The sequence below is a fragment of the Phaeodactylibacter sp. genome (assembly GCF_040219495.1).
Lineage (GTDB): Bacteria > Bacteroidota > Bacteroidia > Chitinophagales > Saprospiraceae > Phaeodactylibacter.
Genome location: NZ_JAVJSK010000035.1, coordinates 1 through 43442, shown reverse-complemented (window position 1 = coordinate 43442; position 43442 = coordinate 1). Strand labels below are relative to the sequence as shown.

At 51.0% G+C, this 43442-nt stretch carries 30 protein-coding genes; 17 read left to right on the top strand and 13 right to left on the bottom strand.

Going from position 1 to position 43442, the window contains the following annotated elements:
- Positions 1-217: 217 nt before the first annotated feature.
- Complete coding sequence (locus RIC19_RS05045; RefSeq protein WP_350177205.1) at positions 218-1081, bottom strand: UbiA-like polyprenyltransferase; 864 nt, start codon at positions 1079-1081, stop codon at positions 218-220.
- A gap of 107 nt (positions 1082-1188) precedes the next feature.
- Complete coding sequence (locus RIC19_RS05040) at positions 1189-1722, bottom strand: DUF1573 domain-containing protein (RefSeq protein WP_350177204.1); 534 nt, start codon at positions 1720-1722, stop codon at positions 1189-1191.
- Between the two features lie 276 nt (positions 1723-1998).
- Here RIC19_RS05040 and RIC19_RS05035 point away from each other — a divergent pair, with 276 nt between their 5' ends.
- A complete protein-coding gene (locus RIC19_RS05035) occupies positions 1999-6036 on the top strand; it encodes a hybrid sensor histidine kinase/response regulator transcription factor (protein ID WP_350177203.1) in 4038 nt (1345 codons plus the stop codon).
- Positions 6037-6240: 204 nt separating this feature from the next.
- Here RIC19_RS05035 and RIC19_RS05030 read toward each other — a convergent pair whose 3' ends face one another.
- From RIC19_RS05030 to RIC19_RS05020, 3 genes are read right to left on the bottom strand one after another with little or no spacing between them, the layout of a single operon-like run.
- Positions 6241-7554, bottom strand: coding sequence for an aspartate aminotransferase family protein (locus RIC19_RS05030; RefSeq protein WP_350177202.1), 1314 nt, complete (start codon positions 7552-7554; stop codon positions 6241-6243).
- Positions 7555-7608: 54 nt separating this feature from the next.
- Positions 7609-8400 carry a helix-turn-helix domain-containing protein gene (locus RIC19_RS05025; protein WP_350177201.1) on the bottom strand — a complete coding sequence of 264 codons (792 nt, stop codon included), beginning with the start codon at positions 8398-8400 and terminating at the stop codon, positions 7609-7611.
- A gap of 30 nt (positions 8401-8430) precedes the next feature.
- Positions 8431-9444 (bottom strand): hypothetical protein, encoded by a 1014-nt coding sequence (locus tag RIC19_RS05020; RefSeq protein WP_350177200.1) that lies wholly within the window; start codon positions 9442-9444, stop codon positions 8431-8433.
- 217 nt (positions 9445-9661) lie between these two features.
- Here RIC19_RS05020 and miaA point away from each other — a divergent pair, with 217 nt between their 5' ends.
- The 4 genes from miaA to RIC19_RS05000 all read left to right on the top strand — a co-directional run bounded on the left by miaA (position 9662) and on the right by RIC19_RS05000 (position 16607).
- Entirely contained in the window at positions 9662-10894 is a 1233-nt protein-coding gene (gene miaA, locus RIC19_RS05015; protein WP_350177199.1) for a tRNA (adenosine(37)-N6)-dimethylallyltransferase MiaA, read from the top strand.
- A 127-nt stretch (positions 10895-11021) separates the two neighbouring features.
- Positions 11022-12362, top strand: a complete 1341-nt coding sequence (locus RIC19_RS05010) for an MFS transporter (RefSeq protein ID WP_350177198.1) — start codon at positions 11022-11024, stop codon at positions 12360-12362.
- A 404-nt stretch (positions 12363-12766) separates the two neighbouring features.
- The gene (locus RIC19_RS05005; protein ID WP_350177197.1) at positions 12767-15169 is read left to right on the top strand and encodes a heavy metal translocating P-type ATPase; all 2403 of its coding nucleotides are present in this window, start codon (positions 12767-12769) and stop codon (positions 15167-15169) included.
- 220 nt (positions 15170-15389) lie between these two features.
- The gene (locus RIC19_RS05000) at positions 15390-16607 is read left to right on the top strand and encodes an S-adenosylmethionine:tRNA ribosyltransferase-isomerase (protein ID WP_350177196.1); all 1218 of its coding nucleotides are present in this window, start codon (positions 15390-15392) and stop codon (positions 16605-16607) included.
- Between the two features lie 7 nt (positions 16608-16614).
- On the opposite strand, the gene RIC19_RS04995 is transcribed toward RIC19_RS05000, so the two are convergent.
- Complete coding sequence (locus RIC19_RS04995; RefSeq protein ID WP_350177195.1) at positions 16615-17835, bottom strand: pyridoxal phosphate-dependent decarboxylase family protein; 1221 nt, start codon at positions 17833-17835, stop codon at positions 16615-16617.
- A gap of 400 nt (positions 17836-18235) precedes the next feature.
- Here RIC19_RS04995 and RIC19_RS04990 point away from each other — a divergent pair, with 400 nt between their 5' ends.
- The 9 genes from RIC19_RS04990 to RIC19_RS04950 all read left to right on the top strand — a co-directional run bounded on the left by RIC19_RS04990 (position 18236) and on the right by RIC19_RS04950 (position 29666).
- Entirely contained in the window at positions 18236-18781 is a 546-nt protein-coding gene (locus RIC19_RS04990; protein ID WP_350177194.1) for an ArsR family transcriptional regulator, read from the top strand.
- Positions 18782-19981, top strand: coding sequence for an L-2-hydroxyglutarate dehydrogenase (gene lhgD / locus RIC19_RS04985; RefSeq protein ID WP_350177193.1), 1200 nt, complete (start codon positions 18782-18784; stop codon positions 19979-19981).
- 27 nt (positions 19982-20008) lie between these two features.
- Positions 20009-21154 carry a DegT/DnrJ/EryC1/StrS family aminotransferase gene (locus RIC19_RS04980; RefSeq protein WP_350177192.1) on the top strand — a complete coding sequence of 382 codons (1146 nt, stop codon included), beginning with the start codon at positions 20009-20011 and terminating at the stop codon, positions 21152-21154.
- A 50-nt stretch (positions 21155-21204) separates the two neighbouring features.
- Positions 21205-22500 carry a nucleotide sugar dehydrogenase gene (locus RIC19_RS04975; RefSeq protein WP_350177206.1) on the top strand — a complete coding sequence of 432 codons (1296 nt, stop codon included), beginning with the start codon at positions 21205-21207 and terminating at the stop codon, positions 22498-22500.
- Positions 22501-22575: 75 nt separating this feature from the next.
- On the top strand, positions 22576-23160 hold the full coding sequence (locus tag RIC19_RS04970) for a UpxY family transcription antiterminator (protein WP_350177191.1): 585 nt from the start codon (positions 22576-22578) through the stop codon (positions 23158-23160).
- Positions 23161-23501: 341 nt separating this feature from the next.
- Positions 23502-24830, top strand: a complete 1329-nt coding sequence (locus RIC19_RS04965; RefSeq protein ID WP_350177190.1) for a UDP-glucose dehydrogenase family protein — start codon at positions 23502-23504, stop codon at positions 24828-24830.
- 71 nt (positions 24831-24901) lie between these two features.
- Positions 24902-25843: a UDP-glucuronic acid decarboxylase family protein gene (locus RIC19_RS04960; protein ID WP_350177189.1), complete on the top strand. Its 942-nt coding sequence runs from the start codon at positions 24902-24904 to the stop codon at positions 25841-25843.
- A 126-nt stretch (positions 25844-25969) separates the two neighbouring features.
- Positions 25970-26704: a tyrosine-protein phosphatase gene (locus tag RIC19_RS04955; protein ID WP_350177188.1), complete on the top strand. Its 735-nt coding sequence runs from the start codon at positions 25970-25972 to the stop codon at positions 26702-26704.
- A gap of 169 nt (positions 26705-26873) precedes the next feature.
- A complete protein-coding gene (locus RIC19_RS04950) occupies positions 26874-29666 on the top strand; it encodes an alpha/beta hydrolase family protein (RefSeq protein ID WP_350177187.1) in 2793 nt (930 codons plus the stop codon).
- Here RIC19_RS04950 and RIC19_RS04945 read toward each other — a convergent pair.
- The 3 genes from RIC19_RS04945 to RIC19_RS04935 all read right to left on the bottom strand — a co-directional run bounded on the left by RIC19_RS04945 (position 29630) and on the right by RIC19_RS04935 (position 32272).
- Positions 29630-30469 carry a hypothetical protein gene (locus RIC19_RS04945; protein ID WP_350177186.1) on the bottom strand — a complete coding sequence of 280 codons (840 nt, stop codon included), beginning with the start codon at positions 30467-30469 and terminating at the stop codon, positions 29630-29632. The genes RIC19_RS04950 and RIC19_RS04945 overlap by 37 nt on opposite strands.
- 48 nt (positions 30470-30517) lie before the next feature.
- Positions 30518-31246, bottom strand: a complete 729-nt coding sequence (locus tag RIC19_RS04940; RefSeq protein WP_350177185.1) for an inorganic pyrophosphatase — start codon at positions 31244-31246, stop codon at positions 30518-30520.
- Positions 31247-31618: 372 nt separating this feature from the next.
- On the bottom strand, positions 31619-32272 hold the full coding sequence (locus RIC19_RS04935; protein WP_350177184.1) for an NUMOD4 domain-containing protein: 654 nt from the start codon (positions 32270-32272) through the stop codon (positions 31619-31621).
- A 917-nt stretch (positions 32273-33189) separates the two neighbouring features.
- Here RIC19_RS04935 and RIC19_RS04930 point away from each other — a divergent pair.
- Positions 33190-33798: a PPC domain-containing protein gene (locus tag RIC19_RS04930; protein ID WP_350177183.1), complete on the top strand. Its 609-nt coding sequence runs from the start codon at positions 33190-33192 to the stop codon at positions 33796-33798.
- Positions 33799-33958: 160 nt separating this feature from the next.
- On the opposite strand, the gene RIC19_RS04925 is transcribed toward RIC19_RS04930, so the two are convergent.
- From RIC19_RS04925 to RIC19_RS04915, 3 genes are read right to left on the bottom strand one after another with little or no spacing between them, the layout of a single operon-like run.
- Entirely contained in the window at positions 33959-34471 is a 513-nt protein-coding gene (locus RIC19_RS04925) for a metallophosphoesterase family protein (protein ID WP_350177182.1), read from the bottom strand.
- Positions 34468-35433 (bottom strand): quinone oxidoreductase family protein, encoded by a 966-nt coding sequence (locus RIC19_RS04920; protein ID WP_350177181.1) that lies wholly within the window; start codon positions 35431-35433, stop codon positions 34468-34470. Before RIC19_RS04920 ends, RIC19_RS04925 begins: the two co-directional genes overlap by 4 nt.
- Positions 35434-35439: 6 nt before the next feature.
- On the bottom strand, positions 35440-36258 hold the full coding sequence (locus RIC19_RS04915) for a C1 family peptidase (protein WP_350177180.1): 819 nt from the start codon (positions 36256-36258) through the stop codon (positions 35440-35442).
- Positions 36259-36383: 125 nt separating this feature from the next.
- On the opposite strand from RIC19_RS04915, the gene RIC19_RS04910 reads away from it, so the two are divergent.
- Entirely contained in the window at positions 36384-39515 is a 3132-nt protein-coding gene (locus RIC19_RS04910; protein ID WP_350177179.1) for an AsmA-like C-terminal region-containing protein, read from the top strand.
- Positions 39516-39567: 52 nt separating this feature from the next.
- On the opposite strand, the gene RIC19_RS04905 is transcribed toward RIC19_RS04910, so the two are convergent.
- Complete coding sequence (locus tag RIC19_RS04905; RefSeq protein WP_350177178.1) at positions 39568-41958, bottom strand: endonuclease MutS2; 2391 nt, start codon at positions 41956-41958, stop codon at positions 39568-39570.
- Between the two features lie 240 nt (positions 41959-42198).
- Here RIC19_RS04905 and aroC point away from each other — a divergent pair, with 240 nt between their 5' ends.
- Complete coding sequence (aroC, locus tag RIC19_RS04900) at positions 42199-43278, top strand: chorismate synthase (protein WP_350177177.1); 1080 nt, start codon at positions 42199-42201, stop codon at positions 43276-43278.
- Positions 43279-43442 lie beyond the last annotated feature (164 nt).

Below are 43442 nucleotides of genomic sequence, written 5' to 3'. Positions count from 1 at the left end.
CCGGCGATAAATAGCTTCCTACATCGATCACTACCCCGTGCTGCTGCCCGGGCTCATATTTTTTAAATGTTGCCATAGTACACATTATAGCAATTTTTATCTGTTTCTCATAACCAGTTTTCGGTCAGCCTGTAAGGCTATATTCCCTCATCACGCCTTGATCAGAACAAAATTTGGCTGCGTTCGCTCCAAAAGCAAAGTCCCAACACGCTCTAAACTACACGTAGATATCGAGGATAACCAGCGCTCCGAAGAGCAGGCTGGCCATACCGTTGGTGGTAAAGAAGGCGATGTTGACCTTACTGAGGTCATCCGGACGGACCAGAGTATGCTGATAGAACAGCAAGCCCAGGAATATAGCAGCTGCCAGCCAGTGCAGCCACTGAAAATCTGGATAAGCCGATTGCAAGTGCCAGGCACCGGCGAGGATAAAGGCCGCACTGCCTATGTGAAGCAGCGTAGACAGCCTTAACGCAGAAGGGCGCCCCATTTTCACCGGTACAGAATTGAGGGATAGGGAGCGATCAAAGTCATCGTCTTGCAGCGCATAAATGATGTCAAAGCCAGAAACCCAAAGCAGTACCGCTCCCGAGTACAATAAAGGAATCAGATCAAACTGCCCTATAACAGAAAGGTAAGCACCAATAGGCGCCAGGGAGAGCCCCAGGCCCAGAACAAAGTGGCACAAAAAAGTAAATCGCTTGGTGTAACTGTAGCCCAAGACTACCAGCAAGGCTACCGGCGAAAGCAGAAAGCAGAGGCTATTGATCCACCAGGTGGTGGCCACAAAGAGCAGGCTGTTGGCTACGACAAAGCCCAATGCGGCGCGTGGTGAGATCACCCCTGCCGGTATCTCCCGGGAAGCGGTGCGCGGGTTTTGCTCATCAATATCCCGGTCGAGGTAGCGGTTAAAGGCCATTGCCGCACTGCGGGCAAAAACCATGCACAGCACTACGAGCAGAAAAAGCCTTAAGCTGAGCCCTTCCCCAGACTCAAGCGTAGCCAAAAAGAACCCCAGCAAAGCAAAGGGCAACGCAAAAACCGTATGGCTGAATTTAACCAGCGAGAGGTAGTTCTTCATAATGCAAAAATACGAAAGCCCGCAAAACCAGAAAGGTTTGCGGGCTTCTTTATTAGACTTGATGCGTCGGGACCAAGTCTATTGTTTATCTGGTAGCTCTTAAAGGCTTACTGAGTCACAGCAGGAGTAGCGCCACCGGCAGCTGGCGTCACATCACCTTTCAGGTAGATGAAGCTCTGTGGTGGGTTGGTGTTAGCTGTAATCGTTACCTTTTGGTTGCGCTGCCCTTTCTTATTCTTGGAGTTGAACTCAACGGTGATTTCTCCGGTTGCACCTGGCGCAATCGGCTCACGAGGCCAGCTCGGTACCGTACAACCACAGCTACCCTTTGCGTTGCTCAGGATTAGCGGCTCCTCACCTGTATTGGTGAAAACATAAGTATGAGAAACTTTTTCGCCTTCGTTAACGGTACCGAAGTCAAACTCTGTTTCGTTAAAAGACATTGTCGTTGTTGGGCCAGCAGGAGCAGCAGGCTGAGCAGCAGCAGGCTGAGCCTGAGCAGCTTGGTTAGCAGGCTGTACTGTGTTGCTGGTCAGGTCTTCACGTGCTTCTTCCTGAGCAGAGCTTTCGCTGTTGTTACAGCTAGCTACGAAACCTACCGCTAAAAGGGCGAACATCAGAACTTTGATTTGCTTCAACATTTTACTTTAGTTTTGGATTTAAGTTAAAAGTGGGAACAATGGGCATCAGAAATAGTTCTCCCGGGGAATTCCCTTTTTTTACGCTTACAAAGGTAGGTAATGCTGCATAAGCGCTCGTTAATTAGGGTTGAAGTTTTGTTAACGAGCTGTTAATCCGGATTCTCACCCTGATACGTATCTATTTTTCCTTCCATCCGTATACCCTGTTGCTAAGCTACCAGGTACGGATGCGCTAAAACCCCGGAAACTTCCGTTTAAACCGTTACTTTTAACCTGATGAAAAGCCTGATTGTCACCCCCTTATTATTATTGGGAAGCCTGATGCCCCTGTATGCACAAACCGTCAAACTCGATGAATTGACCATCGAAGATGGCCTTACGCAGGGCATGATTCATGATATTATACAGGACAGCCTTGGCTTTATTTGGATAGCGACTAAAGACGGGCTCAATCGTTTCGACGGATATGACTTCAAACTCTACAGCCATCTTCCTGCCGACTCCTTTTCCCTCTCGGGGCATGTGGTGAATGCATTGGCGGAAGACTCTTTCGGGCGCATTTGGGTAGGCACCCACAACAACGGGCTCAACGTTTTTGACCGGCAGACGGAACGCTTTTACAAGCTGGACTACAAGAAAGAGCCCGGTCAGGGCCTCAATTCCAACCGCGTCTTTAGTATCGAACAGGAAAACGACAGTATCTTCTGGATCGGCACCGGCAGTGGGCTTTGCCGCCTGAACGTGCCACCAGGCAAAAAATTATGGGAAGGCGCCCGTCAGGTCAAGCTCAACCACAGGGTAAAAAGCTATCCCATTGAGCCCATCTCTAATCCTAATTCGAGCAATGTCAATAGTTGCCTCTCCAAAATCTCAGACACCCTTTACTTTGCCATAAACAACCGGCTATTCCGCTTGCACCGGAAAAACTACCAGCAATGGGAAGAAATGTCAGATTTGGTCAATGCGCATGAGATAGAGCTCCCCTTCAGTTTCCGCAGTATTAAGATGACGGATGACGGCTACCTGATCTTGCCCACCAATGAGGAAATCAAGGTCTATTACAAGGGGGAAACCTGGAATATCCAATTACCGGAAAAGCTACTGGGTTTTTTACCTGATATAATTATCGATCAGTCCGGAACCATATGGGGAGCGTCTGCGGGCTTGTTCAAAGTGCACCCTAAGCGGCCCAAAGGACAGCAGCTTGAACTGATCTTCACCACCAAACCTGACTACTTCACCCCGACCATTTGTTCAGACCGCACCGGTGTTTTATGGATTGGCACCAACGGGTACGGCATCCGAAAATACAACCCCTCTAATGCCCGTTTCCGTCATTTCCTTCCGGGTACGAGCAGCCGGCAGTTGTATACCGACCTCAAAGACCGCTGCTGGGTTTGGGTAGCCGTTTCCATGCGTATTCTCGACCCCGAAACCGGCCGTTACGAAATGCCCGCTTCCTTTCCCTCCTGGCTGGAGAAAGCAACTTGGGTCATCAATCCCGAACCTGATATTTTCTGGTTCCATTACCCGATTGTAGAAGATAAAACCGCCCTCGTCAGGGTAAATGAACGCACCGGATCGGTTCAGTCTTTTGTCTATCAATGCAAAGCCAACCCCAACTCGCCACTCCTGATGGACCGGCAAGGTGACATTTGGTTTTCCAGTTCAGATGGTCAACTTGCGGTTTTTCGTACCCAAACTAAGTCCTTCGAATACCATGCGATGGCGGACTGGTTTACCGAGCGGCAGACCAATGCCACGGTTACGGTTTTTCATTATGATACTGCATCGGATGTGATTTGGACCGGCACCCAATATGGCTTGTTGCGGTTGCAGCAAACAGCAGGCGGGCGCATTGACCATCAGTTGTACGATTTCGACATCAACAACCCAAACAGCCTTAGTGAAAACTATGTGCTGAGCATCTGTGAGCGCCCCGGCGAAACCAATAAACTGTGGTTGGGTACCAAAGGGGGCGGAATTAACCACTTTGACATCAAAAAGGGCGAATTCCAGGCCATCACCACTACCGATGGCCTGCCCAATGATGTGGCGTACGGGGTACTGCCCGATGACAAAGGCTATCTCTGGATCACGACCAACCGCGGACTGTCCAAATTCCATCCCGAACGGATGTCCTTTAAAAATTACACCTCCGCCGATGGCTTACAGAGCAATGAATTCAACACCTTCTCTTACCATCGGGCACAGGACGGGCGTTTTTTGATTGGTGGCGTCAACGGCGTACATGTGTTCCACCCCAAAGACATCAAGCCCTCTACCCACCCGCCAAAGGTGTACCTGACCGGGCTGAATGTCAACAATACCCCTCTGGAGGAAGTGCTGGGCGATACCCCTCGCAAACCGCTGGAATGGATAGAACGCATTGAGCTTGAACACGACCAAAACCAATTGTTTTTCCAGTTCTCTGCACTCGACTATGCCGCCCCGGAAAACAACCGCTACCGCTATCAGATGGTGGGGCTGGATGATACCCCTTTTGATGCAGGCACAAGGCGAGAAGTAGCCTATGCCAACCTCATCCCGGGCCATTACACCTTTAAAGTATGGGGGGCTAATAACGAGGATGTTTGGAGTACGGCACCTGCAATGCTTCAGATTTACATCGCTCCGCCCTGGTGGGCGACTTACTGGGCTTACGCGTTATACCTGTTGATCATTTCATACCTGCTCTACTCTGCCTATCGCTTTCAGGTAAACCGGGAACTCCTCAAGACCCAGCTGGCTTACGAACAACGGGAAGCCGAGCGGCTGGCCGCACTCGACCGGATGAAGTCCAACTTCTTTTCCAACATCACTCATGAATTTCGCACCCCACTAACGCTCATACTAGAGCCCGCCCGGCGGCTCAGCCAACAGCTCAGCCATAAAAACGGGCAGAAATGGGCAGCACTCATCATCAGCAACAGTGAGCGTATGCTCAACCTGGTCAATCAGCTACTGGACATCAACCGGCTGGAAGAAGGGCTGATGTCGGTCAAACTGCAACAGGCCGATTTGAATTTGCTCCTGCAGTCTATTCTGAAAGACTACGAAGTCGCAGCCTTAGACAAACAAATTGAACTAGAGCTTTATATCAGAGACCGATCTATCCTGAAGTGGGTTGAAATTGACACCGAAAAAGTCAGCAAAATCATCCACAACCTACTCTCTAACGCCCTGAAGTTCACCCCCAACGGCGGGCATATCAGCCTGTCGGCTGTTGCTGTTCCCGAGCGCCAAGAGATCAGCATACAGGTGAAAGACAATGGTCCGGGCATCGCCCCTGAGCATCAGAGCAGGATATTCGACCGGTTTTATCAGGTAGACGACTCTTCTACCCGTGCCACCGGAGGTACAGGTATTGGGCTGGCCCTTTGCCAGGAGTTGGCGCAGAAGCTAGGCGGGACAATTCGTTTGGATAGTGAGCCGGGGGCAGGCACTTTGTTCACCCTGCAATTGCCCCTTTCCGCAGCAGCCACACAAGGCGATCCTGTTCCGACTGGCACCACACCGGCCGTAGCTGTTGAGGAGGCCCTTGAGCCACATCAGGAGCAAAACACCTCAATCCTGATCGTTGAAGACAATGAGGAGCTCCGTGAGTTCTTAAAAGACATTCTTGACCCAGACTTCAACATTGAAATGGCCCGGGATGGTATTGAGGGCCTGCAAAAGGCCACTGAGACGCTACCCGATCTTATCATAACAGATGTCATGATGCCCCGTATGGATGGCTTTGAGATGACGGTTAAGCTCAAGTCCGATGTGCGTACCAGCCACATTCCCATCATTATGCTCACCGCCAAATCCGCGCTTCAAAGCAGGCTCACCGGGCTTGAGACAGGTGCGGACGCTTATCTGTCCAAACCTTTCTATTCCGAAGAGCTTGTTGCCCGGATTCAGAACCTGTTTGCCCAAAGAGCAAGACTGCAGGCGTACTTCCAGGGTATGCGCAATGACAGTCCGTCCCCTCAGGTTCCCGATATGGAGCAAGATTTTTTACAACGGGCTTATACAGTTATTGAAGAAAACCTGAGTGACCAAGATTTTTCAGTTGAACAACTCAGCAACGCCTTACTCCTCAGCCGCTCCCAACTGCACCGAAAGCTCAAAGCGCTGACCGGGCAGACCGCTTCCGAATTCATACGGGCTTACCGGCTGAAGCGGGCAGCAGCGATACTCCGCCAACAACCGGGCATTACCGTGAGCGAAGTAAGCTTCAAGGTGGGGTTTAACAGCCCTCAGTATTTCTCTACCAAGTTTAAGGAAAAGTATGGGTATAGCCCCAGTGAAGCCCATGAAAAGGGCTGATTTTCAGTATTTAAACCCATTATGCAACATATGCAAACAAGAATGCAACATATGTGAACGGCTTGAAACACAATTCCCCCTATATTTGAACCGTAACGCAATTGGAATACATCCATTGCAAAACACAAGAACATAGATCAAGGGGGAATCGACAAAATATCGATTCTATATTCAGGGAAGCCTTCCGGCTTCCCTTTTTTTATTTCATCCCTCCAGGCTCTCCCGGATTGACCGTTCCAAAATCTCCACGCCTTCATCCAATTCCGCTTTTGTGATGGTCAGTGGAGGGGCGATCCGGAAGACCCCTCCGTACCCTTTGATCCGGACGATATTCATGCTCAGCCCGTTTCTCAGGCAACGGCCGGCAATTTTACTACCCAGCTCCGGGTCCGGTGCTCTTGAGATGCGGTCTTTTACGATTTCCATCCCCAGCAGCAATCCTCTGCCCCGTACATCCCCAATACACTCATATTGCTTTTGCAGCTCCAACAGCTTTGCTTTCAGATAAGCGCCCATTTTGCGGGCCCTTTCCTGCATTTTTTCTTCCACCAGGATCGACAGTACCGTCAGCCCTGCTTCTGCTGGCAGTGGGTCGGAAACGTGGGAAGTAACACTGATAAACCCTTTCTCATAGCAGGCTTCTTCCAAAGCAGCACTCGTAACCGTGGCGGACAAAGGCAGCCCACCGCCCAGCGTTTTGGAGAGGGTCAGGAAGTCGGGGACCACCCCACTTTGCTCAAAGCCGAAGTTATCGCCCAGCCGCCCAATGCCCGTTTGGGCTTCATCGAAAATCAGGAGCAGCCCGCGGGATTCGCAGTGGGCCTTGAGCCGCTTCAGATAATCCGGAGGTAGTTCAATGATGCCTGCCGCACTCAGCACCGGCTCCACAATCAGGGCCGCGTATGCGCCAACCGATTGCTGATCAACCAGCTCCATCCCTACATCCAGGCAGGTATTGTCGCACTGCCCTTCGCAATGCCTGATCGGGCAGCGGTAACTATTGGGTGCCGGTATAGCATAGCTGCCCGGCATGACAGGCCCGTACGAACGCCGCGTCAGGGAGTAAGTATGCGACTGCGCACCGGCAGTCATACCATGCCAGGAACCGGTAAACCCGATAACTTCAAAGCCACCTGTGGCTAACTTTGCCATACGAATAGCCATTTCGTTGGATTCGCCTCCCGTAGACAGAAACATGGACCGGGACAGCGACTCGGGCAGTAATTCGGATAGGCGGCGGGACAACTCAATCACAGCGGGCGAAAGCATCGCACTCAGCAAATGAATGGTGGAACGGGTGCCCCGGTGTAAGGCCTCTACGATGCGAGGATGGCTGTGCCCGAAAATGGCACACATCTGCCCGGAGGTAAAATCCAGTATCCGGTCGCCTTCTTTGGTGTAGAGACAAGCTCCGGAAGCCTGGGTAATCAGGACATCACTGAAGTTTTCGCAATAACGGATAAGGGTTTTTTCGGCTTCCTGCAGCCATGCGGGGTGTTGTGAATCGGTACGCATCATTTTTTTATTCCAAAAATCTGGAATTCCTTTTTCCCGAAATAGGAAAAAACGCACCTACAGCACGATGGTGTTTTTGTACTTCTCCGCGTAACGGGAGTATTGCCCACGGAAACGACGTGGGGGTATTCCAGCGTACCTTTTGAAAATCCGGTTGAAATGCGACTGATCGTAAAACCCATTTCTCAATGCAATATCAGTAAGGCTATACCCGCCTGAGTTGACCATATCAGAGAGGACGCCCTGTAGTTGCAAAAGCTGTAGGTACTGCTTGGGGGTAATGCCCAACACCGCCCGAAAGGTTGTTCTCAGGTGCTTTCCCGTAAAGGATATCGCCCCGGCAGCCTCTCTAAGCCGGTAGCGGGGCAAGGCATGGGCCTGATCTAAAAATTGAGTGATGACCCGGTAACAAGACCGCTTCTTTTGATAACGCTTCCACGCATCTTGGATGCGGTGGGTGAAGCTTTCAGGATCTTCAGCTCCTCCGGATTCCAGTACACTAATCAGCGGGTTCAGTATACGCCCCATCTGAACCGGGTCATGCAGGTCGGCAGCCCCCAGGCCGGTAGCCTCAAAGAACTCCACAGGGTGCAGAAAAACCCCAAAAGCCCTATAATCCGTTTGCAGCTGTGTCCGGATAGGCTGGGTCTGAATGCCGCCAACAGCTGTGGAAAACACCCGGTGATACCCCGTTGATTCGAATACGGTAGGCCCGATTGTAAAGATGATCTCAATGAAAGGAAAAGGTACCGTTAAAAGTTCGGCACTCCCTTTTGCCTTTGTGCCATAACCGGAGGGAGCACAATGGTCATCAACGCCCAGTCTGAATGTCCGGTGGTAGGCCTCCATAGGTCAATAGTGAATTTGAGGGTTAACAGCCTACTCCCCATCCAGTTTGATCATTGTCCCAAAGTCGTCGAGTACAATCTGAGAGATCAGTTCTCCGGTACTCAGGTCAACCTGAAAAATAACCTTCAGGGGGTTCCCTGCAGAGGAATTATCGCCGTAGCACAAATAGCTATTACTGGAAGTGTGCAAAGTCTGTAGCTGTTCCGATAACTGTCCAATGGCCAGGTTTGAAGCAGATAGCTCCGTGTAACTCAGCCCCTCCTCTCCCTCAAACCGGACTTCGTACAATCGGTACCCAAACCCGTTCTCCGGAAAGGTCAGCGCAAACATACGCCCGAGGTCGGGGTCAGGCACAAATCCAAAGAGCCGCTGCGGAAAAGTATCCCGTGCCACCAGCATTTTAGTCGCATTATCGAAAATAGTAGCCGTATACAGCCGCTCCGTAAACCCCTGATTAACCTGCCCGAGAAACACGAAGTAGTCCTCCGATGGGCTGTAGATGAAATCATTCAGCAAATCAAAGCCAAGTTGAAAAGTGTCCAGGGCGATGCTCAGCGCTTGTGCCCCCAGATCGATGCGGTATACCCGGTCTTCCAGGTCGCTGAAAAGGAAATATTCATCACTGCTGCGGGCTTTTTGCAGAAAAAGCGACCCATTAATCTTAAGGCCGGTCTCAGGATCATTCAAGGGAACGGCAACCGTATCAAAAGTAACCAGGTCCTGTACAACCAGATTAAATCCGTTAAAATCGGTATACAGGTGCCGGTTGCCCGCAAAATCATTCAAACGGTTGACGCCCACCGGTACCTGGAAGCCTGCCCCTGCCCTGCGCGTACCAGGGATACTGTCCCAGGCACCGCTTTCCAAATCAATAGCCACTTCCCAGCGCTGTGAGTCCCCATCGCGCTGCATGGTGCCGTACACGCAGCAATTAGGGTTGTATTCGACTGCTGTGCGCCCATCGGCATCATCATCGTTACAAGCCGTGTAACTCAGGGCACAAATGGCCAGCATTAGCATCAGTAAGTAAGATCGGTTCATCATAAAAAGGGATTCTTTAACTCGAAGATAGTGCTTTTTCCAAAGGCAGCTAACGGAGTGCTTTGTAAAGAGTGTGTAACTTCTCCGAAGTCTTCCAGCATATGCGGTCTGGTCTACCCATGGCTTCATACTTGACTGAAGAACAAACGAGAATATTTGCCCCATTGCCATGAATCCTGGAATTTCCCTACTTTGGCCGTACAGAGCAACCTTAGAATCTATGTACCTCATTGTCCTTTCCGGACCCACAGCAAGTGGGAAGACCCGGCTCGCCATCGAACTGGCGCAGCACTACAAGACGGTGGTCGTCTCTGCCGACAGCCGGCAATTCTTCCGGGAGATGAACATTGGTACGGCTAAGCCTGATGCGGAGGAGCTCGCAGCAGCTCCACACTACTTCATTGATAGCCATAGCATAGAAACGGCTTACAGCGTGGGGCAATACGAAACCGAGGCGTTGGAGTTACTGCAGCAGCTCTTCACCAAACATGAGGTGGTCATCCTTACCGGGGGTAGCGGCTTGTACCTGAAAGCCGTTTGCGAAGGCCTTGACCCCTTTCCGGAAATACCGGAAGCGGTGAAGGCCGGCGTGGAAGCCGATTTCCAAAAACACGGCCTACCCTACCTGCAAGAAGCACTCCGGGCATCAGACCCCACGTACTACCAAACCGTTGACCTCGAAAACCCCCACCGGCTCATACGTGCCCTTGCCGTGTACCGCAGCAGTGGAAAGCCCTTTTCCAGCTTTCGCCAAAATGCGGCAGCCGGGCGCCCTTTCAACCCCATCTACCTGCAGCTGCAGTGGCCCCGGGCAACACTCTACGAGCGTATCAACCACCGGGTAGACCTCATGATGGAAGCCGGGCTACAGCAGGAAGCACAGGCGCTCTTCGCCCAACGCCATCTGCCCGCCCTGCAGACCGTAGGGTATCAGGAATTATTTGACCACTTCGAAGGTAAAATCGCTTTGGAGGAAGCCGTCGAACTCATCAAGCGCAACAGCCGCCGGTATGCTAAACGGCAACTGACGTGGTTCCGAAGAGACGGGTTCTGGAAGCTTTTTCAGCCCCATGAGTTTGAACAGGCCCGTGCCTACATTGACCTCTGCATGGAAGAAAATCTGGCATGGGCACAGCAACGCCATAGCGACCGGACTCAGGGGCAATTGCTGCAGAGCGATACGCCCATCGCGCAATTCGAGCGTACTACCCGCAACGGGCAAAGCCTTTCAGTAGTGGAGCTGCCCCCGCCCCAACCACTGGCGTGGCTACTTTGGCACCAACTCCGCCTCATGGCAATGGAAGACGAAGCGGCCTATCTCACGACTCCCGGCGGACTATCCCCTCCCGACTGGCCTAAGGTACCACCATCAGCGTTTCCGGGGTGGGCGCACAGGCAGGTCACCGAAAAGGTTGTATCGCCTGTGGCAAGATACCGCATACCGAAAGTATAGCCGGCCAAACTATCCATGCCCTCATACGTTCTTCCCAGTGGATTGACCCGAACAGGGTCTCCTTAATTTATCTGAAAACCGATGATTGCCAGGTCGTGGCACATCGGTTTCTAATTTTTAAACGATTATGAGCCCACTGCAAAGCGTATTTAATGGCTACAAAAAAGTGCCCGCCCACATCCTCAACCTGATTTTGGCCCAGTTTTTTGTACAAGGCATCAATACCGCTTTTTTTCTGTTGCTCAACTACTATATGGCCAGTGAGGGCTTTGCCGATTATGAAGTAGCGGAGGTGTTGTCCTACCGTTTTCTGGCAGTCTTTTGCCTGGCGTTCCCCATTGGCTTGTTCATCAAAGGGCGGCGGCTGAAGCCTTTTTTCTATGCCGCTACAATTGCGACACCGGTCATGTCTCATGTCCTGCTCTACGCTATTGGTGCAGGATGGGAACAGGTGGTGAACGCCTCGGCCATGCTCTGGGGGCTGGCCTATACGTGTATGCAAATCACCGTGTTGCCTTTTATCCTGCTCAATGCACGGAAAGAAGCCCACTCGGAGGCCATCTCGCTTTCTTTCCTTTCGTTCTCCGGGACCATCTGCCTGATTGGCCTTGGCAATTTCCTGCTTACGCAAATTGACCCCGCTTTTTTCACCGAACGGCGGGTGCTGCAAGGCGTATCCACCCTGGGCCTGGCAGGTGCCTACTTCGTTGCGCGTATCCGGGTGCCGGAGCGGGTGTCCGAAAAAGTGCCTTTCCGGCAGGTGTTGCACGATTACGACTGGGGCACTATTTTCAAAGCCCTCACCCCTACCCTGATTATTGCCATCGGTGCAGGCTTTACCATACCGGTCATCAATCTGTTTTTCCTGAATGTGCATGGCATGACTTCCAGTCAGTTTTCGCTGGTGGGGTCTCTGACCTTTTTGCTGGTAGCCCTGATCGTAGCGATCATGCCTTATATCCGGCGCAGCTTTGGGTACAAGGTCGCTATCACCCTTTTTCAATCGGCATCCATCTTTATGCTTTTTGCGCTGGCGACTACCGAGTACTACGCTAATCTGCCCTTCGCCCTGGGGATCGCGATCGGTGCTTACGTGCTCCGTCAACCTTTAATGAGTGCCGCAGCCCCCATGACTTCTGAGCTAACGATGTATTATGTGGGGCCCCGCAATCAGGAAATCATGAGCGCGCTCAATGCTTCCGTATGGTCCGGCAGCTGGTTCATTTCCATGAAACTGTTCGGCTGGTTGCGGCAGATGGAATTCCGTTATGTGAGCATTTTCCTTATTACGGTGGCGATGTACATTGTGGGCGTGGCCTGGTATGCCTACCTGATCAAGCAATACGAAAGGAGTTCGGAAAATGCAGAAGGAAATCCGCCGGGACAGGTATCTGCTACTCCCCGCAAAGGCGGAAGGCGGGAGTCTGTGCCCGCGCAGGGAGCAGGAATTGGAAGAGGTAAACCTTAGGGGTTGCGCAACAATAATTTACCCATTTAGAGCGTGTTGGGATTAAGAGGTGCTATGTTTAGCATCCAAGTAAGTTTTTTTGAAAATTTCATAGATTAGCACTACCAAAAAATGGTTAGTTTTCGACTAGAAGACAAAAGCCCCAGCACGCTCTAAAAAATTACGCCCGGAAAAGCCTGCCCCGAAGACGTCAGGGCATTCATTCCAACCAATAAGAATCACCCCGGAGCAGTGACAAAAGTCACCAGGCTGGCAAACGGTGCATTGTACATTTACAGCACAAAACAAACGAAGGACAATCGTTTTCCTGGTTCGCAAAATAGAAGGTGACCGGCCCGGGCCGTAACCAAAGAAAAAAGCCAAACATGCCGATCGTTAGCACTAAGCCATCAAAGCAGGGGCCCATGCCAGATGAAGCACCTGCTTGTTACCACTGCGGGGAGCACTGTGCCCCTACACACCTACAGCTGGACGACAAAGATTTTTGCTGCGAAGGCTGCAAGACCGTCTACGAAATCCTGGAAGATAATGGCATGTGCCGTTACTACGACATCGACGAGCAGGCAGGGATGAGCCTTAAAGGCAAGAAACTGGCAGCCTTTGCCTATCTTGATGATCCGGATGTACGCGAGAAACTTATCGATTTTGCCAACGAAACACAGGTACGGGTGACCTTCTTCATCCCCGCAATCCACTGCGCCTCCTGCCTTTGGCTCCTTGAAAATCTATACAAATTCAACTCCGGCATACTGGCCACTACGGTCAACTTTGTCAAAAAGGAGGTCTATGTCACCTACGACGAGTCCGTCATTAGTTTGCGGCAATTGGTAGAGCTGCTGGACAGCATTGCCTATTCTCCCGCCATCAATCTGAGTAACCTGGATGGAGCAGGGAAGCCCGTGGCTGACCGGTCGTTTTTCTACAAATTCGGAGTAGCCGGGTTTGCATTTGGCAATATTATGCTGCTCAGTTTCCCGGAATACCTGGGGCTGGACAAAACCCTGGAAGGCGACTTTTTCCAGCTCTTTGGCTACCTCAATATACTTTTAGCCCTGCCCTTGGTTTTTTACGCCGGCAACGACTACCTGAAGTCGGCCTGGCTGGGCCTGAAAAACCGCAACCTGAACATTGATGTACCCATTGCCCTGGGTGTACTGACGCTCTTTGGCCGCTCAGTTTTCGAAATCCTGACCCATACGGGCGCCGGCTACCTCGACAGCCTCGCCGGGCTGGTATTTTTCCTCCTCGCCGGCAAGTGGTTTCAGCAGCGGACGTACCACAGCATCTCTTTTGAACGGGATTATAAATCTTACTTCCCTATTGCAGCCCACCGCGTGAATGACGACCGAAGCACGACTTCAACGACCTTAGATAAGCTGGAGCCCGGTGATATCATCGAAGTAAAAAACGGAGAGCTCATCCCTGCCGACGGGGTCTTGCTTGCCGGGGACGCCGCCATTGACTACAGCTTTGTCACCGGAGAATCAGAACCCGTTGCCCGCATGAGCGGGGAGAAGGTTTACGCCGGAGGGCGCCAAACCGGAAGCAGTATAGAAGTAAGCCTGACCCGGCGGGTATCCCAAAGCTACCTCACCCAACTGTGGAACGATGAGGCCTTCACCAAAAATACAGACTCCCGGGCCAGCGCATTGGCCAACCGGGTGGGCAAATATTTTACGGTAGCCATTCTACTGATTGCCTTCACCACCCTTGGTTACTGGCTGCAGTATGACGTCCGCACCGCCATTAATGCTTTCACCGCCGTGCTCATCATCGCCTGCCCCTGTGCGGTGGCCCTGGCGGTACCCTTCATTTTCGGCAACGCCCTGCGCGTACTGGCCCGCAACCGCTTCTTCCTGAAAAATACAGCCGTCATTGAGGCGGTAAGCAACGTACAATCTGTCATTTTCGACAAAACCGGGACCCTGACCAACCGCCACCAAAGTTCGATCCACTTTGAGGGGCAGCCCCTCGATGCGCACGAGCAGCAAATCATCCGGGCCTTGCTGCGCCCATCGAGCCACACCCTGAGCCAGCAGCTGGTATCGCACCTCAGTGCAAATGAGCCCGCTCCTGACCTGTTACTATACCCGGTTTCCGACTGGAAAGAAGTGATTGGGCAAGGCGTTACCGCCACTATTGCCGACTATCAGGTGAAGGCTGGCTCAGCGGCCTTTATGGACCAGGAAGTAGCCGCTGCACAAAGCGGGGTATACATTCAAATCAACGGGCAGATCCGGGGCGCTTTCCGTTTGGAAAACCACTTCCGGACGGGCCTTTGGGAGGTGGTCAGTTACTTCGCCCGCCATGCCCGCCTGTTCCTGCTTTCCGGCGACAATGACCGGGAGCGCAGTTTACTGGCGCCAGCTTTTGAAGGCAAGGGCGAGATGCACTTCCGCCAAAGCCCACAGGACAAATTACAGTTCGTACGCAAGCTGCAAGCTCAAAAGGAGAACGTCATGATGCTGGGCGATGGACTGAACGATGCCGGTGCCCTGAAACAAAGCGATGCAGGTATTGTGGTAGCTGAAGACACCAACAACTTCACCCCCGCCTGCGATGCCATCCTCGATGCAGCCCGCTTCGACCAATTGCCTAACTTCCTGGAGTTTGCCCGCCGAAGCATCCACCTTGTCTACTATGCCTACGGCTTTGCCCTCGTTTACAACCTTATCGGGCTAAGTTTTGCGGTGCAGGGAGCGCTGTCGCCGATCGTAGCCGCCATCCTGATGCCGCTAAGCTCCATCAGCATCGTGCTCTTTGGCACCCTGTCGAGCAACCTGATGGCCAGAAAACTGAAGCTTTGAAAGGGAAGATGAGCGCCCGGTGAATGCCATGGAAGCACTTGAGCCCAAAAAACCAACAAGCTCCTAAGGTTTCAAAGCGTGAAAAACGCGGTATAATTTCGAAACAGGCTCGAGCCAGGCCGGAGGGCAGGAAAGTAATGCCCCGTCCGAACCCTATTTAGATGGGATTGTTTTGTGATTTTTTACTTTTGCGCGATTGCTAACCAATTCCCGAAGCCTAGTGGATCCCAAGTCTATTAACATTAAAGATTTTTCTTACGAGCTGCCTGAATCACGGATTGCCAAATTCCCACTTGCAGAGCGGGATGCGTCCAGGTTGTTGTTTTACAATCAGGGAGCCATTGATGCACATCCGTTTAGGGCATTACCGGCATTATTACCTGCTGATACGCTCCTCGTCTTCAATAATACCAAAGTTATTCATGCCCGGCTGCACTTTACCCTGCCCAATGGCAAGCAGCTGGAAATACTATGCCTAGAGCCCCTGATGCCGGCGGAATACCAGCAAAACTTCTCCAGCAGGGCGAAAGTCCGCTGGAAATGCCTGGTGGGCGGCAACCGGAAATGGAAAACCGGCGCGATTGAAAAAACCATCCCCAGTCCAAGCGGCGAGGTTCAGCTCCGTGCCAGTCGGATCAGCCGTATCGAAAATGCTTTTGAGATCGAATTTGAGTGGGACAACCCCAGCCTCGCGTTTGGCGAATTGCTCGCAGCAGCAGGCATCATCCCACTTCCGCCCTACCTTAACCGCGAAAATGTGCCTGAGGATGAAGACCGTTACCAAACCGTCTACGCAAAAACCCAGGGCTCAGTTGCAGCCCCTACGGCGGGCCTGCACTTTACCGACCGTGTCTTTGAGGACTTAAAGCAGCAGGGAGCGTCCGCTTTGTACGTCACCCTGCACGTCGGTGCCGGCACCTTCAAGCCCGTATCAGCCGAAGCTCTTGCAGACCACCACATGCACGAGGAAAGCATCTACATTGACCAACAAACCCTCGCTGTTTTAATCGGCCACCTGCAACAGGGCAAACCGGTTATTCCGGTTGGTACAACGAGTATGCGGCTATTGGAAAGCTTATACTGGCATGGCCAAGCCATCTGTGCCGGACAGCCCTCCTCCTTTATTGATGTGCAGCAATGGGCCCCTTATGAGGAAGGGATCCGGCCAAGCGCAACGGAAAGCTTTCTGGCCATTCAGCAGGCAATGGCAGCTCAGCAACAGGACACCTTGCAGGGCTACACTCAACTCATCATTGCCCCCGGGTATTCATTCAGGGTATGCAATGGTATCATTACCAATTTCCACCAGCCTCAGAGCACCCTGTTGTTGCTGATCGCTGCGCTAATCGGGAAGGACTGGAAAGCCGTTTATGACTTTGCCCTCAGCCGGGATTTCCGCTTCCTCAGCTACGGGGACAGCAGCCTTTTGCTGCCCTGATAGCGGGCTAAAGCGCTTCGACCAACTGACTGAGTGCGTCCACGGTTACATGGTCCATCACCACGACTTTATACCAGGTGGGATCGATGTGGCTGTCTGGCACCAGCCCAAACTGCGCAGCAGTATCGGAACTAATCCCGCTTTTGTGGATAGTCACGATATTGGAGCCCGGGTGGCGATAGTACTTCACCCCCCGCCCGGTGAGCTGTTGGCAAAGCCACTCCGTCCGGTATTTCAGAATATGGATTTTCTCAAACCATCCATGTGGCCCGTAGGTCATTAGGATCATCCATACCGAAATCGCATTGGCCCCCGAGCGGCTTCCGCTAAGGGTAGCGTCCAGCCCTTGCACATACTTTGCCTCTTCAGTATAAGTGTACTTCATCCACCCTTTGCGGATCAGGAACAAACCTGTACCGTAAGGCGCTTGTACCATTTTATGAGCATCCAGGGTAATGGAAGTCACTTTGGGGTTGGAGAAATCCAGGGTATGCTCAATTTTGGAAAAGGGGAAGAAAAACCCGCCGTAAGCACCATCCACGTGTAGCTTAAAGGGCAGCCCGGCAGCTTCCAACACCTTAATATAAGGCTCAGGGTGGTCAACAGAACCGAACATGGTCGTCATCATATTACAAACCACAATGAAATACTTTGCGCCCGCAGCCTGCGCCTGCTCCACTGCCTTTCGAATGCCCCCCGATCGGATAGAGCGGTCCTCCGGGCTGATCTCCACTGCATAGCCTTTTACACCGAGCAGGTTCGCGGCTTTATGCATGGAATAGTGGGCATCTTCGGAGCACAGGATGGCAATTTCAGCCTGTTGAGCCCCTCGTTCGCGCATAAAGTAGTTGCGGTAAATCCACATGGCCTGAATATTGGCTTCGGTACCGCCGCTGGCCACATAACCATCGAAGTCCCCGGCCTGCGCTCCATTGAGGATGTCTACAGCGCAGAGGGCAATCAGCTCCCGCTCGATTTCCTGCGTACCGGCGAAAAAGCTTTCTGAATCCCCCAGGGTATGACAGCCAATATGATTGGGGTTTTGGACGAGCGTGGATAGAAAAGGGGCTTCCCGCAGCATCGCGCCCTGAGGGGTAAATACCTTTTCGTCGAGGTGAGACGCGGGTAGCCCTAAAGGTAGCCGCTCTTTGTAATCGACATTCTTCCCAAGTGCCTCAAACACCTGTTGATGAATCTGTTCCGGTGTCAGCTTTTTCCAGAATTGCATTTTTGCGGTATAGATAAGTAAAAAGAGGCATACCGCCCACCAAAATCCTACAATGCAGCCGAAGTATACGAGCTTGTTGGGATTTTGCTTTTGGAGCGAACGCAGCCCGAAGTGTACCCCCCCCAACAAAAGCGCTAAAAACCCTTGCCAATAGCGGGCCCGCGGGAGGAGGAGTAAAAAGGTTCATGATTTGTGGCACTTTTTTACAAAATCATGCTGGCATTCAGCAGATTATTTACTAAAATTGTGTCTGCAAAACACTAAAAGACTGAACAACATTATTGCTCGTTCTTTTCCTGATACTATCCTATCGGAAAGGTCGACAATTAATAATCACAGCTTTTTTTCACCGCTTTAGCTTGCTTATTTCACCAAGCTTGAGTAATTTTATTACTCAATAATGATCGAAACTTTAATCTCTTCCAAGACACGTATTAAGCTGCTGATGAAGTTTTTCATCAACAGCAATACCACCAGTTATCTGCGGGGCTTGCAACAGGAGTTTGGAGAGTCTTCCAATGCCATACGGGTAGAGCTCAACCGGCTTGAGAAAGCGGGCATGCTTTGCTCAGAGACCGTTGGGAATAAAAAGATGTTCCGGGCTAATGACCAACACCCGCTCTTCGGGGAGATTCATAATATTTTGCTGAAGCAAATCGGTATAGACCGGGTCGTGGAGCAGGTGATCCGGCGCCTGGGTAATGTGGAACGCGTATACCTGATTGGCGATTTCTCCAAAGGGATCGACAGCACCATCATAGATCTGCTCATCATTGGCACCATAGACCGCAGCTACCTGCTCAGCCTCGTAGAGAAAGCTGAGAAAATGATCAACCGGAAAATCCGTTACCTCCTGTACGAAGCTGAAGAGTTTTCAGAAATCATGCTGGACCGGTTCAAGCCCGAACCTATGCTCCTTTACTTCGATAAAGTAAAAACGAGTTGAATGCAGTATGATGTCGCTATAATCGGTGCCGGCATTGTAGGCTTAGCTACTGCTTATCAGCTTTCTGAGAAGCAGCCTGGGCTCCGTATTGCCGTTATCGACAAGGAGGCGGGTGTGGCGCGGCATCAAACCGGTAACAACAGTGGGGTGATCCACTCGGGTATTTACTATACGCCGGGAGGGTCTAAAGCACTCAACTGCCGCCGGGGCTATGACTATCTGCTCCGTTTTGCGCAAGCGCACGGAATTCCTCATGAGGTATGCGGAAAAGTCATCGTGGCGACCCGGAAAGCGGAAGTCCCCGCCCTGGAAGGCATTCTGAAAACCGGTCAGGCAAATGGGCTTGAGGGCATCCGGATGATCGGCCGGGAAGCCTGCCGGGAAATCGAACCTCATGTAGACGCCATACAGGGCATTTGGGTACCGCAGTCGGGCATCATCAGCTACCGCGCGGTTGCAGAAAAATACCTGGAGCTGGTTCAGCGCAGAGCAGGCGAAGCTTTACCGGGCTATACCGTACAGGATATCGACCTTCGACCCGGGCAAGTGACCGTGGTGACGGACCACGGAGAGGTCAACTGCCGGCTGGTCATCAACTGTGCCGGGCTCTATTCCGACAAGATCGCACGGATGACGATGCCGGCAATCAACCTTAAAATCATCCCCTTCCGCGGCGAGTATTACGAACTACGCCCGGAAAAACAATACCTAGTCAATAATCTGATTTACCCGGTACCCAACCCCAACTTCCCATTCCTCGGTGTGCATTTCACCCGGATGATTAGCGGGGGCATTGAAGCCGGGCCCAATGCGGTGCTGGCTTTCCGGCGCGAAGGGTACAGCCGCTATGATGTTGACCTCCGGGAGCTTTTTGAAACGCTCTCCTATTCCGGCTTTCAACAAATAGCCCGGAAATACTGGCGGGACGGCCTGGGCGAACTCTACCGGTCGTTTTCTAAATCCGCATTTGTCCGTGCCCTGCAGCACCTGATCCCTGAAATCACCGGAGCGGACCTGGTCAGAGGCGGTGCCGGAGTCAGGGCTATGGCTTGCGGCCCAAACGGAGAACTGATTGACGACTTCCTCTTTCTGGAAAAGCCAGGCGTGATCAATGTGTGCAATGCGCCAAGCCCCGCCGCAACGGCTTCACTGGCCATTGGGGAAACGGTAGCTGAAAAAGCACTGAAACATTTAAATTAACAGCAACTACAAAAACAGTAACGAAATATGTCTGATGTGAAGATGAACATACAAATGGTAGACCTCAAAACGCAATACGAGCGGCTGAAGCCGGAGATCGACGCTGCGGTTCAGGAGGTCCTCCGGTCCTGCGCCTACATCAATGGCCCGGCTGTAAAGTCTTTCAAGGCACACATGGAATCCTACCTTGATGCCCGCCACGTCATCCCTTGCGCTAATGGTACGGATGCCCTGCAAATTGCACTCATGGCAGCAGGCCTTCAGCCGGGAGACGAGGTGATTGTACCGGCCTTCACCTATGTGTCTACGGCTGAGGTTATAGCACTCTTGAACCTCAAGCCAGTGATGGTGGATGTAGACCCGGATACTTTTAATGTGACTGCCGAGCTTGTTGAGGCGGCGATCACGCCCAAAACCAAAGCTGTGGTGCCCGTAAACCTGTTTGGGCAGAGCTGCGACCTTGAGCCCATCATGGAGGTGGCCAAAGCACATGGCTTGTGGGTTATTGAAGACAATGCACAAGCGATTGGTGCCGATTATTCCTTTAAAGACGGGCACACCCAAAAAACCGGTACTATCGGGCATATCGGGTGTACCTCCTTCTACCCTTCCAAAAACCTGGGAGCTTACGGAGACGGGGGCGCACTTTATACCAATGACGAAGCGCTCGGCAAAAAACTGCAGATGATCGCCAACCACGGGCAGGTGAAACGCTACTACCACGACATGGTAGGCGTCAACTCCCGCCTCGACAGTATACAGGCCGCAATCCTGGATATCAAACTCGGCCATCTTGATGCCTATGCTGCCGCACGCCGGTCGGCTGCCGATTACTACGACCGGGCATTTGAAGGTATAGCGGAGTTGCAGACACCGGTCCGCGACCCGAAGTCGACCCATGTTTTTCATCAGTATACCCTTAAGGTAGCTAATGGCAAGCGGGAGGCGCTGCAGCAACACCTGCAGGAAGTCGGCATTCCGAGTATGATTTACTATCCGGTGCCCCTCTACAAGCAAAAGGCTTATATGAAAGCAATGGATCAACAGATTGACGCCCTTCCTGTAACCGAGACGCTTTGTCAATCCGTAATCTCTTTGCCTATGCACACTGAGCTGGACCCGGCTGCCCTCGAATATATCACCAATCAGGTGAAAGCTTTTTTTAACTCCTGAAACGGGGAAACTGACCCCAATCCATTCACCGTTTAATGACTCCTATTTTTATGTTTGATGCACTTAAAAAACGAGAGAAAAAAATCTCAGTCATAGGCCTCGGCTATGTCGGGCTTCCCCTTGCCCTGCAGTTTGCACGCGACTTTGAAGTGATCGGCTTTGATATTAACGAAGAGCGTGTCCAAATGATGAAAAACCATGAGGACCCCTCCGAAGAACTGGAAAGCAGTGCCTTTGAGAATAAGCGGATCACCTTCACCTCGGACCCCGCAGTACTCCGCGAAGCCCACTTCCATATTGTAGCGGTACCGACTCCCGTAAGCGAGAGTAAAGTGCCCAACCTGACCCCGGTACTTTCCGCCTCAAAGACAGTGGGCAAAGTGCTGAAAAAAGGCGACTACGTCATTTTTGAATCCACGGTATACCCGGGCTGTACGGAGGAAGACTGCCTGCCTATCCTGGAGGAAGAGTCCGGGCTTAAACTGGGCAAAGATTTCAAGATCGGTTATTCGCCAGAGCGGATCAACCCGGGCGACAAGGAACGGACCATTGAGAAAATCCTGAAGATTGTCTCGGGCTGTGATGCAGCGTCGCTGAAGGAGATTTCCAAAACCTACGGTGCCATCATCAAAGCGGGCATTTACGAAGCGCCCTCTATCAAAGTGGCAGAGGCGGCTAAAGTGATTGAGAATACGCAACGTGACCTCAACATTTCTTTTGTCAACGAGCTGTCCATTATTTTCGACATGATGGGCATTGACACGAATGAGGTATTGGAGGCTGCGGGGACCAAGTGGAACTTCCTTAAGTTTTCTCCCGGCCTGGTAGGCGGGCACTGCATTGGTGTAGACCCCTACTACCTGACGCATAAAGCCAAGCAGCTGGGCTACGACCCACAGGTGATCCTTAGTGGCCGCCGTATCAATGACGGTATGCCAGGGTTCATCGCCAAGCGGCTGACGAAGATGCTCATACAAAAAGGTAAAAACCCCAGCCAGACTAAAGTGCTCATCATGGGTATCACCTTTAAGGAAAACGTGGCGGATATCCGCAACTCCAAGGTAGCCGATTTGGCCCGGGAAATCATGCAGTACTCCATTAATGTCCATATTACGGACACCTACGCCTCCCCGAATGAGGTCGCCAAAGAGTACAAACTGACCCTCGTGGATAACATATCAGATGACTATGATGCCGTCATTGTTGCGGTCAACCACCTGGAATACCAAAAGCTGGACTTTTCCTATTTCAAATCCATCTGTAAAGACGACCCCATACTCATGGATATCAAGGCTATTTACAAAAAACCGGCAGCGGAGGCCGGGCTTACTTACTGGAGACTTTAAATGCTTGTTATCAGGCGACTCCCTTCACATCATAATCCTGAAATCTGGTATTTCTAAATAACAAAAGAATCTCCAATGAAAACAGCAATCCAAGAACAGCCAGAAAACCACCTCAGCCAGCTGGAAGCCAGATGGTTTGCCGTATACACAAACTACAAGCGGGAAAAAATGGTGGCTCGCCACTTTGAGCGAAAAGGCATTGAGTACTTTCTGCCGCTTCAAAAAGTAACCCGCCGCTATACCCGAAAAGTCAAACACCTGGAGCTCCCTCTTATCAGCTGCTATATTTTCGTGAAAATCGAAAAGAAGCAGTATATCCCGGTGCTGGAAACACAAGACGTGATCAAATTCGTACGCTTTGCCCGCAACCTCATTTCTATCCCACAGACCGAAATCGACATCATGCGCCTGGTCGTGGGTGAAGGTATTGAAGTAGAAGCTCTGGAAAGCAAGTCCCTGAACCTATGCAGCGGGGACGAAGTCGAAATCCTGGGCGGCAATCTGACAGGCATGAAAGGTATCCTGATAGACCGGAAAAACGATAAGAATTTTGTGATCGAACTGGACAATATGGGTTTCTCCTTAATCATGGATATTGACCCTGCCCTGCTGCGGAGAATACGCCCAGGCAGTGCCCGTACAGACAATGAGCCCAAATAAGCCCGGTGTAACCCTTATTTGTAACAAACTCCTAAAATATAACGTATTGATTGCAGGGGTGCTTTACATACAAATTATCAATGCTGAGTTTGCATGTAAAGGTTTAATCCCCTAAATTGCATGTCACTACTTCAAACCTTCGAGACTGCTGCGATAACATCTCTTTTCGAACAACACTGGTGGCTCGGATGAAGTACGGCTTGCCATAAAGTACTTCTTATTGTACATCCAACCGGGCATATTGACACCCGTTCATTTATTCAGGTTCAACTTCACTAAGTTGAGCATTGATGCGATTAGACAAATATGCATTCATTATCTATACAACATAATTTAACACCATGAATATTGCTGTAATTGGAACGGGCTACGTAGGGCTCGTAACGGGTACCTGCTTTGCAGAAACCGGCAACCACGTCACTTGTGTTGACATTGACGCAAAAAAAGTAGAGCGCCTGAAGCAGGGAGAAATCCCGATATACGAGCCTGGGCTTGATACCCTCTTTGACCGCAACACGCGTCAGGGGCGGCTAAAATTCACTACTTCCCTGAATGATGGCATCAAAGATGCAGAAGTGATCTTCTTAGCACTGCCAACGCCACCGGGCGAGGATGGGTCAGCTGATCTGTCCTATGTCATGGGCGTTGCCGCTGACCTTTCTGAAATTATCGAATCCTACGCCGTTGTGATCGATAAAAGTACAGTACCGGTAGGTACAGCAGAAAAGGTACATGCGATACTGTCTGATAAGCTTTCCGAAGACCTCTTTGATGTGGTCTCCAACCCTGAATTCCTGCGGGAAGGCGTGGCTGTTGATGATTTCATGCGCCCGGACCGGGTAGTCGTCGGTACGTCTTCTGAGCGTGCCAAAGAAGTGATGTCTCGCCTTTACGAACCATTCGTTCGACAAGGCAACCCTGTCTATTTCATGGATGAGCGGTCTGCTGAAATGACAAAGTACGCTGCCAACTCTTACCTCGCTACCCGGATTTCTTTCATGAATGAGATCGCCAACCTCTGCGAAAAAGTCGGGGCTAATGTCGACATGGTCCGCCTGGGCATGGGCAGCGATAACCGCATCGGCAAGCGCTTCCTGTTCCCTGGAGTAGGCTACGGGGGCTCTTGTTTCCCTAAAGATGTTCAGGCACTGGCAAAAACCGCAAGTCAGAACGGTTATGATTTCCGTATCCTTAATTCTGTAATGAGTGTCAATGAACAACAGAAACATATTCTGAGCCAGAAAATCATTGATTACTACGGTGGCGATTTGAAAGGCAAGACTATTGCCATCTGGGGGCTGGCCTTCAAACCTAATACTGATGATATCCGCGAGGCACCTGCACTGACCATTATCGAGGAATTGCTGAACGCCGGTGCTTCCATCAAAGCCTTTGACCCCGAAGCCACGAATAATGTCCGGAAAGTATTTGGAGACCGGATCACATTTGCCACTGAGCAGTACGAGACGTTGATTGGTGCGGACTCCCTCGCCGTAATCACTGAGTGGCCTGTATTCCGGACACCGAGCTACAAAGTGCTTAAAGAGCTGCTGAGCGAGCCGGTCATCTTCGACGGCAGAAACATCTACGATCCCAGGACCATGGAAGCCGAAGGATTCTACTACGATAGTATCGGCCGAAACAAAGTCCTACACAAAGCAGAAGCTTAAACCCATATTCCCTCCCCGGCAGTTGCCGCGGAGGGTTGCTTTTATCAAGACCAAAGATTTAAATCTCAGCCATGAAAAGAATATTAATAACCGGTGCTGCCGGTTTCCTGGGTTCTCATTTGTGCGACCGCTTCATCAAAGAAGGTTTCCACGTTATTGCTATGGACAACCTGCTGACAGGTAGCCTCGATAACATACAGCACCTCTTTCCACTCAAGCAGTTTGATTACTACCACCATGATGTCACCAAGTTTGTGCACGTACCCGGTGACCTCGACTACATCCTCCACTTTGCCTCGCCCGCCAGCCCTATTGATTACCTCAAAATGCCCATTCAGACGCTGAAAGTGGGCGCGCTGGGCACCCACAACCTCCTGGGCCTGGCTAAAGCCAAGAATGCCCGTATTTTGGTAGCCTCGACTTCCGAGGTATATGGCGACCCACTGATCCACCCTCAAAAAGAGGACTACTGGGGCAATGTGAACCCGGTAGGACCACGTGGCGTCTACGACGAGGCCAAGCGCTTTCTGGAAGCCATCACCATGGCTTACCACAACTTTCATGGTGTGGAAACCCGGATCATCCGTATTTTCAACACTTATGGCCCGCGCATGCGGGTCAACGATGGACGGGCGCTGCCTGCCTTTTTCTCACAGGCTATCCGGGGCGAAGGCATTACCGTTTTTGGCGACGGCTCCCAGACCCGGTCCTTCTGCTATGTAGCTGATTTGGTGGAAGGCATTTACCGCTTATTGATGAGCGACCACCACTTGCCGGTGAATATTGGTAACCCCGATGAAATCACCATCAAGGAAGTAGCGGAAGAAGTCGTTGCCCTCGTCGGCAACCCGGATGCAAAAGTCACCTACAAGCCGCTTCCGAAAGACGACCCGAAAGTCCGTCAGCCGGATATCACCAAGGCTAGCGAAATCCTCGGCTGGAAACCTACCGTAAGCCGGGAGGAAGGCCTGAAAATCACCATGGAGTACTTCAAGGGCGTTGTCAAAACCTAAACCCTGAGCGCATTTTGGAGCAGCTTTACGTTCCAAATCACCTCCAAACATACTTTGAGCCGGGGCATTGGGTCCCCGGCAATTTTCCTACCTTTGCGGGATAGTTGCAATACTACAAAATCCCTCATGTTCAATCTCTTCAAAAAAACGCCGCCGCTTGGCAACTTCGCATTCCTGGGTACCGACATGCACGCTCATCTCCTGCCCGGGATTGATGACGGGGCGAAGGATATCGAAGACAGCCTGAGCCTTATCACTCAACTACAGCAGATGGGGTACCGGCACCTCATTACTACCCCTCACATAATGGCAGACCTCTACCCCAACACGCCTTCGATCATCCGGGGAAAGCTGGAGGAAGTCAGAAAAGCGATTGCCGCAGCTGGCATCGACATTACGATAGACGCCGCAGCGGAGTACCTGATGGATGAAGGGTTTGAGCCCTTGCTTGAAGAAGGTGAGCTCCTCACGCTGCCCGGCAACCGGGTCCTGGTGGAAATGAGTTTCATCTCCGCTCCGCCCAAACTCGAGCAGTACCTGTTCCGACTGCAAACCAAGGGTTATCGCCCACTGCTCGCCCACCCTGAGCGCTACCTTTTCTTTCATGACAATTTTAAAAAATATCATGAATTGAAAGAGCGGGGTTGTGAATTTCAGCTCAATACGCTATCGCTAACCGGTTATTACGGGAAACCGACCCGTGAAAATGCAGTGGCTTTGCTCAAAGCCGGCCTGATCGACTACCTGGGCACTGACCTCCACCACGACCGGCATGCTGACCACCTGCGCGCTGCACTGGAGAGCAGCAGCATTGCCAAACTCCTGACCAGCAACACCTTCAAAAACCAGCAACTCCACTAATGCAGTGCCGTACAGCGGAGGTCGTTGGGCTCAAAGAAAAAACGCTCTGCCTGCGCTGTTGCGTAATGCCCATAGCCCGGTGCAGACCTAATTCGGTTCGAAAAATAGGAGGAGTCCAAACCGTACAGTATTTTTGGATACGGACGGAGAACAATACAAACCTAAAACCATGTTTTTAAAGCTACTGCCCACCTTTTTCTTGTTAAGCCTGACCTTGACCGCAATTAGCCAGAAGCCAGCCCTCACCATTGAAGATATAGATCAATGGAACAGTATTGATGATGCAACCATCTCACCCAATGGCAATTGGGTCAGCTATGAGCGCAGGCCGAATCAGGGCGACCCCACGCTGGTCATTTACAATCAGGGGCAGCAGGCAAAACAGGAGTTTACCAGAAGCCATAATGCTGCATTCAGTGCAGACAGCCGGGTAGCTGCGTTCCATACCAGCCCCGCAGCAGATAGCCTCAAAGCCATGCGCCGGGCCAAAGTCAAAGATAAAGACCTGCCCAAAGACACGCTCACCATCCTGCAATTAAGAGCAGGCAGCATAACCAAAGTCCCGCGCCTGAAGCGCTTTCTGATGCCCGGGAAGTGGGAAGGCTGGATGGCTTATCAGTTGTTGCCCGCCCCAAGAGATACCTCACTCCCGGATAGCGTGAAGGTCAAACCGGAAAATGAAGACCACGGCAGCCTGCTCATTATACGGAACCTTCGGACCGGGCAGCAGGATTCCATTCCATACGTCAAAGACTTTATTGCAGCAGAAGAATCGCCCCGCTTTCTGATCCACTCCACCGGAGACGACTCCACTTTTCAGCAGGGTGTTTATCTGTACGACGGGCCAGAGGCCCGATTGACCCCCTTGCTGACCGGGAAAGGGCACTACACTCAACTGAGCCTGAGCCAGGATGGCACGCAAGCGGGTTTTCTGGCGGTACGCGACACCACCAAGTTCCGGGTGGTGCCCTATGAGCTATGGCACTGGAAAACCCAACAGAAAGAAGCCACGGCGATCGCGGACTCCACCTCCGCCTTTTTACCTGAGGGCTGGCTGCTCAGCGAGCATGGTGACCTGACCTTTTCGGAAGATGGCAACCGGTTGTTTTTTGGCACCTGCCCCCCACCAATCCTCAAAGACACCAGCCTTTTGGAAGAAGAAATTGTAAATGTAGAAGTCTGGACAAGCCAGGACCCAAGGCTGTACACACACGAAGAAGAGCTGCTTGAAGCCAACCGAAAGCGGAGCTACCGTGCCGTTTTCCATACTGATACCCGCCGCTTATTGCAGCTCGCTGACCAGAAAGTGCCCGAATTAATGCCCGGCGATGAAGGCAATGCCCGTTATGCCCTGGGCAAAGACGAAACCCCTTACCTGCAACTAATCAGCTGGGAAGGTTTCCCGCAACGCAACGACCTCTACCTGGTGGATGTGGAAACCGGCAGCCGGCAGCGTATTGCAGAAAACTTACCGGGACGGGCAAGCCTTTCGCCAATGGGGCAATATGCCTATTGGTATAATGTTGCAGATACAGCTTGGGTGGTTTACGATATTCCCCAGAGGGCAACCCGAAAGATTGCTCAGGATATTCCTGTACCACTTTACGATGAACTGGACGACCATCCTATGCACCCCTCCCCACACGGCACCGCCGGCTGGACGACCGATGATGACTTCATTATGATCTATGACCGCTATGATGTTTGGCTCGTAGATCCCCGTGTAAGCCTGGCCTCTAACAACCTGACCAAAGGAAGGGCGTCAAAAACCCGGTACCGGTACATCAAACTCGACCCGGAAGAACGGTCGATTGAAGAAGTGAAACCTATGCTGTTCCACACCTTTGATGAGTCTGACAAGTCTTCCGGGTATACTTGGTTCAATATCCATACGGGCGTAAAAGACCAGGTGCAGTATGGGGCTTTCAGTTATGACCGCAGGGTTCAAAAAGCCCGTAACGCAGATGCCTACCTCTTTTCCAGGGAGCGGTTCGAGGTTTTTCCGGACCTTTTGACCAGTAATGATCATTTGACCAGCTTTACTAAAGTCAGTAATGCAAACCCACAGCAGGAAAAATTCCGCTGGGGCACTGCCGAGCCTTACCGCTGGACAGGAGCTGACGGGCAGAAGATGGAAGGTATTTTGATCAAACCCGAAGGCTTCGACCCCGGCCTTCAGTACCCGATGATGACCTATTTTTATGAGCGCTATGCAGACCGGCTGCATCGCCACTGGACTCCTGCCTACCCCCGGTCGGTCATCAATTTTTCCTTTTACGCCAGCCGGGGCTATGTGATCTTCATCCCGGATGTTCATTATCGTATCGGTTATCCGGGAGAGAGTGCCCTCGATGCCATAACCACCGGAGTGACCTCCCTACTGGACAAAGGGTTTGTCGACAAGGAACGGCTCGGGGTGCAGGGGCACAGCTGGGGCGGCTATCAGGTAGCCTACCTGATTACACAGACCGATCTTTTCAAGTGTGCAGAATCAGGCGCTCCGGTCGTGAACATGACTTCGGCCTACGGAGGTATTCGTTGGGGCAGTGGACTGAGCCGGATGTTCCAGTATGAAAAAAGCCAGAGCCGGATTGGTGGTACCCTTTGGGAAAAGCCGCTGCGTTATATTGAAAACTCCCCCCTCTTTTATACCGATAAGATTAATACGCCGGTGCTGATCCTCCACAATGATGAGGATGGTGCGGTGCCCTGGTACCAGGGCATTGAGTTTTTTGTAGCGCTTCGCCGCTTGAACAAACCGGCGTGGCTGCTCAATTACAATGAAAACCCGCACTGGGTGATGGGCAAGGAGAACCGCCGCGACTTTATGCAGCGCATGCAGCAGTTTTTTGATTATTTTTTGTTGAATGCGCCCAAACCGAGGTGGATGGAAAAAGGCATCCCGCCAATGGAACGCGGTATCAATCAGGGCTTTGAACCGGTAATTGACGACCGCCGGTAGTTGTAAATCTGCCAGGAGTTGTAGAGGTTCTGGGCCAGGATATAAAAAATAGGCCCCAGGGCTGCAGCTGGGCTAAAGTAGGTCAGGGCCAGCCAAAGGCTGAACATGGTGTTCTTACGGCCTAGTGCCAGCCCGGTCTCCAGAGGCAGGTGGCTGCGGCCCAACCACTCCCCTGCTTTGAACTGAAGCAGGCATAATGCACCAATGGTGAAACCGATCCCAATGATCACTCCAACCTGCTCTGATTGCTGCCCCTTGAAATATTCGGATGCAGCAGCGGCAGCTACAAAGACATTGACCAAAAACAACCGGAAAGACAAAAACTGATATTTCCTGACCCCCTGCGCGCCTTCTGGCCAAATCCTGCGCAATAACAGGCTCAGGCTGAGCGGAATAAATATAAGCGATGCGATGGGCACCGCAATATCCAGAAACGAAAAAGATGCCGTTCCGCCACCAAGGATTATGCTCGCCGTAACAGGCAGTACCAAAGCTACGAGTGGGCTCGTCAACAGCACGGAAGTGGTCACAAAACCTACTTCTGCCCCCAGAAAACTGGCAATAACGGGCCCGGCAGCAGCGGTAGGCGCAGAAGCGATGGCAAATATCGCTTCAGCTATGGCAGGCTGCCAACGGCAGAAGGCAAAGTAGAACAACAGCGGCAACAAAAGATTAAATGCCGCAATTTTAAGGTGAAGCCGGTGGAACAAGCTGAAGGATAGCTTTACCTCAAGGAAGGCAAAAAACAGCATCACCATCAGGTTGTACCGGATGATAAAGGTGAATTGCGCTGCAGATGGCACACAAAGCCCAATTGCGATCGCGACAAGAATAGCAATACTCCTGCACAATTAATCGATGTCTTTCAGCATATTTTGCTGCCGGTTACTAAAATTGAAGGCTTCGAATAGCGTAAGGGAAAGTGCTTCTTCCAGGTCCCCATAAACTTTGTTGTAGTCGCGCATGCTCGCTTCAATGACTTCAATCGCTTCTTTGCGGCCGTAGGTATGGGTGATTTCGCATTTGGGCTCCTCCCCCGGTAGCTGCTTGTAGGTCAGGAAGTAGTGCTTCAACCGGTTAATGACGGTTTCCGGCAAGTCAGAAATATCCCTCCAGGATCCATAGACCTCATCTTCACGCAATACTGCAATGATCTTATCATCGGCTTCTCCCCCATCTATCATCCGGAACCCACCAATAGGAATGGCCCGGACGATGATATTACCGTGGGTAATTTCCCTTTCTGTCAGCACACAAATATCAAGAGGGTCATCATCGCCGACAATATCTTCCCGGCCAGTCTTTTCCATGCAGAAATCGGCGACCTCGTCTTTGCAGTAGGTTTGAGGGATGAAACCGTATAGTGCAGGTACGATATTGGAAAATTTCTGAGGTCGGTCAATCTTCAGATAGCCTGTCTTTTTATCAATTTCATATTTAACGGTATCTGAAGGGATCACTTCTATGAAGGAGGTCACCACTTCCGGGGCATCCTCTCCAATAGAAATACCATGCCACGGGTGGGACGTATACCGCAGCCCTATCATTTTCCATAACTTATCGAAGGCTTGTTGACTCATTGTTCTTTACTTATTTTTTAACGGCATCCAAAGGTAAAGGAAACAAAACAAGGAAACAATGATCAGCCTTAATTGGAATAATAGGGCTTGACTTAGACCATGCCTGAGCTTGCCTAAAAACTAATTACGACACCCTAAACTATCCTTTAAATCCTGATATTGACTACTGTATAAAAAAAATACCACGCTTAGCGCCTCTCTAATCTCAAAGTGATTAAGAACCGTTAAGCGTGGCTTAATTACATCTGAAAAGTTAACCTGTAAAATACGGTACTTTGATAAATAGTGATATAGCTATTCATGCCAAGTAGCTTACGCCACAGGTACAAAGATGCAGAAAGTAAAGTAGCCAGCAGCTACTCTTCTCTTATTTTAGGACTGCTCTTCCATTGGCATATCATCATCGTCATCATCGTCATTCACAACGATGTGACCCCAACGGATACCTTTTTCAATTTTATAAGCGCAGTTTTCGGAAACGCCGAATTGCTTGGCGATGATTTTCCGTTTGGTCTTGCCTCTTTTGAGCAGTTTTTTCATCATACGGACCTGCGTCTCCGTAAGCTTGTAATTTTTAGTCCTGGCTGGCCGGCCCTTATGGTTAGGGTTCTTTTTTTGATAAACCTTCCATTCATCTTCGGTAGCCCAAGCTAAGTTAGTCCAGTTGTTGTTGGCTTTATCATAATCCTTGTGAAGGATATAATCTTGCTCATCAGATTCTTTGTCGACGAATTCCTCCGCCACGAAGCGATGGATATACACGATACCCGTGCTTCCGTCCTTCAATTTCTGATTAAGCATAACCAACCCGCCACGAGCTTTAGCCCCTTTAAGTAATCTTTCCCGTCCGGTTACTTTTTCAACACTTTTAATCCTACCGAAACAAGAGATTTCATAATTACAGGTCTTAGTCTCGCGACCGAAGTCTACGGAAGCCCACTTTTCGTTCCAAAAGGATTTCACCTTTGGAACTTTGTCGTCTGTCTGAACTGTACCTTCAGACGTGTTTGATTTTGATTTTTGCATAATGTAACACTCAGTTGATATTACCTTTCCTACCTTCGTAAAAAACACTTCAGCAAGGAGAGGGATCTAAAAATTCCAATACCTGACAAAATTGCCTAATCATTGAAAGCCTTCAGAATGAAGACTGACCATGAAGGGCAAGCTTAGAAATTTAAGCTTAAGGCAGATGGTTATTTCAGGGTTAGTCTGGGAAAACAATTTGTCTCAAAAAAAGAACTAGAAGGGTAAATAGTCTCGAATACAACTTTGCAAACAGACTAAACTTTTATTTCCATCGCTAATATAGTGTTTTTCAATGGAAAAAAAAGGAATCATATGCGATATTTATGTCTTGCTAACTTCTAAGACAAATTTTATTCCTCTCTAATTTAGCGTATTAAATCCATTTTTTTTTAAAGTATTCGTCGTTCTAAACCTGTGTAAAACAAGCATTGAAGACATATACTAATTTCGAGAACAAATGAGACTTGACACAGTTCAATGTCTTTTAAAAAAAATATAAGTAATAGCAGCCCTCTAGCAGCCTGTCGGAAATGTACTGGTGTGGCGAGCGGTTATACGTATAGGGGCTATAGCAATTGGTCTGTCCCGCTAGTGGGTTGTTCAGGAAGCAATATAAGCGTAGAAGCCCGGAAAAGCCAAGGCTTCCAAGCGTGATACACACACCAAGCAAAAACAGAATTATTGTACTTTACACACTAACTAAGAGCAACAAAATACGGGCAGAACCAAGCCTAAGACAACATTCTTCCTTCAAGGCTAACAATGCGCATAATCATAAATTATTCACTCGGTGTTTGCACGTTAATATAGTATCATTTTTCGATAATCGGATAGTGGATTGCCGTGCCAATCCCCCTTAATTTTGTAATTGTATTCGAAAATGTGCTATTCAATCACTCAAGACCGAAACGACTATGAAAAAGTTAATAACCGTCTCAATGGCAATATACTTTCTGATGAGTACTGCCACAGCAGCTCTGGCAACAGACTATATGCCTTTTATTAAGATCTCGGCGATCCCGTCGGAAAAGAAGTTTGCGCTTACCATTACTAACCTCAAGGAAAATGCTGAGATTAGCCTGAGAGATGGTGAGTCCGGCACTTTACTGGTTTCCGACAAGGCCTCTGCGCGACAGCCTTTCGCAAAGATATTCAACCTTGATAATTTAGAGCCCGGCAAGTATTACATAAGCGTTAAAACTTCCATGCAAGAAATTGTACAGCCCCTCAACCTCACCAAGTATGGCGTTGAAGCTGACCCTAATAAAGTGCGCAAGTTTTACGCTCCAATCTTTAAAGTCCACAGCAATCAGTTTGTCGATGTTTCCTACTTCGCAGGAAAGCTTGATGATGTGATTGTTACCATTTTCGACAACAACGGCAGCTCCGTATACAAAGAGCGTCTGGACAATGTCCTGCTGGTTGAAAAGCGGTACGATATGGATACCCTCCCCTGGGGGCGTTACACCATTCAGGTGGAAACAGAAGATAATGTGTACTCTAAGGAATTTGATGTCCGCTAATAAAGCGGCATTTCTTAGTTAGCAAAGCCTATACAGGCCCGGGAGCAACGCTTTCGGGCCTGTCTTTTTTTGGGGTCCCTAACAGCTACCGGCTTGACAGGAAAACACCAAAGCGAACACGGATATGACTAATCCGAAATAGCGCCACCCCATAATTGCCTTATTCTGCGGGCAGGGCGCCGCGTTTTCCGAGCTCAATCACCTCGAAATCTTTTAGTTTGCCCTGGTCTACAGCGAACCGGACAATGGTCTTCACCTGATGAAAGCCGTGGTTGCCGGCTGCACCGGGATTGACGTGCAGGAAATTTAGCTTTTTGTCGGGCATGACTTTCAGGATGTGGGAGTGCCCACAGATGTAAAGATCAGGCGGGTTTTCCTGAAGCAGTGCCCAGACACGACGGTTGTAGCGCCCCGGGTACCCGCCAATATGGGTCATAAATACCTCCACCCCTTCTATGCTAAACCTAAGGTCTTCCGGAAAACGCCGCCGCAGTGGCCCATCGTCAATATTGCCGTACACCGCCCGAAGCGGGCGAAAAGCTGCTAAGCGGTCCGCCACCCTGGCATCGCCAATATCGCCAGCGTGCCAGATTTCATCACAGGGCTCAAAATACTTGAACACACTGTCCTCCAGATGGCTGTGCGTGTCTGAAATCAAACCGATCCGTTTCATATAGACAGTACGATCTTGCCAAACTGTTTACCTTGGTCCATACGCTCAAAAGCCTGTGGAGCCTCCGCTAAAGGGAAAATTTGATCCACGACCGGATATACTTTGTGCTGATTGACGAAGCCGACCATGTCATGAAATTCCTGGTCGCTACCCATAGAAGTGCCGAGGATAGCAATTTGCTTCCAGAAAATCAACTGAGGGGAAAAGTTGGGCACCTTGCCCTGCGTACCGCCGTAAGTGACGATACGGGCTCCGAAGTTGCATATCTTGGGGAAACGGGCAAAACCAGCGCCCCCGGCACTATCCACGATCAGGTCAAAGCCACCGGATGCTTTGCCGAGCGTTTTATCCCAGTCTTCCTCCTTGTAGTTGGCGCCTCCTTTTGCTCCCATCTGCAGAGCGTGGGACAGCTTTTCGGGGCTGCCGGACGTCACGTAAACTTCAGCGCCGGCTGCCAGGGCAAACTGAAAAGCGAATAGGGCTACTCCCCCTCCTATGCCCGAGATCAACACTTTGTCCCCGGGTTGGCATTGCCCTTTAGTAAATACCGCCCGGTAGGCGGTGAGCCCTCCAAGTGGCAGGGCCGCTGCTTCTGCCCAGTTGAGATGAGCGGGCTTGTCCGCCAGGCGGTCCGCCGGTACGCTGATTTGCTCAGCCATCGTACCAAAGGCCGGCATGCCAAGAATCGTATAATCAGGCTTCTGATGGGCAATTTTATCTCCCCACCCGATGTTCGGGTTGATGATCACCTCTCGGCTATCCGCGAGCCCTGCACCATCTGACCCCAAAATACCCGGTGTACGAATACCAGGGTACATCCCTTTGGTAATCCACACGTCTCGGTGATTGAGGGCTGCCGCCTTCAAAGCGACAAGCGTTTCTCCTTTGGCAGGCACGGGCGACTCAAAATCACGGTGCACGACAGGCTGCCCCTTTTCTTCCAATACGATAGCTTTCATCATGAGTTCTTAATAGTTTGGTTTTGGCACCAAAACATACCCATTTTTTGCGTACTCCCCAAAGTCATCGTACCGAATTTGCAAATAGCCGCTTTTGCCCCAGGTGCTGCCATAGCTGCTCATCACTTCGAAGACCTGCTCCACTTCGTCGTAGCCTACCACCAGTAAGGGATAAACGGTACCGGGGTTGCGGGACGGTTTCCAGGTTTGGATACGGACCATTTGCTTGAGCTCAGGGCTGGCGTGCAGCTCAATCAGTACCGGATTGCCCCGCATAAGCGCTTTTTTAGTTTCGAAAACCCGCTGCCGCCCCTTAGTCGTCTCCCGGAAGAGGTGCAGGTAATTGTTGATCTGGTATTTTTGCGTAGCGTAGACCGAATTGGGCACCGAGGGCGAGTCGTAGGGCATGATGGCTGCGCTCACCGTGCCTTCTCCCGCGAGGAAACGGCAGGCTTCCTCGAGGTTAACCGGTTTTCCGGAGTTCTCAAGGTTGACAGAAATATAATCCGGGCTGAGATTATCTTTATAGTTGTTTTCCAGGTTGACGTAGAACTCCAGGCAAGTCGCCAGCGCGTAGCTCAGCGCAGATCCTTTTGCCCCGATCTTACGTACCGGCATCATGTAAGGCTTGACACTCTGCCGGACCAGGTTATCGTCAGGATCGATAGCCACACCCGCCACTACAGGCATGAGCCGGTTAATCCAATCTGCATCGGTAACGCCAAAAGCACCGGCATCCGTACTTTTGGTAACCACACTATCGGGCTGTGCAGCGAGGCTGCCGCCCCAAAGGGCGCAACCAAATAAAAGGAAAAAGAATCGTTTCATGGTGTCTGTATACTTTCCCTTCCAAACGTAATCCGGTACGGCTTTCGTGCTCAGTATATTTTTTTTCGCATTTATAACACCATTGCCCTACTTGAAGCGTTGTATGACAAAGCAAACGCCCGAACATGAAAATCGCTAAACGCCTACTAATTGCCTTTTTACTGCTCATCGTGCTATTCCTTGGAGCAGCAATTGCTATCCCGTACTTTTTTAAAGATGAACTTGTAGCTATGGCACGGGAGGAGGCCAACAAAACTGTAAACGCAGAGGTCAGCTTCTCGGATGTCAACCTCTCTCTCATACGCAGTTTCCCGGACTTCAATCTCCGTATTGACTCTTTTTCAGTAGTCGGTAAAGACGTCTTCGAAGGGGTCACCCTTGCCAAAGGCACGTACGCTGCCCTAACCCTCGACTTGATGTCTGTCATCCGGTCCAGCGAGCCCGTAGCCCTGAAGTCCATCCACCTGGAAAAGCCGGAGCTCAACATCTTCGTCCTCAAGGATGGTACCGCCAATTATGATATCGCACTGCCTTCTGAGGCCCCAGCGGACACCTCTGGCACAGAGGCCGATTACAGCAATCTGGTGATTCAGCTCGCTTCCTACAGCATCGCAGAGGGCAGCCTCCTTTACGATGACCACAGCTTGGATACTTACCTGGAGATCAAGGGGCTGAACCATTCCGGCACTGGCAATTTTACGGTCGATATTTACGACCTCGATACCCAGACGGATATCGAATCCATGACCGTTGCGCAGAGCGGTATCACTTATCTGGATGCCGCTAAGGCTCAGCTCGATGCCATTTTCAACATCGATAGCCCCAACAGCAAATACACCCTCAAAGACAACCAACTGACCATCAATGCCCTGCAACTCAATGCTGATGGTTTTGTGCAACTGGACGGGGACGATATCAATATGGAGCTGGCGTTCAACAGCCCTCAGAATGAATTCAGGCACCTGCTGTCCCTTATCCCCAATGCCTTTATTGAGGGGTACGAGTCGGTGGACGCGACGGGCAAGTTTACCCTGGAAGGGAATGTATCTGGCACCTACAACGGTACCACAGAGGCTTATCCAGCCTTCAACATCAGCACTTCGATCAGCGATGGCCGGGTGAAGTACCCGGACTTGCCACTGGGTATCAACAACATCAATACCCGGGCCAATATCAAAAGCCCAGGCAGTGATTTTGATGACCTGCTGGTGGATGTCCCGCGTTTTTCTATGACCCTGGGCAACAATCCGTTTGAGGCGAGCTTCCGCCTGCGCACGCCCATCAGTGACCCCGATGTACAGGCTGCCGCCAAAGGCCGCATTGACCTTTCGGAGTTGAGCCAGGCTTTCCCCATAGAGGGCATTGAAGAGATGGCGGGCCTCATCGTCGCCGACCTCAACGTAGATACCCGGCTCTCTTACATTGAGCAGGGTGCTTATGAGCAAGTCAACATGAGTGGCGACCTGAAGGTGGAGAATCTAATCTATGCGGCTGCCGGCCTGCCTAAAGTCCAAATCAGGGAAGCCAGCATGGGCTTCACACCTCAGTACGTAGATCTGCGCAGCTTCCAGGCTCAACTGGGCAAAAGCGACCTGCAGGGCAGCGGCCGGATCGACAACATACTCGCCTACTTCTCTCCGGAAAAAACCATGACGGGCAAGCTCAAGGCAAGCTCTACCTTCTTCGACGCAGGTGAGTGGGTCACCGATACTGAAACCACTTCCGCCACCGTTACAGACACCACAACAGCCGCAGCGGACGCAGAAATATTTGACCGCTTTGATTTCGAGCTGGAGGCGGACGCTAAAACAATCGTCTACGATTCCTACACCATCAAGAATGCCATGGTTAGAGGTGAAATCAAGCCTAACCTGCTACGGGTAGACGATGCTGGCGCAGTAATTGGCGAAAGCGACTTCACCGGTAATGGTGTGATCACAGGGTTTTTTGACTACCTCTTTGAAGCGGGCGTACTGGGCGGCAACCTGCGACTCAACTCCAACCGCCTTAACCTCAACGAGTTCATGCCCGAAACTACGGAAGCTACCGGCGAAGGGGACGCATCCAGCGAAAGCTATGGCGTCATTCCTGTCCCACCGAACATCGACATGGAAATGATGGCGAATATCGGGCACCTGACGTACACAAATATTGATCTGAAAAACGTGAGCGGGCACCTTGTGATCGCTAATGAAGCCATAATTCTGGACGACGTGCGCGCCAATGGCCTGGGTGGCGAGCTGGCGATGAGCGGCAGCTACGAAACCACCAATCCGGAAGAACCCGGCTTCAGCTTCAAGTATGACCTGAGCAAACTTCAATTTCAGGAAGCTTTCAACACCTTCAATACTTTTGAAAAGCTGGCGCCAATCGGTAAATACATCAAAGGCCGGTTTAACAGCACCCTGATCCTGGACGGGAAGCTGGGGCAAGACCTTTATCCAAAATTGAGCACCATCAATGCGGAGGGCTTTCTCCAAACCATTGATGCGGTATTGCAACAATTCAAGCCCCTGCAGGCTATCGGCAACTCCTTGCAGGTGCAGGAGCTCAAAGAGGCCATTAGCATCAAGAATACCAAAAACTGGTTTGAGGTAAAAAATGGCACCCTGGAACTGAAAGAATACGATGCCAGAATAGCCGGTATTGACATGAAAATTGGCGGCACCTACAACGTCACCGATTTGATGAACATGAACATCAAAGCACAGGTGCCCCGGGAGAAACTGGGCAATAATGCCCTAGGTGCGGCAGCCAATAGCGGGCTTAAACTATTAGAGTCTCAGGCTTCCAAACTTGGCCTGAACATTGGGCAGAGCGAGTTCGTCAACCTCGGCATTAACCTCAAAGGGGCTCTGGAAGACCCGAAAGTCGCGGTAAAGCTGCTTGGCCTCGATGGCAAGTCAGGTGAAGATGGTGGGCTCGTTGAGCAAACCAAGGGGCAGGTCAAAGAAGAAATCAACCAGAAAGTACAGGAAGGGAAAAAGGCAGCTGAAGAGGCTGCACAAAAAGCAGCTGATTCTCTGAGGAACCTGGCTAAAGCGCAGGCAGACCAAGCTGCGGAAGACCTAAAAAAACAGGCGGAGCAGGCGATCAAAGACCAACTGGGGAATAAAGTAGACTCCGCTACCCAGAAAAAAGTCGATGAAGCCCTCGATCAGGTCGGTGGCAAAGCCACAGATAAAATTAAGGATAACCTGGACAAGTTCAACCCTTTCAAAAAGAAGAAAAACAACGGCGGAGGGGGCGGACAGTAATCAAACTCAAGCCCGGGCAGTATCTGCAAAAGAATACTGCCCGGGCTTCTGCCTACATTTCTATTAAAGTGACCCCATCGCCACCCTGCTCCTGAGGAGGGTGCGCGATATCCATCGGAAGGCTGTACTCCCGGAGCTTACGGCGGACCGCCTCTCTCAGGGCACCACTGCCTTTGCCGTGCACAATTTCCAGGTGACTGGCATTAGCGATGAGCGCCTGATCAACGAAGTCCTCGACCACCTTCAGTGCTTCCTCGTAGCGCATGCCGCGAATATCGAGTTTAGGCTCGAAGGTCGCCGTAGTGGTAGCGGTTTCGGCTTTCACACTCTTCGTGCTTTGTACCTCAAGCGGAGCATTAGCGTGCTGCAGATCCCGCAGTTTGATGGTCATGCGCATATCGCCCATACGGACTACTGCTCTGTTCTTATCAATAGATTCTACAGTACCGGTAGCGCCTCCAGTCTTCATTTTCACAAAATCCCCCGCTTTAATGACTTCTTTCTTTTTGTCCTTCTCGGTGGGCTCGTAGTAGATTTTCTCCCGCAGGTCGGTGACTTGTTCAGCCAATTTGCCGCGTTGCTGTTTGACCTGCTGGGAAATACGCTTCGCTTTTTCCAGGTTTTGTTCTTCTTTGATTTCCCGAATGAGGTTTTCCATTTCCCGGTTGTCGCGGGAAGTTTGTTGCAATGCCCATTCTTTAGCTTCCAACTTGACTTTCTTGCGGCGGTACTCCAACTCTTTATGGAGTTGTTCGTAATTTTTGATCAGGTGGTCCAGTTTCTTTTGGCGCTCGTTTAGTACAGACAGTTTTTCCTCAGCCTCCTGCTTCTCTTGTTGGAGCTCAACGAGGAGCTGGTCCACTGCTTTTTCGTTTTTACCTGTCTGATGCTTGGCATAATTCAGGATTTTATTGCTCAGCCCGCTCTTCTCGGCAATCTCAAAGGCATAGGAACTACCTGGCCGGCCAACCTGCAGTTCGTAGGTGGGCGAAAGCGTGTCCTTATCAAAGTTCATGGAAGCATTGACAATCCCTTTGGTTTTGAAGGCAAATATCTTCAGGTTGGAGTAGTGGGTGGTAATCACCCCGTAAATCCGCTGCTCATTGAGCTGTTTGAGAATGGATTCGGCAATGGCACCCCCGATTTTAGGGTCGGTGCCCGATCCAAACTCATCAATCAGGACCAGGGTCTCTTTGTCCGACCGCTCCAGGAAATTGCGCATGTTTTCCAGGCGGGAGCTATAGGTACTCAGGTCATCTTCTATCGACTGCTGATCACCAATATCAGCGAACAGGGCTTTAAAAATCCCCATTTCTGATTCCTGGTCCACCGGTACGAGGAGCCCTGACTGCATCATTAACTGCATCAGGCCAACCGACTTTAGGGTGATGGACTTACCGCCTGCATTAGGCCCGCTGAGCATAAGGATACGGTTACCCTTAAAAAGCATAAAATCGAAGGGCACTGTAACTTTGCTCAGGCGCTTGTTTTTCAGGTAAAGTAAAGGATGACGCCCCTCCCTGACCCCAAAGTGCGGATGGTTGAAGAGCACCTTGGGCATCACTGCATCCATCTGCCGGGCCAACCGGGCTTTAGCCTGTACAAAATCAAAGTGGATAAGAATATGCTGATAGATATTGATATCCTCCCGATAAGGCCTCAGTTCAGCACTCAGCTCACGCAGGATGCGGTAGATTTCCCGCTTTTCGTCCGTCTCCAGGTCAAAAATATCGTTGTTGATCTCAATGATGCCGTCAGGTTCAATAAAAGCCGTTTTGCCCGTTGTCGATTCATCGTGGATGATCCCCCGGATACTGCGCTTGTGCTCGGAGGGCACACTAAGTACGCGCCGGCCATTCCGGAAACTTTCGATATTGTCCGACAGCCAGCCCTTGGAGCGGTATTTATTGATGATAACCCGGAATTTTTGCTCCAGTTCTTTTTGTTTGGAGCCCAGTTGCCGGCGTATCCGCATCAGCTCAGGCGAGGCGTCCGGGCGTATATTTCCATCCTCATCGATCACGCCCTCGATCGCCTTGATCAAGTCTTCATTAAAGGAGACGTCCCGGATCACTTTGTAGAGCGTTGGATAAGTCTCCCGGCGTCGGGCATTGAAAAAGCGGAAGACATCCCCCGTGAACAGCAGGATGAGGTTCAGGTTTTGCAGCCCCTTTACCGGCAGCACATAGCCCTCCACCTTGAGCATTTCCAGCTCTTCGTTTACCGATTCGTAGGCACGTACCGGAAAATAATCATTGTGCTCCAATGAGCGCACGAACTCCTGCGCTTCGCTGAGCGCCACTTCAATTTGAGATTTACGGTCAGAAGGCACCAACTCACGCGCCAAAACACGGCCGGGTTCGCCCATGCATTCCTGCTCCAGCAGGTGCAAGACTTTATCAAACTCTAATTTCTCAAAAATATCTTTTGGTAACAGTTGCATCTTCTTCTTTTAGGCGATGAACTTGCCGGAAAATTACTCACGAGCTCTGGAATAGCGATTTCAGACAAGTTCTGTGCTCAAACAGTTATTCTTAACAGTCGAGTTCCCACTAGGTTTATTTTGAGCTTATTGGGATTTCACACTTCAGGCTGCTCTTCTTTAAAATTTTGGGCCGCTAAATTAACTTTTTCCCCTCCCCCAACCTAAATTTGGGGCTTTTCGAACCTAAATCGACCTACTGTGGCGGGCAATACCTACGGACAACTTTTCAGGATAACGACTTTTGGAGAATCCCATGGGCGGGCCATCGGCCTGATTTTAGATGGCTGCCCGGCCGGGCTCGGCATCAATGAGGCCTTCGTGCAGGAAGAACTCGCACGCCGACGGCCGGGGCAATCTAAAATCGTGACCCAGCGCAAAGAGGCCGACAAAGTGGAGTTCCTCTCGGGTATTTTTGAAGGCACCACCACTGGCACGCCCATATCTATGGTTATCTATAATGCTGATGCCCGCTCGAAAGATTACAGCCATATTGCCGATAAATTTCGGCCGTCTCATGCCGACTATACCTACCAGGCCAAGTGGGGCCGGCGGGATTACCGGGGCGGAGGGCGCTCCTCAGCCCGCGAGACAGCGGCAAGAGTGGCCGGCGGTGCCATCGCTAAATTATTATTGCGGCAGTACGGCGTTGACATCAAAGCTTATGTCAGTCAGGTTGGGCACCTCAAGCTGGAAAAAGGCTATCAGGAACTGGACCTTCAGCAAACTGAGTCTAACCCGGTACGCTGCCCGGATGCCAACATGGCTAGTCAGATGGAAGCCTACATCAAGGAGGTGCGAAAAGCCGGAGATACAGTGGGCGGTGTCGTCAACGCTGTGATTACCGGTTGCCCGGCTGGTTTGGGCGAGCCTGCGTTTGACAAACTGCACGCTGATTTGGCGAAAGCCATGCTCAGCATCAACGCCTGCAAAGGGTTTGAATACGGCTCTGGCTTTGATGGCGTCAGCATGCGCGGTAGTGAGCATAACGACATCTTCCGTACAGTGGGCGATAAGGTCGTAACGGACACCAATCACTCCGGAGGCATACAAGGCGGTATTTCCAATGGTATGGATATTTATTTTCGACTGGCTTTCAAACCGGTAGCAACGATTGTCCCCGCTCAGGACTCCGTTAACGAAGCCGGGGAAAAGGTAACCGTGGAAGGGAAAGGGCGCCACGACCCTTGCGTAGTGCCGCGGGCAGTGCCTATTGTGGAGGCGATGGCCGCGCTAACTTTAGCAGACCACCTGCTCAGGCAACGGAGTGCCAGGGTTTAGAGAGCGTGTTGGGGCTTTAGAGCGTGTTGGGATTTTACACTTCGGGCTGCTCTTGCCAAATTTTGTCCTGCTCTTCGTTGTTCTTCGGTCACGTAGCTAAGGCTATGTTCCCTCATCACGCCTTGATCAGAACAAAATTTGGCTGCGTTCGCTCCAAAAGCAAA

Bases quoted from the DNA above. Each gene is read 5' to 3' on its own strand.
- RIC19_RS05045 (WP_350177205.1), bottom strand. From the start codon at position 1,081: ATGAAGAACTACCTCTCGCTGGTTAAATTCAGCCATACGGTTTTTGCG.
- RIC19_RS05040 (WP_350177204.1), bottom strand. From the start codon at position 1,722: ATGTTGAAGCAAATCAAAGTTCTGATGTTCGCCCTTTTAGCGGTAGGT.
- RIC19_RS05035 (WP_350177203.1), top strand. From the start codon at position 1,999: ATGAAAAGCCTGATTGTCACCCCCTTATTATTATTGGGAAGCCTGATG.
- RIC19_RS05030 (WP_350177202.1), bottom strand. From the start codon at position 7,554: ATGATGCGTACCGATTCACAACACCCCGCATGGCTGCAGGAAGCCGAA.
- RIC19_RS05025 (WP_350177201.1), bottom strand. From the start codon at position 8,400: ATGGAGGCCTACCACCGGACATTCAGACTGGGCGTTGATGACCATTGT.
- RIC19_RS05020 (WP_350177200.1), bottom strand. From the start codon at position 9,444: ATGATGAACCGATCTTACTTACTGATGCTAATGCTGGCCATTTGTGCC.
- miaA (WP_350177199.1), top strand. From the start codon at position 9,662: ATGTACCTCATTGTCCTTTCCGGACCCACAGCAAGTGGGAAGACCCGG.
- RIC19_RS05010 (WP_350177198.1), top strand. From the start codon at position 11,022: ATGAGCCCACTGCAAAGCGTATTTAATGGCTACAAAAAAGTGCCCGCC.
- RIC19_RS05005 (WP_350177197.1), top strand. From the start codon at position 12,767: ATGCCAGATGAAGCACCTGCTTGTTACCACTGCGGGGAGCACTGTGCC.
- RIC19_RS04995 (WP_350177195.1), bottom strand. From the start codon at position 17,835: ATGCAATTCTGGAAAAAGCTGACACCGGAACAGATTCATCAACAGGTG.
- RIC19_RS04990 (WP_350177194.1), top strand. From the start codon at position 18,236: ATGATCGAAACTTTAATCTCTTCCAAGACACGTATTAAGCTGCTGATG.
- lhgD (WP_350177193.1), top strand. From the start codon at position 18,782: ATGCAGTATGATGTCGCTATAATCGGTGCCGGCATTGTAGGCTTAGCT.
- RIC19_RS04980 (WP_350177192.1), top strand. From the start codon at position 20,009: ATGTCTGATGTGAAGATGAACATACAAATGGTAGACCTCAAAACGCAA.
- RIC19_RS04975 (WP_350177206.1), top strand. From the start codon at position 21,205: ATGTTTGATGCACTTAAAAAACGAGAGAAAAAAATCTCAGTCATAGGC.
- RIC19_RS04970 (WP_350177191.1), top strand. From the start codon at position 22,576: ATGAAAACAGCAATCCAAGAACAGCCAGAAAACCACCTCAGCCAGCTG.
- RIC19_RS04965 (WP_350177190.1), top strand. From the start codon at position 23,502: ATGAATATTGCTGTAATTGGAACGGGCTACGTAGGGCTCGTAACGGGT.
- RIC19_RS04960 (WP_350177189.1), top strand. From the start codon at position 24,902: ATGAAAAGAATATTAATAACCGGTGCTGCCGGTTTCCTGGGTTCTCAT.
- RIC19_RS04955 (WP_350177188.1), top strand. From the start codon at position 25,970: ATGTTCAATCTCTTCAAAAAAACGCCGCCGCTTGGCAACTTCGCATTC.
- RIC19_RS04950 (WP_350177187.1), top strand. From the start codon at position 26,874: ATGTTTTTAAAGCTACTGCCCACCTTTTTCTTGTTAAGCCTGACCTTG.
- RIC19_RS04940 (WP_350177185.1), bottom strand. From the start codon at position 31,246: ATGAGTCAACAAGCCTTCGATAAGTTATGGAAAATGATAGGGCTGCGG.
- RIC19_RS04935 (WP_350177184.1), bottom strand. From the start codon at position 32,272: ATGCAAAAATCAAAATCAAACACGTCTGAAGGTACAGTTCAGACAGAC.
- RIC19_RS04930 (WP_350177183.1), top strand. From the start codon at position 33,190: ATGAAAAAGTTAATAACCGTCTCAATGGCAATATACTTTCTGATGAGT.
- RIC19_RS04925 (WP_350177182.1), bottom strand. From the start codon at position 34,471: ATGAAACGGATCGGTTTGATTTCAGACACGCACAGCCATCTGGAGGAC.
- RIC19_RS04920 (WP_350177181.1), bottom strand. From the start codon at position 35,433: ATGATGAAAGCTATCGTATTGGAAGAAAAGGGGCAGCCTGTCGTGCAC.
- RIC19_RS04915 (WP_350177180.1), bottom strand. From the start codon at position 36,258: ATGAAACGATTCTTTTTCCTTTTATTTGGTTGCGCCCTTTGGGGCGGC.
- RIC19_RS04910 (WP_350177179.1), top strand. From the start codon at position 36,384: ATGAAAATCGCTAAACGCCTACTAATTGCCTTTTTACTGCTCATCGTG.
- RIC19_RS04905 (WP_350177178.1), bottom strand. From the start codon at position 41,958: ATGCAACTGTTACCAAAAGATATTTTTGAGAAATTAGAGTTTGATAAA.